This window comes from Lentzea xinjiangensis, from assembly GCF_900110955.1.
GTDB classification, from domain to species: domain Bacteria; phylum Actinomycetota; class Actinomycetes; order Mycobacteriales; family Pseudonocardiaceae; genus Lentzea; species Lentzea xinjiangensis.
In genome coordinates, this window is the sequence record NZ_FOFR01000001.1 from 1 (window position 1) to 56,497 (window position 56,497).

Sequence of the window (56,497 nt, forward strand, 5' to 3'; positions counted from 1 at the left end):
CCGCGAACGCCGCGGAACGCCGTCAACAGAAGATCGACAAGCTGAGGATCGCCGGCTCCGCGAACGCCGCGGAACGCCGCCAGCAGAAGGTCGACAAGCTGAGGACCGCTGGCTCCGCCAACACCGCGGAACGCCGTCAGCGGAAGATCGGCGAGCCGAACAAGACCATCGTGGAACGCGTCGCGGAGAGCTCGTGGAACGACAGCCGCGATCCAGCGAAGATGGGGCTGGCCGTGGTGGACGGCATGATCGGCGTGGCGGCTGACAGCTACCGGACCGCGAGCGCGAACTCGCTCTCGCGCGGAAAGGACGCCGCCTGGCAGGCGAGGCTCGCGTGGGCTGAAGAACAACGGCGCGTCGCCCGCCTGGGCAACGCCGCTACCGCGCAGGACCGAGCGCGGGTCGCGCAGCGGTACGACGCTGTGAGGAGCCTCGACAGCTCCGTGGACAGGTCGCTCGATGCGAACGCTTCTGCGGGAAAGATCATGCGGCGGGTGGTCGCGGGTTCGACCGGCGTCGGGACCGCGGTCGGAGTCGCTTACGACGTCAACGAAGGCAAGCCGTTGGACGAGGCGATCGCAGGTGGTATCGGCGGCGTCGGCGGCGGCATCATCGGCGGCGCGGCGCTGGGAGCGGCCGGGGCACTGGCCGGCGGCGTGGGGGCCCCGGTGGGCGCCTTCGTCGGCGGGGTCGCCGGCGGTACCGCCGGCAGCGCCCTCGCCGAGGAAATGTACAAGGACGTGAAGGAGTCCTTCACCGGCTGACCCACCCGCACGGGTCGGCTCCGGCCGGGTCATCACGCTGGAGGACGGCTCCGCGCTGCGCCCCGGCTCGATCAGCGCCAGGTTCATACGGCTGTACGAGGCAGCAGGCCTGCCGCCGGTCCGGTTGCACGACCTCCGGCACACGGCCGCGACGCGCTCGGACACCCATCGGACACCCACAAGATCCACAGGGCGGGTGCGGGGGTTTGGCAGAAATACTCAGGGCACAACAAAGCCCCAGCCAGACCGAGGTCTGGATGGGGCTTGTGTGGCGCGCTCGACAGGATTCGAACCTGTAACCTTCTGATCCGTAGTCAGATGCTCTATCCGTTGAGCTACGAGCGCAAGCTATTCAATTGTAACCGATCCCCTAGAGGCTCGGCCTTGCGGAGGCTCCGGGATTTGAACCCGGGATGGGGGGTTACCCCAAACCGCATTAGCAGTGCGGCGCCATAGACCAGACTAGGCGAAGCCTCCCGGGACCATCCTTGGCCACGACGCATAGGTTACACAGGTCCTCAACCGACTTGCAAAACGCCCCCCTCGAAGCCTGAACACCGCAGGTCAGAGCCCCTGCGGAGGGCTCGAAAGGGGCGTTAAACGCCTGTTCACCGCCGCGGAAGTGATCTAGATCATCCCGAGGCGAGTTCCAGGAACGGTTGGAGCGACTCGGGATTGCGCAGGGCTCCGCGCGACACGGCCCGGTCCACGTCCATGCCGGCGAGGATCTTCTTGACCGGGACCTCGCACTTCTTGCCGTTGAGCGTCCGGGGGATTTCGGCCACGGCCACGAAGCGGTTCGGGACGTGGCGCGGGGACAGGGAGGAGCGCAGTTCCTTGCGCAGCACCGGTTCCACGTCGGCCAGGGAAACGCCGTCCAGCACGACGAAGCAGAGCAGCTCGCCCTCGGTGGCGCCGGACGTGTCGATCACCAGGGAGTCCACGACGCCGTCGACGGACTCGACGACCCGGTAGAACTCCGCGGTGCCCATGCGGACGCCGCCGCGGTTCAGGGTCGAGTCGGACCGGCCGTAGATCACGGCCGAGCCGCGCGGGGTGATGCGGATCCAGTCGCCGTGGCGCCAGATGCCGGGGTAGGTGTCGAAGTACGCGTCGCGCAGGCGGGAACCGTCCTCGTCGCCCCAGAAGAAGACCGGCATGGACGGCATCGGCTTGGTGATCACCAGCTCGCCCACGGCGTCCTCGACCGGGTTGCCCGCCTCGTCGTAGGCCTGCACGGCGGCGCCCAGGGCCCGGCAGGACAGCTCGCCGAGCCACACCGGGCGGTCGGGGGAGGCGGCCACGAAGGCGGTGCAGAGGTCGGTGCCGCCGGAGACCGAGGCGATCTGCACGTCCTCGCCGACGGCCGTGGCGATCCAGCGGAAGCCTTCCGGGGACAGGGGGGCGCCGGTCGAGCCGACCACCCGCAGGCCCGTCAGGTCGTAGCGGGCGGACGGGTCGAGGCCCTCCTTCAGGCACGACTGGACGTACGGGGCCGAGGTGCCGAAGTAGGTGACCCGGTGCTGTTCCGCCAAGTGCCACAACGTGTTCAGCGACGGGAACGCGGGGCTGCCGTCGTACAGGACGATCGTCGTCCCGACCAGCAGACCGCCGACCAGGTAGTTCCACATCATCCAGCCGGTGGTGGTGAACCAGAAGAAGCGGTCGCCGGGGCCCAGGTCGCTGTGCAGGCCCAGCATCTTCAGGTGTTCCAGCACGATGCCGCCGTGGCCCTGCACGATGCCCTTGGGCAGGCCGGTGGTCCCGGACGAGTAGAGCACCCACAGCGGGTGGTCGAACGGCACCGGCGTGAACTCCGGCGCGGCGCCCTCGTGCGCGGCCATCAGCTCCGCGAACGACAGCGCGTCCGGCAGCGTCGCCTCGACACCGAGGTAGTCGATCAGGACGGTGGCGCGCAGACCGGGTAGCTGCGCGCGGATCTCCTCGACGACCGGGCGGCAGTCGAACGACCGTCCGTTGTAGACGTAGCCGGAGACGGCGACGAACACCGCGGGCTCGATCTGGGTGAAGCGGTCGGCCACGGCCCGCGCGCCGAAGTCCGGGGAGCAGGACGACCACACCGCACCCAGCGAGGCGGCCGCCAGGAAGGCGATCAGGGCCTCGGGGGCGTTCGGGACGAGTGCCACCACCCGGTCGCCGGCGGAGACGCCCAGAGACGCCAACGCGGCCCGGAAAGCGGCCACCCGCGAGCGCAGCTCGCCGAACGTCAGGGACGACGCGGCGCCGTCCTCGCGGTGGAAGAGCACGGCGAGGTCGTCGTCGGCACCGCGGCGCAGTGCGTGCTCGGCGTAGTTCAGGGTCGCGCCGGGGAACCACCGCGCGCCCGGCATGTCCGAGGAGCCCAGCACGCGGTCGTACCCGGAGTGGAACCGGACGTCGAAGTACTCGGCCGTGGCGGCCCAGAACCCCTCGAGGTCCGAGACCGACCACTCCCACAGCGACTCGTAGTCGGAGAAGTCGTGGCCGCGGTCACGGAGCCACGACCGGAAGGCGGTCATCCCGTTGTCCCTCGTGGGGTCCGGGCGCCACAGCAGTTCGACGTCGGTGTCGGTCATGCCCCAATGTCTAGTTGAGGCGCATCCGCACGTCCATGTGTGATTGGCGGACAGGGCGTCCCCCGGTGGTGTGGCACCACCCCGTGTGGAACTACCCCGCCACCAGCAGCTCGTCGACGGCGTTCGTCAGCCGTGCCGCGTCCGTGGGGGCGAGCACGAGCCAGCCGTTCTGCTTGCGGAGGAGGTACCGGCCCTCGCGCGTGTCGAGCCACGACACCGAACGGCCCGTCGGGCGGGGGACCCCGTCGCGGTTGCGGGCGGTCAGGCCGAGCTCGCCGCCGCCGATGCGGGACGTGACGATGCGCATCAGCGTGTGGGCCTCTGGTTCGCGGACGCCGGCGTCGCGCAGGACCTCCAGGAAACCCTGCTTGCCCTCCTGCTCCCCCGCCTTGCCCGCCCGGACGTAGTCGTCCCAGCGCACGTTCACGGCGCGGCCGGCGCCCGGCGCGAGGGCCGGCAGCGACGACACCGTGGCCGAGGCGAGCGACGTCGGCCGGAACGGGTACAGGTGCACCTGGTCCTTCACGCGGGCGGCGAACGCGCCGCTCCAGCCAGCGCACGCGATGCCGCGGGCCAGTTCGGTGCCCTTGAAGTACGCGATCTCGAGCGCGCGGTCGAACTCGCCGAGGCCCGCGACCAGCGCCCGCAGCTCCGGGTCGGGACGGTGCACGGTGCCCAGGCGGCGGGCCTGCAGGGTGCGCGAGCTCTCCTCGACGAGGCGCTCCCGCGCCGCTCGGGTGGCCCCGAAGTGGGGCGTGCCGAGCGGCACGACGCGGTCCTCACCGTGCACGGCTTGCCACAGCAGGAAGAACTCCTGCGAGCTCACCGTGAACTGTCTGTCGTTCACTGGCCGATCACCGGCGGGGCGGCCTTGCGGTCCAGGCCGAAGACGTTGTCGTCCTCCTCCAGGTAGCTCGCGCTCTTGTGCTCGCGCTCGTCGTCGCGGCCGCCCGCGCCGGGAGCACCGGCGATCGGCGCGGCGCCCATCGCGAGCGGGTTCTGGAACGCCCTGGTCTGGTTGCCGGTCGCCGCCGACGAGGCCGCCGCGGCCGCACCGGCGCCACCGCGCGAGCCCTCGCTCACGCCGGCCGCGCCCCCGGCGACGCCGGGACCACCGGCGCCACCGCCACCCCCGGCGCCGCCCTGGCCGCCGGAGCCGGGCGCGAACGGACGGGCCATGCCGCCGCCGAACCCACCGCCGCCGCCACCACGGCCACCACGGCCACCGCCGGAACCGCCGCCACCGCCGCGCGAGGACGTGGTCGTGCCGCCGCGGTTCTGACCGGGCGCACCGGGCGGCACCGGGGCCGCCGCGCCACCACCGGTCGTGGTGTCCGGGACCGGCGCCGGCGTGCGACCGCCGAGCTCGGGCCCGGCCGGCGGCGTCGGGTTGATGGGGTTGACCGGAGGCGTGAACTGCGAGGGCACGGTCTGGTCGACCGCGGCCGAGTTGCGCTGGAACGCCGCCATCACGTCCGCCGCGCGGCGGTGCGAGGCGTCGTTGGCCGCGAGGGTCTCGACGGGGCTGGAGCCGACGGCCTCGAAGCCCGCGAACTCGCCCGTGGTGGTGTGCTGGCGCTGGTCCCGCACCGCGCCGAGCCCGTCGGCCTGCTCGGCCAGCGCGATCCGGTCGGCCGGGCGCAGGACCGTCCTCGGCACCGCGCCGTCCGCCACCGGCGGCTCGGGCGCCTGCGGGGGCGGCGGCATCGCGGCGCGGGCGGCCTCGACGTTGTCGGTCTCGGTGGCGATGGCCGCGGAGATCTTGTGCGCGTAGGTCGCGGTGTCGTCGACCCAGTTGGTGACCTCGGTCAGGCCGTCGCGGGCGAGCCTGGCCGACTCGCTGTCCCAGCCGACGGTCGAGTCCTCGACGGCCTTGAGCAGGCTGGCCCGCACCCCGGCGATGTCGTCGCCGATCTTCTGCCAGTTCGTGGCCGCGGTCTGGGCACCGGCGAGGTTCACGCCGGTGTGGACCATCTTGTAGAGCTGCTCGTGGGTGTACGTCATCCAGTCGACCGGCTCATGCAGGTCGTTGCGGTCGTACTTGCCGTCGTGGTGGTGATGGTGCGACGAGCTGTTGCCCCTGTTGCCGTTGCCCCTGTTGTTGTCGTACGACCCCTGGCTCACCAGGACCCCCCGGCGTTCTTCATGGCCTTCTCGGACTCGTCGTCGGCTTCACGGGTGGTGTCGCGGTTGCGCTTGAGCGCGTCGCTGATGTCGTCGAGGACCTTGAAGAGGTCCAGCAACGCCTTGGCGGCACCGGAGTCCTCCCCGACGGCGAGCTCGGAGAACCGCGCGCTGATCGCCTTCGCGACGGGGTTCTCACCGAACTGCAACGGCGTGGCGAGCTGGTCGGTCGCGCGCTTCCACAGGCCCATCACCTGGTCGCGCGCGTCGTCGACCGCCTTGATCAGCGCGTCCGCTGCGTCGACGTCGAGCGTCAGCTTCCCGTCGTCCGCGGCCTGGTCGAGCTTGGCCGCGGCGTGGCTCGCCTCCGCCTTGTCCACCAGCATCTGTTGCTGGAGCACGGGTTTCGCCGCGGCGAGCTGCTCCGCGGTGATCGGCGTCGTCGTCGCCGTGGAGACCTCGGGGGTCACCGGTGGTGTCCCCGCCGTCGCCGTTCCAGTCGTCTCAGAGCCTGTCCCAGTGCCTTCAGCCATTCCTCATAACCCCCTGCACTGCCTAACTCGTCACCGCAGCACTGGGTGTTACCTGCAGCTACACCCAGACAGCCGTCCGAAGCACCCCTTAGATGTACCTGGGCGACGGTTCGGTTCCAATCCGCCGTAAAGACCCTTACCTCAAGTGCGCGTCGACCCAGTTCAACGCGCGAGCCCACGCTTCGTCACTCGAGACGTCGAAGCGGATCACATCTGACGCGGTTTCCGAGGAAATCACCGCATCACGAAGCTTGCTCACTTCTTCCGAGTCGTCGTCGCGGTAGATGCCGAGCCACGGGCACGAGAGGTCGGCCGCCACGTCGACCAGCGCGGGCAGCCCGTCGGAGAGCGGCTCGAGGATGCCCGGCCCCTGCACGGTGACCGCCGCGCCGATCGTGCGGCTCGCGGCGACCACCATCGCGACCGTGCCGCCGATGTCGAAGCCGACGACACCCATGCGGTCCGCGCCCACGCCCCGCTGGCCCAGCCACACGAACGCGACGTCGGTGTCGGCGAGCAGCCGGTCGCCGGAGAGCTTGCTGACCCGGTCCCTGATGTCGTCGCCGTGCACGCGGTCCTCGTCGTAGAGGTGCGGCGCGATGGCGAGCCAGCCCTCGTCGGCCAGGCTGCTGACGAGCGTCCGCACCCCCGTGGTGATGCCGCGGGCCTCGTGCAGCACCACGAGTCCGCCCCGCACGGCGGAGTCGGGTTCGGCGATCGTCACCCGGAGCTCGCGGCCGTCGGTGAGGGAGAGCGTCTCGACGCGGGTAGTGGTCATGTTTCCACCCTCGCACGCCGGGGTGAACTCCAGTCAACGTGACCAATCGGACGGAGCAATGCGAGGATCGGGGACATGACCGTGCGAACCCGTGCTGACCTGGCGTCCCTGCCGTCCTACGTGCCCGGCAGGACCATCCCCGGCGCCATCAAGCTCGCGAGCAACGAGGTGTCCGCCGGACCGCTCCCGAGCGTCGTGAAGGCGATCGCCGACGCGGCCACCGCGATCAACCGGTACCCGGACTCGGGCTGCACCGAGCTCACCGCGAGGCTCGCCGACAAGCTCGGCGTCCCCGTGGACCACCTGGCGCTCGGCTGCGGCTCGGTGACCCTGTGCCAGCAGCTCGTCCAGGCGACGTGCACCGAGAACGACGAGGTGCTGTTCGCGTGGCGGTCGTTCGAGGCGTACCCGATCGTCACGCACGTGGCCGGTGCCCGGCAGATCCGCGTGCCGCTGACCCCGGAGCACGGGCACGACCTCGACGCGATGGCCGCGGCGATCACGCCGGACACGCGCATGGTCTTCGTCTGCAACCCGAACAACCCGACGGGCACCGCGCTGCGCACCGAGGAGATCGAGGCGTTCATCGCCAAGGTCCCGCGCGACGTGCTCGTGGTGCTCGACGAGGCCTACAAGGAGTTCGTCGACGACGCCCACATCCCCGACGGGGTCGAGCTGGCCAAGCAGTACTGGACCACCGGCCACAACAACGTGGCGGTGCTGAGGACGTTCTCCAAGGCGTACGGCCTCGCGGGCCTGCGGATCGGCTACGCGGTCGCGCCGCCCGTGGTCGCCGACGCGCTGCGGAAGGTCTACGTGCCGTTCTCCGTGAACGCGCTCGCGCAGGTGGCCGCGATGGCCTCGCTGGACGCCGAGGACGAGCTGATGGTCCGCTGCCGCGCGATCGTGGCGGAACGCACCCGCGTGCGCGGCGAGCTGCTGGCGATGGGCTACGAGGTGCCGGAAACCCAGGCGAACTTCGTGTGGCTGCCGCTGGGCGAGCGCACGGCCGCGTTCAACGAGCACTGCCTGACGCACAAGGTCGTCGTGCGCGCGTTCGCGGGCGAAGGCACCCGCGTGACGATCGGCGAACCGGACGAGAACGACGCCTTCCTGGCCGCCGCCCGCGCGTTCACCTCCTGAACGGCTACCTGGTGAGCAGCTGAACGATCGCCGCGACTCCCACCACCACGATGACGCCGCGCAGCACGGCGGGTGGGAGCTTGCGGCCGATCTTGGCCCCGATCTGCCCGCCGACGACGGACCCGGCGGCCAGCAGCAGCACGGCGAGCCACGCGACGTCGGCGATGAAGATGAACAGGACGCCGGCGACCAGGTTCACGAACGCGGTCAGCACGTTCTTCAGCGCGTTCATCCGCTGCAGGTGCTCGCTGACGAGCACCCCCATGATCCCCATGACCAGCACGCCCTGCGCGGCGCCGAAGTAGCCGCCGTAGACGCCCGCGGCGAACACACCGAGCCACAGCAGGACGCCGCCATCGTTGTCACTGCGCCGATCGGCGAGCTTGCGGTTGAGCCACGGCTGGATGAGCACGAGGACGAGTGCGATGACGATCAGCACCGGCACGATCGCCGCGAACGCCTTCTCCGGCAGCGTCACCAGCAGGACCGCGCCGACGACAGCGCCGAGCACCGACGCGGGCAGCAACCGCTTGATCCGGTCCGCCTGCCCCTTCAGCTCCTCGCGGTAGCCCCAGGCGCCGGACAGCGAGCCGGGCACGAGGCCGAGGCTGTTGGACACGTTCGCGACCACGGGCGGGTACCCGACGGCGAGCAGCACCGGGAAGGTCACGAGCGTGCCGCTGCCGACGACGGTGTTGATGCCGCCTGCGAACACACCCGCGATGACCACCGCGATGGCTTCCCAGACCGTCATGTCACCCCCTGGTACCCGATGGCTAGCGACGCTAACACCCCGTTCGGACCAGCGAAGTGTGGCGCTGATGACAGCAGGGCCGGCACTCAGCGCGAGTGCCGGCCCTGCTGGTCGATCTCCGGTTACGCGGTCCTGCGCTGCCTGCCGAGCAGGCTGGCCCCGAAGCCGAAGGCCACGAGCAGCGCACCCACGAGGCCGAGGCCCAGCACGCTGGCGCCGGTCTTGGCCAGCGCGTCACCGGGACCCGCGTCCCCGGCACCACCGCCGGCGGCGGGCGCGGCGGGCGGCGGGGTGGTGCTGTCGTCGCGGACAGGAGCCGGACCCGGCACGACCGTGAAGCTGACGTTCCACTCCCTACCTGCGAAGACCAAGACGTGGCCGTCCCACTCGCCCTCGAACTTCCACGGACCGTCGATCCAGGCCCAGTACTCACCGGCGGGAACGCGGTCGAAGCGCACGTTGCCCTTGTCGTCCGAGAACGTCTCGGCGACGTCCACGTTCCGCTCGCGGTCGCGCAGCACGATGCGGGTGTTGCCGATGGCCTCGCCGGCGTCGACCGTCCAGTTGCCGTTGCGGTCGTAGTAGAGCTCGCCGGTCAGTGAACCGAACCCGCCCGGGACGCGAGCGGTGTCGGAGGCCTCCGCGGCGTCGGTGTTCCACCCGGCGTACGGCGCGAAGCCGCAGGACGCGATGACCTTGCCGTACGCGTGGGCACCCGGCGGCACCTCCTCGGTGGCGACGAACGTCCTGGTCTCACCGGCGCCGACGGTCACACCCTTGCCGGGCGGGATCAACTCGCCCCAGCCCGTGAGGTCGGCGCCGCCCGGACGGCCGCCGAGCTGGTTCTCGTCGCCGATCCGGTTGCACCAGGCGAAGATGTTGTCGAGCGCCCGGTCACCCGAGTTCGTCAGCGTGATCGTGATCTTGGCCTGCTCGCCGACCTGGTAGACGTCCTTGTCGAGCGCCAGGGTCGCGCTGAGCGACTCGTGGTACGGGCGCTCCGCGCGTGCGACCAGCTCGACCACCGCGCCGGGCTGCACGCGGGGCCTCGAGCCGGAGTTGTCCGTGTGCACGATCCAGCCGTCGGCGAGGGTGTAGCCGATGTAGTAGTCACCCGAAGGGATGTCCTTGAACGAGTAGCGGCCATCGGCGTCCGTGGTGGTCTTGAAGTAGCCGTACGGCGCGCCGCCGTTGGCCTCGACCACGGCACCCGCGGCGGCCTCGCCCGCGTCCTGCTGCCCGTTGCGGTTCTTGTCGGTGTAGACGACACCGTTGACGGCGCCCTTGGTCTGCACGACCGCGACCTCGCCGCGGTAACCGCTCTGGTGCGGGTTCGGCCGGCCCTCGAAGTCGAAGGAGCCCCACAGCACCAGCTTGCCGTCGCGGAACTCGCGGATCGTGCCCGAGCCCTCGAAGGTGCGGGACTCGCCGGGAGCGAGCCGGATGCCCGCACCGTGGTACGAGAAGTCACCCCACTCGTCCTCGGGCATGTCCACGTCGAGGATCGGGAAGCTCAGCTTGACGCGCTCGGCCGTCGCGCCGCCGACGTTCGTGACGGTCAGCCAGAAGCGCACGGTCTCGTGCGACTCGTAGCTCGGCTTCTCGAACCACAGCGTGCCGCGCGGACTCGGCAGGGCGGCCCCCGGCCTGAGCCAGAGCGTCGTGTCCGCGCCGGACTCGGTGACGAACGCCTCGAAGCCGGCGCTGCCGTCGGTCAGCGTCCACGCGGGGTCGACCGTGACCCAGTACCTGCCGACGGGAAGCCCGGTGAACTCGGCCCGGCCGTCCGCGCCCGTCGCGCGCTCGGCGACGACGGCACCGGTCTGCTTGTCCGTGAAGGCGATCCTGAGGCCGTTGACCTGATCGCCCGGCTCGACGAGCCAGTTGCCGTTCTTGTCGTGGACGGCCGTGAACCTGTAGCTGCCCACCGCGGCGGGGTCGCCGGCCTCGTTCTTCGGCTGCTCGGAGGCGGGAGGCGGCGGCGTGCTCGGCGACGTCGAGACGGGCGCCGACGACTCGGTGCTGCTCGGCGGCACCGAATCGGTGGTCGACGGAGGCGCCGAGTCCACCGTGGACGGCGGCGCGCTCGACTCGCTCGTCGGCGTCGACGGCGGCGTCTGCTCGACGCTCGTCGAAGCCGGCGTTTCCGGCTCGTCCTGCGCCAGCGCACCGGTGGTGGCTCCGCCGAACGCCAGGACGGCAGCGGTGGTCAAGGCCCCGATTCTGAGCAGGGCACGACTGACCGATCTTCCGGACAAAATTCCCCCATAGACCCGTGGATGGTGGTCCCGCCGACGTCAAGCCCCCGCACGCGTCCAGCAGACTTCGCGCAAGCTACCCGACCTGGAGCGCTGCTGGAAAGACCCTTTTCAACATCGAAATCCACTGTGGACGTGATTCCGCCGACGACGCGTCGCCCCGGTGGCATGCTGGTCACCGTGACCCCGGAGGACCTGGCGCACCTGCGCCGGGCACGCGACCTGATGGACCGCGAGTACGCCAGACCGCTGGACGTGCCCGCGATGGCCCGCGCCGCCCTGATGTCGCCGTCCCACTTCTCCCGCCAGTTCCGCGCGGCCTACGGCGAAACCCCGTACAGCTACCTGATGACCCGGCGCATCGAACGCGCCAAAGCCTTGCTGCGCCTGGGAAAGCTCCCGGTGACCGAGGTCTGCGTCGAGGTCGGCTGCACCTCGCTCGGCTCGTTCTCCGCCCGCTTCACCGAACTGGTCGGCGAGTCACCGTCGGCCTACCGCGCCCGCTCGCACACCGCCCTGGCCGCCGTGCCGGGATGCCGGCTGAAGGGCCTGACGCGGCCGAGCAGGTTTCGAGAAGCGCCGGGTCCGCGGGCTACCTAGGGTTCGGCCCATGAAGCTCTCGCACACGTTCCTCTTCGTCCACGACCAGGACGCCGCGCTCGCGTTCTACCGCGACGTGATCGGCCTGGAGGTCCGCACCGACGAGTCCGTCGAGGGTTACCGGTGGCTCACCGTGGGCCCGGCCGCCCAGCCGGACCTCGAGATCGGCCTGTCCCTCATCGGCCCGCCCGTGCCACCGACCGACCACGAGGCGCTGAACGCACTGCTGGCCAAGGGATCCCTGCAGGGCCTGATCTTCGAGCTCGACGACGTCGACACCAAGTTCGAGCAGGTCCGCGCGGCCGGCGCGGAAGTCATGCAAGAGCCGATCGACCAGTTCTACGGCGTCCGCGACTGCGCGTTCCGCGACCCGTCCGGCAACATGATCCGCTTCTCGACCCCGCGCTCCGTCGCGCCGTAAAAGCATTTCCGGCCTCGGTCCCGGCGTGGTTCAGTAGCACTTCCAGGCGTACTCACAGACAAGGTCGATGCCATGGCAGCCCCGGACACACCGGGTGCCCTTGCCGTGCCCGGTGACACCCGCACTCGTTTTCGCGCGATCACCAGGAGCATTCGTCTTGACTTGGTACACCTCGTTCTTCACCGACCTCGCCAACTCCTTCTGGCGCGGTGCGGTCCACCCCTCGCAGACCTCCGCTGAGGTCGACTTCGTGACCGGCCTCGGCGCCGGACCGCGCGTGCTGGACGCGCCGTGCGGCAGCGGCAGGCACAGCATCGAACTGGTCCGCCGTGGCTACGCGGTCACCGGCCTCGACATCTCCGCCGAGGCCATCGCCCACGCCCGCGAACTGGCCCCGTCACTCGGCTGGCGGCAGGGCGACTTCTCCTCGCTGGGTTCGTTCGGCTTCGCCGCGGACCTGGCGCTGTGCATGGGCAACAGCTTCGGCTACCTCGACCACACCGGTTCACTGCGCTTCCTCGCCGACCTGGCGGCGGTCGCGCCGGTCCTCGTGATCGACTACGGGTGCGCGGCCGAGTCGTTGCTGCCCTCGCTGCCGGGCGAGATCCGGATGTCGGCGGGCGGCGTCGACATGGTCGCCGTCAATTCGTACGACGTCGCCTCGGGGCGGCTGCTGATCGATTTCACCTTCACCGACGGTGAGCGGACTCAGCGGTCCGTTTGCGTGCAGCACGTCTACACGGCCGGTGAGCTGAGCCGGATGTTGCTGGGCGCCGGGTTCGCGTCGGTCGAACTGTTCGGCGACACCGATGGGAGTGCGTTCCGCGTGGGCAGCCACCGGCTGCTGGCGGTGGCTCGACGCTGAGGGTGGGCGGTTGGTGCGTCGAAGTGGCGTGCCGCCCGTCGACAGTTCGAGAACCGGAAGCATTGATCGCTGAAAGATCGACGCCTTCTTCATCGGCAAAGCGACTCTCCGGACAGTCCTTTGCACGTGCTGAACGACCTCGTTCACGCAGACACCCTGATGCAGCAGAGACACGCCGCGAGCACGCCCGCGGGTTCTGAGCGGCTCATCGTAACCTTCACGGATGCATCTGGACGGGACGCGCAGGGAGTCTCCATGGCCGAGGACATGACCGTACTCGCGATATTTGTCGATGTACGAGGGTTCACCAAGTGGTCAGAGGCGAACGAGGTTTTCATCAACCTGGACAGCTTCGTCGAGGGATTCTTCAACGTACTGCGCAGACGCTTCAGATTTCCCGAGTTCCAGCTGAAGCCCTTGGGCGACGGCGCACTCCTCGTTCGCCAGATTCCCGATGACCTCAGCAGCAAGGACGTAACACGGCTGCTCGGAAGGGCTTTGAACGTCATAGGCCAAGTAGAAAAGGACTTCGCGCGGCACTGCACCGAGTTCTCCGGCCGAGTGGGACACGCAGCCGACCTCAGCCTGGGCTGGGGGATCGTGCGCGGAAAGGTCATCAAGGTCGGCGAGGACTGGGCAGGCCACAACCTGAACAAGTGTTCGCGACTGTGCAACGAGGCTCGTCCATTCGGAATAGTCGTCGATCGCGACGACTTTCCCGAACTCCCTCCGGAAGGAAAGAGCCTGATCAAGCAGGTGAGACGCCTTCGGGGTGTTGGCGACGTGCCGGTGTGGGTGTCCGCCGAAATAGCGTCACAATTCATACCGCGCGAGCGCCTTCGCGAAGAGCCGGAAGTGCACGTCGCGGGAACTTGCGTGAACGAAGGCAGCAACGGCGAGCTGAACCTCATCTTCGCACGCCGCTCCAGCGAGCGTCGCCTCTTCCCCGGAAAACTGGAGGGCTGCGGAGGGCAGTTGCGACACTCGGAGAGCTTCACGGACGGAGTTCGCCGCCACTTCAGACTGGAACTCGGAATCGACGTGGAAGTACTACAAGATTTTCACACCCTGTACGAGATCCGGGAACCGAACGAGCCACTCATCCCCGGGCTGCGGTTTCTCTGCAAGCAAATCGACAGCAGAGAACCAGCCAGTGCGAATCATTCCGAGATAATTCGCGTCTCGGAGAAGCAGTTCCGCGACATGTCCGCGAGCGACTTCGTAGGCGACTTGAAGCATGAGGTCATATCACTTCTGGACAGGTACAAGGCGACAGACCACAACCTGCGTCGCTGAAGATGCAAGACAGGAAACGAGGTCCTCGCGGACTCGTCCATCGCAGGGAAGCTGGAACGGGCTCCTCCGGGCACTTGAATGAGACCGGACGCGACAGGGGTGGCTCACCGACTGGTGAGCCACCCCTGTTTGTGCTGGTCACACTGCGGAAGCGGAGGGATTTGAACCCCCGGACGGTTGCCCGTCTCCCGCTTTCAAGGCGGGTGCATTCGGCCGCTCTGCCACGCTTCCCAGACGCCGCGGCGTCCGCCGAGAAGCCTAGCCGTTCGTCTCCCGCAGGTGTGTCATGACCCGGTCGAAGACCTTGGCCAGCACTTCGCTCTCCTCCGGGGTCAGCAGGTCGACGATGTGCTCGCGGACGCCGCGCAGGTGGGTGGGGGCCGCTTCGACGAGCTGGGCGAGGCCCTTCTGGGTCAGCTCGGCCAGGACGCCGCGGCCGTCCTCGGTGCACTCGCGGCGCAGGACCAGGCCGGCCTTCTCCATCCTGGCCACCTGGTGGGAGACGCGGGACTTCGAGGAGGCGACGTCTTCTGCCAGCTGGGTCATGCGCATGCGGCGGTTCGGTTGTTCGGAGAGGCGGACCAGGATCTCGTAGTCCGCCAGTGACACTCCGTGGGTGTCCTGCAGCTCTCGGTGCAGGCGGTCCATGAGCATGGAGGAGCCGTTCACGTAGGCGCGCCACGCGCGCATCTCGCCCTCGTCGAGCCAGTGCGGCTCCTGCTCACTTCGTGTCACGGGAACAAGGCTAGACCGGCGGATGACGATCCAGTCATTCCTCTGGAAAACGCGGGCTTCGGGAGGCAGACTCCTCCGCCGTACACGCGCGTTAACCACGCCTCGAGAGGCTTCTAACCCATGAGTTCGTTCAGACGGCTTTCCGTTCTGGCGATCACCGCCGCCGCGGCCGCTGCCATCAGCGCCACCGGGCCCGCCCAGGCCGATGTCCAGTCACTGCGCGGTCGGGGCACGGTTGACGTGCGCCTGATCGGCATCAACGACCTGCACGGCAACATCGAGCCGCCGACCGGGTCGTCTGGACGTGTGATCCTGCCGGACGGCACGACGGTGGACGCCGGTGGCGCCGCTTACAACGCGACGCACATCAAGAACCTCCAGCAGGAGGTCAAGAACTCCGTCATCGTCGGGCAGGGTGACCTGATCGGCGCGAGTCCGATCGTGTCCGCGCTGTTCCACGACGAGCCGACGATCGAGGTGCTCAACAAGGTCGGCATGGACACGACCGCGGCGGGCAACCACGAGTTCGACGAGGGCTACCAGGAGCTGCTGCGGATCCAGCGCGGTGGCTGCCACCCGGTGGACGGCTGCCAGTTCCGCGACAAGTACAAGGGTGCGGACTTCCCGATCCTCGGGGCCAACGTCACGCACGCCAAGTCCGGGCTGCCCGCGCTGCCCCCGTTCTGGGTGGAGATCCGCGACGGGATCCCGATCGGCTTCATCGGCATGCCGCTCAAGGACGTGCCGATCCTGGTCGACCCGAACGGCATCAAGGACCTCCAGTTCGGCGACGAGGTCAAGGCGGCCGACAAGTACGCCAACCTGCTCGACGCGATCGGCGTGAAGTCCATCGTGCTGCTCGTGCACCAGGGCGACCAGGTGACGTCGTCCGGTGGCGGGCCCAACGCGTGCAACGTGGCGCCGCAGAACCCCGGCAGCTACATCGCGACGAACGTCAGCCCGAAGATCGACGCGGTATTCTCCGGTCACAGCCACCAGCACTACAACTGCGTGGTCAAGGACCCGGCCGGCAACCCGCGGCCGTTCATCGAGGGGCTCGCCTTCGGCCGTGAGCTCAGCGTCGTCGACCTGAAGATCGACCGCCGGACGCGCGACGTCGTCCGCGGTGAGACCAAGGCCGACAACAAGGTCGTCACGCGCACGGTCGCGCCGGACCCGACCGTCCAGGCGATCGTCGACCTGGCCAAGCAGAAGTCCGGCCCGATCGCCAACAAGCCGGTCGGCACGATCAGCTCGGACATCCTGCGGGCGCAGAACGCCGCGGGCGAGTCGCCGCTGGGCAACCTGATCGCCGACTCGCAGCTCGAGGCCACCAAGGGCAACGGCGCGGTGCTCGCGCTGATGAACCCCGGTGGCGTGCGTGCGGACCTCACGTTCGCCAGCTCGCCCGCGGGCGAGGGCAATGGTGTGGTCACCTACGGCGAGATGTTCACCGTGCAGCCGTTCGGCAACATCCTGCAGACGATCACGCTGACCGGCCAGCAGCTCAAGAACGCACTGGAGCAGCAGTTCACCGCTGCCAGGACGTTCGTGCTCCAGCCGTCGGCCGGCCTGAAGTACACCTGGTCGGCGGAGGCGCCGTTCGGGTCGAAGGTCTCCGGCATCACGCTCAACGGTGCCGCCCTCGATCCGGCCGCGAGCTACCGCGTCACGATCAACAGCTTCCTCCAGGGCGGCGGTGACGGCTTCAGCGAGTTCACCAAGGGCACCGACATCACCGGTGGTGGCATCGACCTGGACGCGTTCTCCGCGTACCTGGCGGCCCACCCGAACCAGGGCGCCCCGGCGCTCGACCGGATCACCAGGCAGTAGGACCGCGGAGGGCCATTCCGGTGACGGTGCGTCGCCGGGATGGCCTTTTCCGTGTCCGGCTGCTCCGTTTGTTCTAGGGTGAGGGCCGATGTCGTGGTTGCGTCGGCTCCTGCTGCTCGCCGGTCTGGTGACCGGCGCCTGGCTGCTGGGCGGCTCAGGCGAGGCGCGCGCCGACATCAGGATCGAGGTCGACCGGCTCGCGATCGACCTCCCGCTCCCCCTCGCGGACGTCGGCCTCGAAGTCGAGACCGGGCTCGCCGCGCGGCAGCCGGAAGTTCCCCCGCCACCGCCGCCGGAGCCGCGCGCCGAAACCCCCGCGCCTGCCGCACCGGCCGTGGCGGCCCCGACTCCCCCGGCGCCGCAGTTGCTCCAGCCGGTCCCGCCACCACCACCGGCGCGCGTTCAAGCCCAGGCGGAGGCGCCGCAGCAGCACACGCCGTCGTCGGCCACGCCGCCGGCAGAGCCCGCTCCCGTCTCCCCGCAACCGCGAGCGGAGCCGCCGATCACCGGCACGCTCCCGCAGAGCGGCGCGGGAACGTCCTCGGGCACCCAGCTCCCGGCGGGCACGCTGCCGCACGCGTCGCGGCCGCCCACCACCACGGCGTCTCTCGTCAGCCCCGAGCAGCACGAAGCACCGCGCGCCGTGCGCGCGGAGGAACCGACGTTCTCCCCCGATTGATCCCGTGCCGCGCCTCCAGGGCAACGCACAGGGGATCCGTCATTCCACTCCAGGGAGAACAGCCATGCGCAAGAACCTCAACCGCACCATGTCCGCGGCACTGCTCACCGGTGGCCTGCTGGTCGCGAGCGCCGGGTGGGCCCAGGCCATCCCGCTGCCGATCAACGTCGACGAGGAGGTGCGCATCGGCAACGTGGTGAGCGTCCCGGTCAGGGTCTGCGGCAACGCGATCAACGTCCTCGGCACCGCCGACGCCACGTGCGAGGAGAAGCCCGCCGCGCGCGCCCAGGCCGACAAGGCGATCGTCTCCGCTCCCGTCACGGTGTGCGGCAACTCGATCGGTGTCGCCGGTGGCGGCGCCGGGAGCTGCGGCACCGCCAAGCCCCAGCAGGCCAACGGCACCGTCGAGGCGCCGGTCACCGTCTGCGGCACCAGCGCGGCCGTGCTCGGCACCGCGAGCGGTGACTGCGGCAAGTCCGAGGTGCCGGAAGAGCCCCAGCCGGAAGAGCCCCAGCCCGAAGAGCCGGAGCAGCCGCAGCCCGAGCAGCCGGGCGAGAACCCCGGCGGCGACAACGGCGACAACTCCGGCGGCGGCAACGCCGGTGACGACACGGGCGCGGGCACCCCGCAGACCGGCAACCAGGCCTCGCAGCAGGCGTCGCCGATCCCGAACCTGTCCAGGACCGGCGCCGACCCGCTCGAGTTCCTGCTGGTGGGTCTCGGCCTCATGGGAGCGGGCGTGATGGCCCGGCGCGGTGCGCGCCGCACGACCGCATAATCGATTTCCGATCATTTTTCACAAATCGCCCGGCGAGCCCGTTCTCGCCGGGCGATTGCTGTCCGCGCAGTCGATCTCCGCAGGTCACCCGTCCGACTTCACCAATTCAGGTTTCGCGTGAGGTGTTGTGCTAAATGGCGATCAAGCGCATGCTCGATGACGAGCTGGCAACCGGATTGTGAAGGAACGAGGCCACCGGGAGCCACGCCCGGAAGGGGTAGGTGGTGCCGTGCAGGTAACTCCTCGCTGTGGCGAAACGCGGTCTGTCGCATCCCCGTGAACGGACTGGACGTGACCGGTCCGGTCGCGACTGCGTAGCGGCGGACACGAGGTTTCGGGTGCCCAGGCGCCGTCGGGCGTCGCTCGGTGCACTTCGACGCTGTTGAGCTCGGCATCGGTGTCGTCTCGTGGCGCCACCGGCTGAGCACCACGCCAACCTCCGTGGGCCGTGGTCGTCACAACCACATGGGAAAAACCCTCGGTGCGGTGCCCTGACGTCGGGCTCCGCGCCGAGGTGTGTTTGGTGCTTTATCGTTTGCGGCACCCATGGGGTCCTTAACAGGAGGATTGCGGTGCAGTTCAACGAAGGCGCGGATCTCGATCTCTCTCAGGTTTCGGACCAGCGGGGCGTGGGCGGGCGCGTCGCCGGCGTCGGCGGCGGTCTCGGCGTGGTCGGTCTGATCATCTACTTCCTGGTGCAGCAGTTCACGGGCATCCAGCTTCCCGCGGGCGGCCTGGAGGGCCTGGGCACGAACACCCAGGTCGAGTCGGGTCAGCTGGCCGAGAAGTGCAAGACCGGTGCCGACGCGAACCGCGACAGCGACTGCCGGGTCGTCGCCACGATCAACTCGATCCAGGCGTTCTGGCAGGACCAGTTCGCCCGTTCCGGCAACACCTACCAGGTCACCAAGACCAACTTCTTCCGCAACAGCGTGAACACCCGCTGCGGCAACGCCACGTCCGCGGTCGGCCCGTTCTACTGCCCCGCGGACTCCCAGGTGTACATCGACCTGGACTTCTTCAACGAGCTGCGCACCAAGTTCGGCGCGACCGGCGGCCCGTTCGTCGAGGCCTACGTGCTGGCCCACGAGTACGGCCACCACGTGCAGAACCTGCTCGGCACGTCCGACCGGGTCGGCCGGGAGACCGGTCCCACCTCGGGTTCGGTGCGCCTGGAGCTGCAGGCCGACTGCTACGCGGGCGCCTGGGGCAAGGCCGCGACGACCGTGCCGAGCTCGAACGGGCAGCCGCTGATCTCGAACATCACCCAGGAGGACATCGCCGCGGCCCTGGACGCGGCGGCGCGCATCGGTGACGACTTCATCCAGAGCGAGCTCGGCGGCGGGCGGGTCGACACGACCCAGTTCAGCCACGGCAGCTCCGCGCAGCGGCAGAAGTGGTTCACCACGGGCCTGGAGACCGGCGACCCGGCCCGCTGCAACACGTTCGACACGAACAACCTGGGCTGAGCGGCCGACCGGCCGAAATTGTCAGACCTGTCTGAAAAATGGAAGCAGGGGTCCCCTTGGCGGGGGACCCCTGCGTCAGCTCGAGCTGCTTACGCGACGGCCGCGGGTGAGTGCGCGTGGTCGTCGTGCGCCGACAGCGACATCTTGGCCGCCGAACGTGCGTCAGCCCGCTTGGTGCGCGGCGGCACGCCGTTGACGTCCTCGGTCGAGACGCCGTAGGCCGCGGTCACGAACGCGATGGCGCCCGCGTTGCGGCCCAGGGCAGTGCGGTCGACGTTGCCGAGGTTGTCGCACGCCGAGTGGTAGCACGGGTCGTAGGCGATGCCCGCCGTGCCGCCCCATTTCGCCGCCTGGGCAGCGGTCTTGACGCCCTCGGCGCCGGTGAACAGGCCACCGGCCGGGATGCCCTGCGCGATGAACTCGCCGTAGTCCGAACGGCCGGAGAAGTCCGTGCCCTCGGTCGGGATGCCCTTGGCCGCGAAGTAGTCGGCGAAGGCCTTCTCGATCTGCGCCGAGCCGAACGGGCCTGCGCCCGCGCCCACGCCGTCGGAGTTGTCGCCGTCGTAGATGAAGTACGCGGCGTTCGGCGAGCCGACCATGTCGAAGTTCAGGTACAGCGCGATGTCGAGCTGCTGCTCGAACGACAGCGAGCGGACGTACTCCGTGGAGCCGATCAGGCCGCGCTCCTCCGCGCCCCACCAGGCGAAGCGGACCGCGTTGTCGACCTTCGGGCGGGAGCCGAGCTGCAGCGCGGTCTCCAGCAGGGCGGCGGAGCCGGTGCCGTTGTCGTTGATGCCGGCGCCGACCTCGACGCTGTCCAGGTGCGCGCCCGCCATCACGACGTTGTCCGCGCGGCCGGTGCGGGTCTGGGCGACGACGTTGCGCTCGGTGCGGGTCTCGGTGTGGAAGCGCATGTCGACCGTGACGGCCGAGCCCGCCTTCGACGCCAGCGCGGTGCCGTCGGCCTGGGAGACGCCACCGGTCGGGATCTTGCCGGGGTTGGTCAGCGTCACGTTGGTGAGCGGGCCGGCGGTGTTGTTCGAGACCAGCACCGCGATGGCGCCGGCGGCGAAGGCGTTGAGGTGCTTCTGCTCGAACGTGCAGCCGCCGCGGCGGATCAGCGCGACCGAGCCGGCGAAGCTCTGCCCGGCGAAGTCGCTCGCCTCGCAGCCGGTGGTGGCGTCCTCGGGGACGACGCGCAACGGGCCGGTGACACCACCGGCCGGGGTCTGCGGCGACTCGCTCAGGATCAGCGCCTGGTAGTTCACGCCGTCGACGCGGGCGGACTCCGCGTCGGTGACCTCGATGTCGTAGCTGAACGTCGGCGTCGAGACGATGAAGCCCTCGTCGCGGAGCTTGCCCGCGACGTAGTCGACGCTCGCGTCGTAGCCGGGGGTCAGGGCGGCGCGGTTGCCGCCGTTGCGGTCGGCGATGCGCTGGAACGCGATCAGGTGCCGGTTGGCACCCTCGGCGGTCACCTTCCTGGCGAGCTTCTTCGCGAGTGCGGGACCTGCGGGTTCGGTTGCGGCGGACGCGGTGGCGGTGGGGGCTGCGACCAGTGCCGAAATGGCGAGCACGGTCGCCAGCTTGGATCTGCCGGACATGTGAACGTCCCCTTCGTTCGAGGTTGCTGAACCCTCACAAGAAGGCGGCCCGAGGCACAATCCGGCAGACGACGGGTGTTCAGGTGGTGACGAGCTGAACACACTCAGCGAGCCCTTCGACGGCCACGTTCCACGCCGGGCGCACGAAGTTCGCTTCGTCCAAACGCAATCGCACGTGCTCAAGACGTTCACCGCGCGGTGCGGCGCCGATCGTGCCGTCGTGCACGTAACCGAGCTTCTCGCTGACGCGGTTGGAAGCGCGATTTCCCAGCCATGCCGCCGAACGAGCGATGCGCGCACCCAGGTGGTCGAACGCGAACTGCAGCACGGCGATCCGCATCTCCGTGCCGAAGCCGTGGCCCTGGAACTCCCGGCCGAGCCACGAGCCCGAGTTCACCTCGCGCAGCACGCCGAAGTCGCGCGCGCCGATCTCCTGGATGCCGATGGCCCTGCCCTCGTGCCGGACGATGAAGCAGATCGCCCAGTCGTTGGCGGCGAACTTGGCGCGCTGGCCCCAGAAGTGCTGGACCATGCCGACACCGCCGTCGTCGGGCAGGGTGTCGGTCCACGGCACGTAGAACGGCATCTCCGCCGGGTCGTGCACACCGCGTTTCGCCACCTCGACGAGCTCGTAGAGCCCTTCGTCGTCGTCGGGGCGCAGCTCCAGGCGCGGAGTGCGGAGAACCAGGTGTCGCAGCGGCCAGGCGTCCATGATCCGATGGTGCCGGAGCTGTCGAACGGTATTACGGTCGACTGTATGCGTGCCATCACTGTTCGCGAACCCGGCGGCCCGGACGTGCTCGAGTGGACGGAGGTCCCCGACCCCGCCCCCGGACCGGGTGAGGTGCTGATCGACGTCGCCGCGAGCGCGGTCAACCGCGCGGATCTCCTGCAACGGCAAGGGCTCTACCCGCCGCCGAAGGGCGCGTCGGACGTCATCGGGCTGGAGTGCTCCGGCACGATCGCGGCACTCGGCGAAGGGGTGGCGGGCTGGAACGTCGGCGACGAGGTGTGCGCGTTGCTCGCCGGCGGTGGCTACGCGGAGCAGGTCGTCGTGCCCGCGCCGCAGGTCCTCCCGCTGCCTGCGGGCGTCGACGTGGTGACGGCGGCCGCGCTGCCGGAGGTAGCGTGCACGGTGTGGTCGAACGTCGTAATGGACGGCCGGCTCAAGCTAGGCGAGACGTTCCTCGTGCACGGCGGCGCGGGCGGCATCGGCACGCACGCGATCCAGGTCGCCAAGGCGCTCGGCGCGACCGTCGCGGTCACCGCCGGGTCCGCTGAGCGGCTCGCGAGGTGCGCGGAGCTGGGGGCGGACATCACCGTCAACTACAGGTCCCAGGACTTCGTCGCCGAGGTGGGGCAGGCCGACGTGGTGCTCGACAACATGGGTGCCGCCTACCTGGGCCGCAACATCGACGTGCTCGCGCCGGACGGCCGGTTGATGATCATCGGCATGCAGGGCGGCGCGAAGGGCGAGCTGCCGATCGGCAAGCTGCTCACCAAGCGCGCGATGGTGATGGCGACCGGGCTGCGCGGGCGGTCGGTCGAGAGCAAGGGCGCGATCGTGGCCCAGGTCCGCGAGCACCTGTGGCCGTTGGTCGGCAGCGGCGCGGTGCGGCCGGTCGTCGGCGAGGTCGTGCCGATGGCGGACGCGGCACGGGCCCACCGGCTGCTCGACGAGGGCGACGTCTTCGGCAAGGTCCTGCTCAGGCGAGAGCGGTAGCGGCAGCCAGCGAGGTCCGGGGAGCCGTCCGGAACTCCAGCCCGAACTCCTCGGACCACCGCGTCAGCACGGCCTGCTCGTCGGGCCGGTCCACGTCGTCGGCCAGCACGGTCGCGCCCGGCGCCAGCACCCCGCGCAGGACGGGCAGCGCGGGGTAGCGCGAGTCGCCGAGCCCCGGCCCGTCCACGAGCAGCAGGTCCACCAGACCGAACCGGTCGACGTACGCGAGCACCTCGTCGTACACCTGCTGCGGCGCGTACCACTGGCCGTGGCGCGACAACGCCGCCGGATGCCGCGACAACGGCGCGTGCACGACGCGGGCGACCGACCCCAGGCCTTCCCGGCGGAGCTGCGAGGCGACGAATGCCGCCGTGCGTTCGTCGTGCTCGATAGACAGCAGGTGGCCGAACCCGCGCTGGTGCAGCAACCGGGCCAGCAGGACGGAGGAGGAACCGCAGCCGAGCTCGACCAGGACGGTCCGGGCACCGAGCACGACCTCGTCCATCACCGCGGCCAGCGCCGCCGGCCGCAGGTCGCCGGGTGTCGACGGCAGGTACTCCGTGTCGAGCGAGCCGAGGCGCCGCAGGGCCGAGAGATCAGCGAGCTCGCGAGCGAGCGAGTCGTCCAACGGGTGATCTCCCAGAGTTCTCGTGGCGGGTGGCCCGGGCGTGCCGTGCGAAGTCGCGGTCATGAGGACGTGCCGTGAGGCCGTCCCCGCGTCTTCTTACCGGGCGACGCCGCCGCGAGCGTCCTGCCGGGCGTGAATTCACCGCCAACCTTCCGGGTCGCACCACTAGCCCAGCTCGGCCACCGCTCGCACGAGGTCGTCCACCTCGACGGCGTTCGTGTAGTGCGCGAGCCCGACGCGGATCGCGCCGCCGACCTCGCCGACGCCCAGCACGGAGAACACCCCGTACCTGCCGGGATCGGCGAACGCGCAGACACCTCGCGAGGCCAGGTGCTCGACGCCGTCCTCCGCCTTGACCCCGGCGATCGTGAACGCCAGCGCGGGCACCCGGCGCATGGCGTCGCCGATCACCATCACGTGCCGCAGCGAGCGCAGCTCGTTGATGAGGTTGGCGAGCAGCCCGGCCTGGTAGGCCTTCACCGACCCCAGCGACGTGAGCAGGCGCTCCCGGCGCGTGCCCGTCGCGGCGTCGTCCAGGTCCGCGAGGTACTCCACGGACGCGACGAGACCGGCGAGCATCGGGTACGCGTGCGGGCCGAGCTCCAGCCGCTCGGGGCCGCGGGCGGTCGGGTCGACCGAGCACGACGGCAGCCGCTCCAGCATCGCCGGGTCGCGGAACACCAGCGCCCCCACCGGCGGGCCACCCCACTGGCCGGCGGACAGGGCGACCACGTCCGCGCCCATGCCAACGATGTCCAACGGCACGAAGGGAGCCGCCGAGGACGCGTCCACCACCATCAACGCACCGTGCGCGCGGGCCACCGCGGAGATCTTGCCCAGGTCCGGCCGGGTGCCCACGACGCCGGACGCCGCGGTGATGGCGATCAGCTTGGTGCGGTCGGTGACGAGCTCGTCGTACTGCCAGCTCGGCAGCTCGCACGTCTCGATGTCCACCTCCGCCCACTTGACCGCGCTGCCGGTGCGCTGGGTCGCGCGCAGCCACGGCGCGATGTTGGCCGGGTGGTCGAGCCGGGACACGAGGACCTCGTCGCCCATGAACCAGTCGTCGGTCATCGCGTCGGCGAGCCGTTGCAGCATCACGGCGGACGACGGACCCAGCACGACACCGGCCGGGTCGGCGCCGACGAGGTCCGCGACGGCTCTGCGGGCCGCGTCCACGATGCCCTGGGCTCGCTGGGAAGCCGGGAAGATGCCACCGGGGCCGGAGACCGGGGCGCGCAGCGCGGTGGAGACGGCGGTGGCGACCTGTTCGGGCACCTGCATGCCGGCGGGTGCGTCCAGGTGGACCCAGCCGTCGCCGAGCGCGGGGAAGAGCCCTCGTACCCGTGCGACGTCGAACGCCATGCCCCACACCGTACGTATGAATGCAAACACGGTGTCAGCCAGCCCCCACCCGGCTAACCCACGAAGGCACGAACACGCGAGGATGGAGACCATGAACCAGGAGCAGCCCGTCGTGATCGTCGGTGGCCAGGACGGCGACATCACCGACATGGTCGAGCAGCCGGCGAAGGTCATGCGGATCGGCACGATGATCAAGCAGTTGCTGGAGGAGGTGCGGACGGCGCCCCTGGACGAGGCGAGCCGCAACCGCCTCAAGGAGATCCACAAGAGGTCGATCGAGGAGCTCGAGGACGGTCTCGCGCCGGAGCTGCGCGACGAGCTGGAGCGCCTCTCGCTGCCGTTCACCGAGGAGGGCACCCCCTCCGACGCCGAGCTGCGGATCGCGCAGGCCCAGCTCGTCGGCTGGCTGGAGGGTCTCTTCCACGGCATCCAGACGGCGTTGTTCGCCCAGCAGATGGCGGCGCGGGCGCAACTGGAGCAGATGCGCGGCCGCGCGCTGCCCGCCGGTGGTGCCGGCGAGGCGCACGAGGGCGGCGTCGGCGGCAAGGGAACGGGGCAATACCTCTAGACGTCTCGGCACGATCGGGTGAAGGTGGCTCTACGATGCGCTGAACTTTCGGAGAGGAGCCGCCGTGCTCGAGCGTGTCCGCCGTGGCCTGCGAGCCAAACAGCTTCGCCACAAGCTGCGCGTCAAGGCGATCGAACTGGTCCAGGACGCCATCGCGCCGCAACGCGAGCAGATCGAACGCCTGCAGGTGCAGCTCGACGGCCTGCGCGACGAGCTGGCGCACCAGGCGAACCGGATCGTCGACCACGCCGTGGCGCAGGAGGTGCGGACCCGCCGCGACATCGTGTTCGCCGCCGACCAGGAGGCCGCGCTGCAGAGCGCCCGGTTCGTGCGGGAGCACATGCCGCGGGTCCCGCACTTCGGCACGCCGCAGCAGACGCTGGAGCACGCGCTCGCCCACGCCCCGCGGGAAGGCATGGCGCTCGAGTTCGGCGTCTACACGGGCGGCACGCTCAAGATCATCGCCAACGCCCGCGACGGCGAGGTCTACGGCTTCGACTCGTTCGAGGGCCTGCCGGAGGACTGGCGCAACGGTTTCCCGGCGGGCACGTTCACCATGGACGGCCTGCCGGACGTGCCCGGCGCCGAGCTCGTCCCCGGCTGGTTCGACGAGACGCTGCCGGAGTTCCTCGAGTCCCACCAGGGGCCGGTGACGTTCCTGCACGTCGACTGCGACCTGTACTCCTCCACCAAGACCGTGCTCGACCTGGTCGGACCCCGGCTGGTGGCGGGCAGCGTCATCGTCTTCGACGAGTACTTCAACTACCCGCAGTGGCAGGAGCACGAGCACAAGGCGTGGATGGAGCACGTCGAGGCGCACGGCATCGAGTTCGACTACCTCGGGTACACCTACGACCACGAGCAGGTCATCGTCAAGGTGACCGCGGTCTGAGCCAGGTGACCGCACCGTGACCCACCGGTGAGCAAGACCCGAAACTGACGCCGGTACGCTCAGTCCTCGTGCAAGCCACCAGTACGCCCGAGCACCCCGAGGCGCCTCCTGCCACGAAGTCGCGCAGCTTCAAGCGCGCGTTCGCCGATGTGCGGGAGGCGTGGGACCACCGCGAACTGTGGGGTCACCTCGGCTGGCAGGACATCAAGCAGCGCTACCGGCGCTCGGTCATCGGACCGTTGTGGATCACGATCTCGATGGGCACCACCGCCCTCGCGCTCGGCCTCCTGTACTCGGTGCTGTTCAAAACCGAGGTCTCGACGTTCCTGCCGTACGTGACGGTCGGCTTCATCGTCTGGAACTTCATCGTCGGCTGCGTCACCGAGGGCACCGACGTGTTCATCGCGAACGAGGGGCTCATCAAGCACCTGCCCGCGCCGATCACGGTCCACGTCATGCGGATGGTGTGGCGCCAGGTGCTCTTCCTGCTGCACAACCTCGTGGTCTACGCGGTCGTGCTCGCGATCTTCTTCACCTCGCTCAACCACGAGTACCGGATCAGCGAGAACGGCCCGGTGCACCCCGGCCTGAGCTGGACCGTCGTCCTCGCGATCCCCGGCTTCGTGCTGCTCGCGGTCAACGCGGTGTGGATCTCGCTGCTGTTCGGCGTCATCAGCACCCGCTTCCGCGACATCCCGCCGGTCGTGAACAGCTTCATCAACCTCGTGTTCTTCATGACCCCGATCGTGTGGGACGCGGGTGTGCTGCAGCGCGTCACCGGTGGCAGTGGCGGCGACGGCGACTGGCGCATCCTCATCGCCGAGCTCAACCCCGTGTACCACTTCGTCGAGGTCGTCCGGGCCCCGCTGCTCGGCCACGCGGTCGACTGGCACCACTGGGCGATCGTCGGCGGCTTCACCGTCCTCGGCTGGCTGCTCGCGATGGTCATCCTGCGCAACTACCGCGCCCGCGTTTCCTACTGGGTCTGAGAAGGAGGTCGACGAGGATCATGGTCAGCATCGACGTCTGGAACGCATCGGTCGACTTCCCGATCTTCGACGCGAAGTCGAGGTCGCTGAAGAAGCTGGCGCTCGGCAAGGTCGGCGGCAAGATCGGCTCGGAGGGCCGGGTGCCGATCATCGAGGCGCTGCACGACATCTCGCTGTCGCTCAAGGACGGCGACCGCGTCGGCCTGGTCGGCCACAACGGCGCCGGCAAGTCCACGCTGCTGCGCCTGCTCGCCGGCATCTACGAGCCGACGCGCGGCCGCTCGCGCATCGTCGGCAAGGTGGCGCCGGTCTTCGACCTCGGCGTGGGCATGGACCCGGAGATCTCCGGGTACGAGAACATCATGATCCGCGGCCTTTTCCTCGGCATGAGCCGCAAGCAGATGGAGACCCGCGTCGACGACATCGCGGAGTTCACCGAGCTCGGTGACTACCTGCAGATGCCGTTGCGCACCTACTCCACCGGCATGCGCGTCCGCCTGGCGCTGGGCGTGGTCACGTCGATCAACCCCGAGATCCTCCTGCTCGACGAGGGCATCGGCGCGGTCGACGCGGCGTTCATGGCCAAGGCCCGCGACCGGCTCAAGGACCTGGTGGCCCGTTCCGGCCTGCTGGTGTTCGCGAACCACTCCGACGAGTTCCTCGCGGAGTTCTGCGACACGGCGATCTGGATGGATGAAGGCCACGTGAAGATGCACGGCGGCCTGCGCGAGGTGCTCACCGCGTACAAGGGCTTCGACCCGTTCGAGCGGATGCACGTGCACAACGAAACCCCCGTCCTCAGTGGAAATGGCGGCGAGTAGACCGTGAACCTCGAGGCACTGCCCAAGGGCTCCGTCGTCGCGGTGGTGGTCACCCGCCACCGCAGGGAGCTGCTGGCCGAGTCGTTGAAGGCACTCGCCACGCAGACGCGCGTCCCCGATCACCTGGTCGTCGTCGACAACGGGCCCGACCAGCCGGTGGACGACCTCGTCGAGCAGTGCCCGCTTCCCACGACCTACCTGCCGTCGCACCGCAACCTCGGCGGCGCCGGCGGTTTCGCGCTCGGCATCCTGCACGCGCTCTCGCTGGGCGCGGACTGGGTGTGGCTCGCGGACGACGACGGCCGCCCGGCGGACGAGAACGTGCTGGCCGTGCTGCTGGAGGAGGCCGAGCGCCGCAAGCTCGCCGAGATCTCCCCGGTCGTCACGAACATCGACAGCCCGGACAAGCTCGCGTTCCCGCTGCGCCGCGGCCTCACGTGGAAGCGCTCGGCCGCCGACCTCGGGGCCGACTTCCTGCCGGGCATCGCCTCGCTGTTCAACGGCGCGTTGTTCCGCGCCTCGACGCTCGACGTGGTCGGCGTGCCGGACTACCGGCTGTTCTTCCGCGGCGACGAGGTGGAGATCCACCGCAGGATGGTCCGCTCCGGCCTGCCGTTCGGCACGTCGCTGCGGGTCGCCTACGTCCACCCGGACGGCTCCGACGAGTTCAAGCCGATGCTGGGCGGCAAGTTCCACGCGCAGGACCCGGAGAACCCGGTCAAGCGCTACTACACCTACCGCAACCGCGGCTACCTGCTGTCGCAGCCGGGGATGCGCAAGCTGGGCGCCCTCGAGGTGTTCCGGTTCGGCCTGTACTTCCTCGCGGTGAAGCGGGACCCGAAGGCGTTCGTCGAGTGGCTGAAGCTCGTGCGCCTCGGTCAGCGGGAGCGCTTCTTCCGCAAGTGATCCGACGAGAAAAGGGCGGTCCCGCTTCGGCAGGGCCGCCCTTTTTTCGTGCTCGTCAAGCTTCCGCGACACGGTCCCGCACTTCGGGTAACCACTCGCGCACCGCCGGTGATCGGAGTAAGACGGGACGCGTGATCTCCCGACGCAGACTTCTTTCGCTGGCGGGCGCGAGCGCGTTGCTCGCCGCGTGCGGCTCGAACACCGGCAGGGGCGGCGACGGCCAGGCCCTCAAGCAGTGGTACCACGCGTACGGCGAGCCGGGCGTGCAGCAGGCGGTGGAGCGCTACGCCAAGGCGTACCAACGAACCCCGGTCGACGTGCAGTGGAATCCCGGCGACTACGACTCCAAGCTCGCGACGAGCCTGCTGTCCGACGGCGGGCCCGACGTCTTCGAGTCCACCCCGCAGATCAGCGCGGTCCGGGCGGGTCAGCTCGTGCCGCTCGACGACGTGGTCGGCGACGCCAAGAACGACTTCTCCTCCTCGATCCTCGCGACGCACACCGTCGACGGGAAGATCTACGGGATCCCGCAGGCGGTGGACATGCAGATGCTGTTCTACCGCAAGAGCCTGTTCGACCGGGCCGGCGTGCGGCCACCGACGACGGTGGACGAGCTGATCGACGCGTCCCGGCGCCTCACCCGGGACGGCGTCAAGGGGCTCTTCGCCGGCAACGACGGCGGTGGCGCGGTGCTGGGCGGGCCCGCGCTGTGGTCGGTGGGCCTCGACTACGTGCGCGACCACCAGGTCGGGTTCGACGACCCCCTGGCGGCGACCGCGATCGGCAAGCTCCGCGAGCTCCACACCAGCGGCAGCCTGCTGCTGGGCGCCGTGAAGGACTGGGCGGAACCGGACGCGTTCACGCAGGGGCTCGTCGCCATGCAGTGGACCGGGCTGTGGGCGGTGCCGGCGGTGCAGAAAGCGCTCGGCGACGACTTCGGGGTGCTGCCGTTCCCGAAGCTCACCGACAGCGGCAGGCCGAGCGTGCCGGTCGGCGCGTTCGGGGCGATGGTGAACGCCAAGTCGAAGCGGATCGACGAGGCCAAGGAGTTCGTGAGGTGGCTCTGGATCGAGCGGACCGACTACCAGGAGGACTTCAACCTGAGCTACGGCTTCCACATCCCGCCGCGCGAGAGCATCGCGGCGAAGGCGTCGAAGCTGACCTCCGGCGCGGCGGCCGACGCGGTGAAGTTCGTGCGGGACAACGCGAAGGCGTCCAACCCGCCCGACTGGACGCAGGTGATGCGGACCGCGTTCAACGACGCCGTGTCACGGGTGGTGCGTGACGGCGCACCCGCCGGGCAGGAACTCCGCGGTGCGGCGCAGAAAGCGCGCGACGAGCTGAAGCGCCTGTACGGATGAGGAACGGACGCGCGTTCTGGCTGTTCGTCGGGCCGTTCGCGGTGGGGCTGCTCGTGTTCGTGTACGTGCCGATCGGGTGGAGCTTGTTGCTGTCGTTCTTCGACGCGCGCAACACGGTGACGCCCACCGAGTTCGTCGGGCTGCGCAACTACGTCGACATGCTGACCGACGGGCCGTTCCTGAGCAGCCTCGGCACGTTCAGCGTGTTCGCGGCGTTCATCGTGCCGCTGACGTTCGTGCTCGCGCTCGCACTCGCGTTGCTGGTGAACCAGATCGGCTTCATGCAGTCGTTCTTCCGGTCGGTGTTCTTCCTGCCGACGGCGTGCTCGTACGTCGTGGCGTCACTGGTGTGGAAGCTGTCGATCTTCAACGGCGTGCGGTTCGGGCTCGCGAACACGGTGCTGGGGTGGTTCGGCGCCGAGCCGGTCGCGTGGACGGTGTCGACTTCGCCGCCCTGGTACTGGCTCGTGCTCGTGACGCTGCGGCTGTGGCTCCAGCTCGGGTTCTACATGATCCTGTTCATCGCCGGGTTGCAGCGGATACCGCAGCACCTGTACGAGGCGGCGTGGATCGACGGAGCCCGGCCGGGCTGGCAGACGCTCCGGTACATCACCATGCCGCAGCTACGCACGACATCGGTGGCCGTGCTGCTGTTGCTGCTCATTGCCGCGTACCAGGCGTTCGACGAGTTCTACAACGTGCTGGGCACGGACCGCGGATACCCGCCGTTCGCGCGCCCGCCGTTGATCTACCTCTACTACACGGCGCTGGGCTCCGGCGGGCAGGACTTCGGGCACGGCAGCGCGGGCGCCGTCATCCTCACCTTGCTCATCGCGGGAGTGACGTTGGTGCAGGGCAAGGTGATCACGCGATGAGGGCGGCCCGGTACCTGGCGCTGTCGATCGCCGCGGCGCTGTTCCTGGTCCCGTTCTACCTGGTGCTGCGCAACGGGTTGGCGAGCGAGCAGGAGATCACCTCGCCGTCGTGGACCTTCTGGCCGGGCGAGGTCCGGTGGGAGAACTTCGCGGACCTGTTCGCCAACCCCGCGGTGCCGCTGGTGCGCAGCCTGGTCAACTCGGTGGTGGTCGCCGTGCTGCAGACCGCCGGGCAACTGCTGTTGTGCGGGCTGGCGGGCTACGGCCTCGCGCGCATCCCGTACCGGTACGCGAACGCGGTGCTGTACCTGGTGATCGCCACCCTCATGATCCCGGCGGCGGTGACGTTCGTCCCCACGTTCGTGGTCGTCTCGACGCTCGGCTGGATCTCCGACCTGCGCGGCCTGGTGGTCCCCGGCCTGTTCAGCGGGTTCACGACGTTCCTGTTCCGGCAGTACTTCCTCACCTTCCCGAAGGAGGTCGAGGAGGCCGCGCGGGTGGACGGTCTCGGCCACTGGGGCACGTACTGGCGGGTGGTGGTGCCGAACTCGAAGGGGTTCTTCGCCGCCCTCGGCGTCATCGCCTTCATGACGAGCTGGAACCAGTTCCTCTGGCCGTTGGTGATCGCGCAGGACCGGGACTCGTGGACGGTGCAGGTGGCACTGTCCACATTCCTCACGGCGCAGTCGACCGAGGTGGGGCAGCTCTTCCTGGCCGCCGCCGTGTCCGTCGCACCGCTGGTGATCGTGTTCGTCGCGCTGCAACGGTTCCTGGTGCGCGGCGTGGTGGAGACCGGCATGAAGGGGTGAGGAAGGAGAAGGCCTCCCGCGCGCCGGAGACGCGCGGGAGGCCTTCCGCCGGGCGACCTCGGCTACGAGCGGCCACGCAGGAGCTGTTCTTCGGCGTGGGTCACGCGCTCGTCGAGCTTCGCGCGCACGTCCTCCAGCTCACAGCGCAGCAGTGCGATCTCCTCCACCGTCGTGCGCACCTCTTCTTCGAGGTGGCCCACCTCGCTGGAGAGTTGCAGCACGACGAAGAGCAGCACGAACGCGGCACTGGCGAGCACGAAGTTCGCGGCGAGCTGGAAGCCGACCAGGTCGGAGAGCATCGTCGGCAGCCCGGGGATCACGCCCAGCGAGACCACGCCCAAGCTGACGAACAGCCACATCGCCGCGTACTTCTCACGAAGCTTTCGACGCCGGAGCATCTCGATCACGACGATGAACACGAACGCCGCGATCAGCACCGCGAACAACCGGAACTCGGACACTGCAACCCCTCAGGCGGCTTCGATGACGTTGATCCTGGGCTTGCGCCGCACGATGGCGAGCACCAGTGCCAGAGTGGCCCGCATCAGGTAGACCGCGGACTTCACCGGAGACGTGGAGGGCGTGCCGCCCGCCCGCATCCGCATCGCCACCGGCACCTGCGTGATCTTCAGGTCGGCTCGCACGGCCATGACCAGTGACTCGAGCGTGTCGCCGAGGTACTCCGCCGGGTAGTGCTGGGCGAAGAGCCGCACCGCGCGGGGACCGGCTGCCTTGAAGCCCGAGGTCACGTCGGTGAGCTTCTCCCCCGACAGCGCCGACAGCACGAGCGCGAACACCGTCATCGCCCACTTGCGCGGGCCGCGGGCCTTGTAGTCGCCCTTGCCGGCGAAGCGCGCGCCGATCACGAGGTCGGCGTCGTCCAGCCTGCGCAGCAGGTCCGGCACGTCGGCCGGGTTGTGCTGGCCGTCCGCGTCGACCTGCACGACGATGTCGTAGTCGTTGCGCACCGCGTAGCGGAAGCCCGTGCGCATCGCACCGCCCACACCGAGGTTCACGGCGAGCCGCGCCACCTGGGCACCGCTTTCCCGCGCCCGCAGGGAGGTGCGGTCGGACGAGCCGTCGTCGACGACGAGCACGCCGACGCCGGGCAGGGTTGCCTTCACCTCGGCGATGATCTTTTCGATGTTCTGCTCTTCATTGAGAGCCGGCAGAACGATCAGCACTCGCCGGTAGTCGACCGAGTCAGACACGAGCACCAGCCTAACCAGTCACGTACGAGCCACGGGAACCAGCCTGACGAACCAGCCCAAGCGCCGGGAAAACGCCCATTGTGGACGTCCTGAGCAGGAAAAACACGTTCTGCGACACCAGGTGACCGGCTGTGAGCGCGGGCACCGGCGGCCACGTCTCCATGACGCGACCGAGCGGTGCCCGCGGGCCGTCGAGCAGCCGCTGCCCGGCGCACGGGCAGCAGGACCACCGGGCGGCTGTCAGCTCTGCTCTTCGAACACCTTGCGCCACGACTCGGTGGCCGTGAGCTCCGGCAGCGCGGCCCGGTAGACCCGCTTGAGCTGGTCCCACTCCTGGCCGAGGCGGCGGTAGTTGCGCGCCGCCCTGGCCGCCAGCGCGCGGAACTCCTTCGGGTCGCGCTTGTAGAACGCCACCGCGGTGCCGTCGGCGGTGGAGACGGTCGCGCTGTCGAGGTTGCCGAGCAGGGACCAGCGGGCGCTGAGCGCCGGCACGTTCATCTGCGGCCTGCCCGCCGCGTCGGGCGCGGGCTCGCGGAGGTTGTGCAGCAACGACTTCGCGGCCCGCTTGACCGTGGTGATCTTCGACGTCGACGGCCGCAGCATCGCCTCGGCGTGCACCTGGTCGAAGGTGGGCGGCGGGAACTCGCGGGCCGACGGCAGGGTCTGCGCGTCGGAGTACTCGGCACGCAGCCTGCGCACCTCGGGCAGGGCCGTGCGCAGCGAGTCGAACAGCAGGGAGGGACCCGCCATGAAGTCCTCGATCGCCTTCTGCTGCAACGCGACCGTCGAGTACTCCATCGACAGCAGGTGCCGCAGCGTCTGCTTCAGGCCGTGCTTCACGATGCCGGCCTTGACGTCGTACGGGCTGTGCAGCGCCGCGAGGATCAGGCGGTTGCGCGTGTGGAAGTACGCCTGCCAGTCCGTCGAGTCGTTCTTGTCGGTCCACGGCATGTGCCACACCGCGGAGCCGGGCAGCGACACGGTCGGGAAGCCGTGCTCGAGCGCCCGCAACGAGTACTCGGCGTCGTCCCACTTGATGAACAGCGGCAGCGGGTAACCGCTGCGGCGCACGACCTCACGCGGGAACAGGCACATCCACCAGCCGTTGTAGGTGGCGTTGAGCCGCGGGTGCAGCGCCGCGGTGTCGCGCAACGAGTCGGTGGAGAAGTCGTGGTCGGTCACCGCACCCGGCGCCGCGCGCCAGAAGCACGTGTTGAGGTCGACGATCTCCGCGAAGCTGTGCAGGCGCGCCCGCGAGTGCAGGTTCAGCATGTGGCTGCCGACGATCACCGGCTGGGCGGCGGCGCGGGCGAAGGCGTTCGACCTCAGCACCGCGTCCGGCTCCAGCCGGATGTCGTCGTCCATCAGCATGATCTGGTCGGCGTCGGTGTGCTCGATCGCCTCGAACATGCCGCGGGTGAAGCCGCCGGAGCCACCGAGGTTGTCCTGCTCGATGACTTCCAGCTTGTCGCCGAGCAGGGCCGCCGCCTCCGCGAAGCCCTCGGTGTCGCGGACCTTCACGGCACCCTGGTCGGCCACGAAGACCTTGCCGAGCACGTCGAGCACGGCCGGGTCCTCGCCGAGGGCGCGCAACGCGATCACCGCGTCGACCGGGCGCATGGTCGTCATGCCGATGGCGACCTTCTGCGGCGGCAGCGGTTCACGCACCGTCCACGCCGCCTCGCGGATCTCCAGCGGCGCGTCGTCGGTGAAGACGTCGAACCAGATCCAGCCGCCGTCCTCGAACGGCTTGAGCGGCACCTCGAACTCGACGTCGGTCCACTCGTCCGCCTCGCGGACGTACCGGCCCGCGACGTGGATGATGTCGCCGGACGGGCGGGAGCGGTAGACGTCGATGCGGCCGGTGCCGCGCACGACCATCTTCAGCACGACCTCGTCGACGGTCGTCCAGCGCTTCCAGTACGAGGCGGGGAAAGCGTTGAAGTACGTCGCGAAGGAGACCTTCGCCGACGGCGGGACCGTGGTGCTGCGACGGGACGCGACGTGGCAGTGCACCGCGTCCGCTTCGTCCAGGTAGAGCGGCCTGACGTCGAGCGGGTCCTCGTCCCTGGGCAGGATCACCCTCTGCAGCACGCAGTTCTGGTCCACTGACCGTCCCCTATCAAGTGGCCGGGCGGCCCGGAAACCCGGACCGCCCGTGAGAAACGTCGAAAGAACTCAGAGGTCGTACAACCGCGACCAGGTCTCGCGGCTCGTGAGCTGTCCCATCGCGTCCTTGTAGGCCCGCTGGAGCTCGGGGGCCCTGCGGTACAGCTCGCGGAAGACCTTCGCACCCTGCTTGGACAGGCGCACCGCGAGCTCCTTGTCCCGCTTGCGCACCCGCACGCCTTCCTGCGACGCGTCGGTCACGACCGCCGTGTTGAACAGCGAGACGTGCCACCAGGCGGCGTCACCGGCGGGAACGGTGCCCGCGTCGTGCACGGACTTGCCGAGGAGCTGGTTGACGAGGCGCTTGACGAACACCGGCGCGATCAGCTTGGGCGACGGCGCGGCGCTGATCATCGGCAGGCTGCCCGGCTTGAAGCCGGGGATCTCCGACGCGGGGTGCCGCACGGTCTCCGGGAACTCGGCGCGCAGCTTGCGGATGTCCGCCGCCGCCTGCACGCCGCCGTCGGCCAGGAAGTCCGGGCCCTCGAGGAAGTCCTGGATCGCCTTGAGCTGGGTGGCGGCGAGGCCGTACTGCATGCCCAGGATGTACGTGGCGAACTGCTTGGCCATGCCGCGCACGATCATCTTCGGGTCGAAGCGGCTGTGCAGCGCGGAGGTGATCAGGGCGTTGCGCAGGTTGAAGTACCTGTGCCAGTCGTCCCAGTCCTTCCAGTGGAAGTCCGCGTGCCACACGCCGGCGCCCGGCAGCGAGACGGTGGCGAAACCGTGCTCACGGGCGCGGTAGCCGTACTCGATGTCGTCCCACTGGAAGAACAGCGGCAGCGGGTAGCCGATCGCCTTGACGATCTCCGACGGGATGAGGCACGACCACCAGCCGTTGTAGCCGGCGTCGACGCGCTTGTCCTGGACGTTGCGCTTGCCCGTCTCCTCGTCGTAGCCGGTGAGGTCGGCGTTGAACAGCGCGCCCTCCACGACCTGGCCCGGCGCGAGCGTGTCGAGGTTCGCGTACTCGGCGCCGACGTGCAGGAAGTTCGGGTGCAGCAGGTAGAGCATCTGCCCGCCGACGATCGTCGGGTGGGCCGTGCGGTTCGCGAACGCGGTGAGCCTGATGATGATCTCCGGCTCGCACAGCACGTCGTCGTCCATGAACAGGACGTTCGCGTGCTCCGCGTGGTCGATCTCGGTGACCTCGTAGAGACCGCGGGTGAAGCCACCGGCGCCGCCGAGGTTCGGCTGGCGGATGTAGCGCAGCTTGGCCCCGAGCTCGGCCGCGACCTCGGCGAACCGCGGGCGCGACTCGACCGGGTCGGAGCCCTGGTCGACGACGTACACGGTGTCGACCAGCTCGAGCGGCTGCGAGTCGGACGCGATGGCGGCCAGCGTGTTCAGGCAGTCGTCGACGCGGTTGAACGTGCAGATGACGACCGCGGTCGGCCGCACGGTCTTGGGCGGCGCGACCGTCCAGCGGACGTTCTCCACCGTGAGCGAGTCGTCCCCGGTGACCACGTCGAACCACAGCCCACCGCCGTCGGTGAACTTGTCGATCTTGGTGCTCAGGCGCACGACCTGCGCCTGGGCCTCCACGACCTTCTCCGCGGACACCGTGCGGGTCTCGCCCTCCGAGTCGGAGGCGACGAGCGAGAGCTGGCCGGACCCCGTCACCTCGAGCTCGAGCTCGACCTCGGGGCTCACGCACCACCGCTGCCAATACGATGCGGGGAAACGACCGAAGTAGGTGTTCATCGAGACGGTCGCGTTCGGGTGCACCACCAGGCGGTGCCGCTCCCGGTCCGCGATACCGCGCCTCACCTCGGCGTACAGGTCCTCCGAGATGATCGGCGACGGCCCTGCGAACAGACCGCGCTGGGTCAGGAGTTTCTCCGGTGCCTCGTGTTCCACGAGGTTGGATTTCCCCGGCATCGCCATCTCAGTCCTCCAACGACCCGTCCAGCGCCTGGCCGGACGCCAGGTGCGGAGCGATCTTGTTGTCGAACACGCTCAGCGCCGAACCGATGGCCATGTGCATGTCCAGGTACTTGTAGGTGCCGAGGCGGCCGCCGAAGATGACGTTGCGCTCGGCGGCTTCCTTGCGGGCGAGCTCGCGGTAGCGCTCCAGCTTCGCCCGGTCCTCGGCCGTGTTGATCGGGTAGTACGGCTCGTCGTCCTTCTCCGCGGCCCGCGAGAACTCCCGGACGATGACCGTCTTGTCCGACGGGTACTCGCGCTCCGGGTGGAAGTGGCGGAACTCGTGGATGCGCGTGAACGGCACGTCCGCGTCGTTGTAGTTCATGACCGGCGTCCCCTGGAAGTCGCCGATCGGCAGCACTTCCTGCTCGAAGTCGAGCGTGCGCCAGCCGAGCCAGCCCTCGGAGTAGTCGAAGTAGCGGTCCAGCGGGCCGGTGTAGACGACCGGCGTGCCCGCCGGGATGTCGTCGCGCACGTCGAAGAAGTCCGTGGACAGCCTGACGTCGATGTTCTCGTGAGCCGCCATCTTCTCGAGCCACGCGGTGTAGCCGTCGACCGGCAGGCCCTCGTAGGTGTCGTTGAAGTAGCGGTTGTCGAAGTTGTAGCGCACCGGCAGGCGGGTGATGACCGCCGCGGGCAGCTCCTTCGGGTCGGTCTGCCACTGCTTCGCGGTGTAAGCCTTGATGAACGCCTCGTACAGGGGACGGCCGACCAGCGAGATCGCCTTCTCCTCGAGGTTCTTCGCGTCCTTGGTGTCGATCTCGGCGGCCTGCTCGGCGACCCACGCCTTCGCGTCCTCCGGCGACATGTAGCGCCCGACGAACTGCGAGATCAGGCCGAGGCCCATCGGGAACTGGTACGCCTGGCCGTCGTGCATGGCGAACACGCGGTGCTGGTAGCCGGTGAACTCGGTGAACTGGTTCACGTACTCCCACACGCGCTTGTTCGACGTGTGGAACAAGTGGGCACCGTAGCGGTGCACCTCGATCCCTGTCTGGGGCTCGGCCTCCGAGTAGGCGTTGCCACCGATGTGGTCACGCCTCTCCAGCACCAGCACCCGCTTGTTCAGCTGGGACGCGGCGCGCTCGGCGACCGTGAGGCCGAAGAATCCGGAACCGACGACAATCAGGTCATAACCTGCGAAGCTCACGACCACGAGGGTAACGCCGCCGGGTACCTGTGCCGCCAACCACCCCCGGCGGCGCCGGACGTCTCGGGCGAAGCGCAAGCCCACGATCGGCTGACCGTAGACTTCCGGCGGTTCCGCACCTTATGCGCGGGCAACGCGGCCGTGCGCGCCTGTCAGGACCCGGCGTGCCCACTTCACGCAGGCGATATCACTGTGAGGAAGCAGGACGATGAGTTGGTTCGAGGCTTTGCCGGCCGCGCTCGTGGCCGCGGCCTGGTTGATCGGGCCCGGCGTGGCGCTGGCGTACGCGCTGGGCCTGCGCGGCCTCGGCGCGTGGGGCATGGGGCCGACGCTGAGCGTCCTGCTGGTGTCCTTCGCCGCCGTGGTCATGCAGAAGGCCGGCGTGACGTGGTCGGTGCTGCCGGTCCTCGGCGTCACCGCGGTCACGTGCCTGGTCGCGGTGGTGCTGTCGGTGTTGTTCCGCCGGATCGCACCGCCACGCCGCAACGACCCGATCCGCACCCAGTGGGTCGCCGCCGCGGCCCTGGTGCCCGCCGTGCTGCTCGGCGCGTACGTCGTGGTCAGGGGCATCGGGGAGCCTGACCGGCTCAACCAGACGTTCGACGCGATCTACCACTACAGCGCGGTCAGCTACGTCCTCGAGTCCGGCTCCGCCTCGTCGCTGACCCTGGCGCCGCTCGGGAACCCGCAGATCCCCGCCGGCTTCTACCCCGGCGCGTGGCACGGCGTGACGTCCCTGGTCGTGCTGAGCACCGGCACGACCATCTCGGTGGCCGCGAACGCGGTGGCCTGGGCCATCGCCTCGGTGGTCTGGCCGCTGAGCATGCTGCTGCTGGTCCGCCAGCTCGTCGGCAGGAACACGGCGGCCATCGCCGTCACCCCGGTCCTGGCCGTCACGTTCACCGCGTTCCCGTGGGGCCTGCTCGGCTTCGGCGTGCTGTGGCCGAACCTGCTCGGCCTCGCCCTGGTCCCCGCGGGCCTCGGCGCCGTGCTGGCCGCGACGTCGCTCGCCAAGGAGGACATCCTCGGCCGCCGCAGGTCGCTCACGATGGCGGCCCTCGTGCTCGTCGGCACCGGCTTCGCCCACCCGAACGCGCTGTTCAGCCTCGCGGTGCTGGCGCTGTTCCCGTTCCTGATCGCCGTCTTCCGCTCGGGCCGCAAGCTCTACGCGGGGGGCAGGAGGTGGCAGGGCGTCGCCGTCGTCGGCGGGACGCTCGCGGTGCTGTTCGGCCTCTGGGTCTTCGTGTCCCGCCTGAGCATGTTCAAGCCGGTGCGCGAGATGTACTGGCCGCCGTTCGAGACCCCGCCCAGGGCCGTCGGCGAGGCGCTGCTGAACGCGCCGAACGGCAAGCCGGGCCTGTGGGCGCTGTCGGTGCTCACCCTCGTCGGGCTGGTGCTCGCGTGGCGGATGAAGGAACACCGCTGGTTGATCGGGGCGTTCGCCGCCGTGACGTTCCTCTACACGCTCGCCGCGTCGATCAACCGGCCGGACACCAGGAAGTTCACCGGCGTTTGGTACAACGACTCGTTCCGCATCGCGGCCATCGCCCCGATCGTGGCGGTCCCCCTCGCGGTCATCGGGGTGCTGTTCATCGCGGCGAAACTCGCGGCGCGCGTACCCGCGCTGACCAGGGCTCCGGCGCTGCTGCGCACGCCGACCGCGCTGGCGGTCATCGTGATGCTGGCGTTGCTGCCGTTGAGCCGCGGCTACTACGCGGGCACGAACATCGGCACGATTCGGGGCGTCTACATCGACAGCAACCCCGCGGAAGGGGTCCTGGTCGACCGGTCCGAGCTCGCGTTCCAGGAGAAGCTCGACCAGGTGCTGCCCGAGGACGCGGTCGTGGTGAACAACCCGTGGGACGGCTCGGCGATCATGCTCGCCGACATCCGCCGCAAGGCCGTGTTCCCGCACGCCGACCTCCCGTGGGGCGACGAGCAGCGGTACCTCGCGCAGCACCTCGCCGACGCGGCGACGGACCCGAAGGTGTGCACGGCGGCCGAGAAGCTGGGCGCGCGCTACATGCTGCTCGCGAACAAGACGTTCTGGTCGTGGGACAACCGCACCAAGAGGTACCCCGGCATCAAGGAGCCGAGCACGCCGGGTGCGTTCGAGCTGGTCGCGTCCAGCGGCGCGATCAAGCTCTACAAGCTCGACAGGTGCGGCTCGGCCTCACCGAACCGGTAGCGGCCCAACGCGAAAGCCCGGTCCCGCGAGTCGCGGGACCGGGCTTTTTCGCACGATCGATCAGGCCAGTGCGGCGCGCGCCTTGAGCGGCTCCCACCAGTCGCGGTTGTCCCGGTACCAGGCGACGGTGCGGGCCAGGCCCTCGTCGAACGGCACCCGCGGGGCGTAGCCGAGCTCGGTGGAGATCTTGGTGATGTCGACCGAGTAGCGGCGGTCGTGGCCCTTGCGGTCGGTGACCTGCTCCACCGACGACCAGTCGGCGCCCATCGCCTCCAGCAGCCGCTCGGTCAGCTCGCGGTTCGTCAGCTCGGTGCCGCCGCCGATGTTGTAGACCTCACCCGCGCGGCCGCCCTCGACGACGAGCTGGATGCCCCGGCAGTGGTCGTCCACGTGCAGCCAGTCCCGGACGTTCAGGCCGTCGCCGTAGAGCGGCACCTTCTTGCCGTCCATCAGGTTCGACACGAACAGCGGGATGACCTTCTCGGGGAACTGGTACTCGCCGTAGTTGTTCGAGCAGCGCGTGATGCACACCGGCATGCCGTACGTGCGGTGGTAGGACCGGGCGATCAGGTCCGAGCTGGCCTTGGCCGACGAGTACGGCGAGTTCGGCTCCAGCGGCTGCTCCTCGGTCCAGGAGCCCGACTCGATCGAGCCGTACACCTCGTCCGTGGAGATGTGGACGAACTTGCCGACGTTCGCCTCCAGCGCGCCCTGCAGCAGCGTCTGCGTGCCGAGCACGTTGGTCACCACGAACTCGGCGGCACCGGAGATGGACCGGTCCACGTGCGACTCGGCGGCGAAGTGCACCACGACGTCGGTGCCGGCCATCAGCTTGCCGACCAGCTCCGCGTCGCAGATGTCACCGCGGACGAACTCCAGCCGGGGGCTGTCCGCCACCGGCGCGAGGTTGGCCTCGTTGCCCGCGTAGGTCAGCTTGTCCAGCACGACGACCTCGGCGTCGGCGAACGCCGGGTAGGCGCCTCCGACGAGCTGCCGCACGTAGTGGGATCCGATGAATCCCGCACCACCGGTGACCAGAACCCGCATGTTGCCCCTCGCCGCACCTGTCTGTCGGGCGTTCGTCGTTTCGTTCACTTGGTGGCGCCCGCCGAGCGGGCGACCTCCATCACGTACTGGCCGTAGCCGGACTTGGCGAGCTTCTCGCCGAGGGCGTAGCACGCGTCGGCGTCGATGAAGCCCATCCGCAGCGCGATCTCCTCGAGGCAGGCGATCCGGATGCCCTGCCGGTGCTCGAGCACCTGCACGTACTGACCCGCTTCGAGCATCGAGTCGTGCGTGCCGGTGTCCAGCCAGGCGAACCCGCGGCCGAGGTCGACCAGCTTCGCGTTGCCCTGCTTGAGGTAGACCATGTTGACGTCGGTGATCTCCAGCTCGCCGCGAGCCGAGGGCTCGAGCCCGCGGGCGATCTCCACGACCTGGTTGTCGTAGAAGTAGAGACCGGTGATGGCCTTGTTGGACTTCGGCAGCGCCGGCTTCTCCTCGATGGAAATCAGGTTGCCGTCCGCGTCCACCTCGCCGACGCCGTAGCGCTCCGGGTCCTTGACCGGGTAGCCGAACAGCACGCAGCCGTCGATCGAGCTGGCGTGCTTCTGCAGCACCTTGGCGAAGCCCTGGCCGTGGAAGATGTTGTCGCCGAGCACCAGCGCCACGTCCTGGTCGCCGATGAAGTCGGCACCGATGACGAACGCCTCGGCCAGGCCGTTGGGCTCCGGCTGCTCGGCGTACTCCAGGCGGATGCCGAACTGCGAGCCGTCACCGAACAGGCGCCGGAAGTTCGGGAGGTCCGTCGGCGTCGAGATGATCAAGATTTCCCTGATGCCCGCGAGCATCAGCACCGACAGCGGGTAGTACACCATCGGCTTGTCGTAGACCGGCAGCAGCTGCTTGGACACGGCCTGCGTGATCGGGTGCAGCCGGGTACCGCTGCCGCCGGCGAGAATGATCCCTCTCATCGTCGCGCGTTCTTCCCATCCGGTTGGAGATAAGGACACTCGTCGAGCGCGTACACGGAAGTGGTCCGGCTGCGCGCCGTCACACGCCGTTGGCGCGGAGCTTCTCGTAGTAGGCGAGACAGTCCTCGTACCGGGGGAGGATATCGGCCGCTTCGGCCTCGGCGAGGGTCGGGGCGGCGAGGTCCTTCTCGGAAAGCACCTGCTCAAGATCAGCGGGCCACGGCAGGCCGAGCGCCGGGTCCAGCGGGTTGACGCCGTGTTCCGCGCTCGGGTTGTAGGCCTCACCGCACAGGTAGCTCATGACGGTGTCGTCCTCGAGGGCCACGAACGAGTGACCGAGGCCCTCGGACACGAACAGCGCGCGGCACTCGGTCGAGTCGAGCCGGACGGCGTCCCACTGGCCGTAGGTCGGCGAGCCCACCCGGATGTCGACGACGACGTCCAGCAGGGACCCCCGCGGGCAGTAGATGTACTTCGCCTGGCTGGGGGGCACGTCGGCGAAGTGCACGCCGCGGATGGTGCCCTTGGCCGAGATCGAGTGGTTGCTCTGGGCGACGCGCATCGTGCGGCCGGTCGCCTCGAGCAGCGCCTGCTCCTGGTAGGGGCTTGCGAACATGCCGCGGTTGTCACCGAAGGTCCGCGGCACGAACTCGTACGCTCCGGCGATGGTCAGCTCACGAATTTGCACGATCGCAGAGGATAGCGGCGTGAGCACCGGCCCATCCTCACGGACCGGGCCCGGCCAGGTAGGGCATCATGCTCCCCAGCCGACGAGGAGAGCCCCAGCACCATGACGATGATCGATATCATGCTGCCGTACTACGGCGACGTCTCGCTGATGCAGGCCGCCGTGCAGAGCGTGCGCTCGCAGGCCGATCCCGGCTGGCGGCTGACGGTCGTCGACGACACGACGGAGCCCACCGTCCCCGGCTGGTTCGAGTCGCTGGCCGACGAGCGGATCCGCTACTTCCGCAACGAGCGCAACCTGGGTGTCACGGGCAACTTCAACCGGTGCCTCGACCTCGCCGAGCACGAGCTGATGACGATGCTCGGCGCGGACGACCTGCTGCTGCCCAACTACGTCGGCACCGTGCTCGCCGCCTACCGGGCGCACCCCGGCGTCGGCATGATCCAGCCGGGGGTGGCGGTGATCGACGAGCACGGCCAGCCGGTCAGGGCGCTGGTCGACGAGGCCAAGAAGCGGCTGTACGCGCCGCGGGTGACCGACCGGCGGCTGATGGGCGGTGAGGACCTGGCGGCGAGCCTGCTGCGCGGCAACTGGCTGTACTTCCCGTCGATCGCCTGGCGCACCGAGGCGATCAAGGCGGTCGGCTTCCGCACCGACCTGCGCACCACCCAGGACCTCGCGCTGGAGCTGGAGCTGATCGAGCGCGGCGAGCAGATGCTGGTGGACAGCACCGTCTGCTTCCAGTACCGGCGGCACCGCGGGAGCGTCTCGTCGAAGATGGCGCTGGACGGGGGCCGCTTCACCGAGGAGCGCCAGTTGTTCCTCATGATGGCCGACCGGATGAAGGCGAGGGGCTGGCGCCGTGCCGAGCGGGCCGCGCGCTACCACTCCGCGTCCCGGCTGCACGCGCTGACCCTGCTCCCGACGGCCGTGCGGGACGGGCAGCGCGACGTCGCCCAGGCGCTGGCCAAGCACGCCTTCGGCACGCAACGCCCCAGGTGAGCCCGGCCGCCACCGGGATCAGCGGCCGCGGTGGTCCGGCCTGACCCGGCCACGGCCGGTGCGGGTGCTCAGGACCCCGCGAGCGCGCTGCCGGCGGGCAGGTAGTCCTTGCTGGTCCTGCCCCTCACGCCGTCCCGCAGGCCGTGCCACATCGCGCGCAGCCGGGCACCGCGCGGCTTCTCGTACAGCGCCGTCAGCAGCACCCAGCGCCCCATGATGAGGACGGACGCCAGGCACCACGCCGGCGAGCGGAGCAGGTTCTCCTTCACCAGCAGCACGCCGTTGCGGATCACCCAGTACAGCCGCCACCTCGGGTGGTGGGTGACGCGGACGTGCCCGATCAGGAACCGGTGCTCGCGGACCTCACCGAGCGAGTGCGGCAGCTTGACCCGCTTGTCCTGCACGATCCGCATCCCGGTGCGCCGCAGCCGCAGGCAGAAGTCCTGGTCGACGCAGTCCACGAAGAAGTCCTCGCGGAACCCGCCCAGCTCCTCGAGCAGCGAACGCCGCACCACCATGCCGGAGGTGATCACGGCGTCCCGGTCCGCGACCTCGGGCCGCAGCACCGTGCGCGGGTCGATGTAGGACTCGCGCACGGCGTCCCAGGGCGCGGGAGCCGCGGCACCGATGGTCGGGTCGGCCAGGTACGCGGCCAGCCGGCCGACCACCTCGCCGGAGAGCACCGAGTCCTGGTCGAGCAGCAGCACGGCGTCGGTTCCCGGCGCCATCTCCCGCACCCCCAGGTTGAGCGCGCCCGCGAGACCGAGGTTGCCCGCCGGGCGGAGCACGCGGACCCCCTCCGGCAGCTCGCCGTCGAGCAGCTCGGCGCCGCCGGGGGTGTTGTCCACCACCAGCACCTCGACGCAGGACGCCCGTGCGGCCTCGATGACGGCCAGCAGCCGCTGGTCGGGGTGGTAGGCCGTCGCGATCGCGGTGATCTTGTCGGTCATCGGGTGGTTCGCTCCCTGAGTTCGGCGGGCGCCGTCGCCGGCGCGTCGTCCGGGGGTGTCTGGTGGTGGCCGCCGCCGGTCGCCCGCAGCAGGACGACGGCCATGACAGCCATGACGGCCACCGGGCCGGCGGACGTCGCGAGCACCGCGGTGGTGGTCGGGTCGACCGGCAGGACGAACGTCAGCGTCATGGCCGCCACGCCGGTCAGGGACGCCACCAGCACCGTCCGGTGCTTGCCGAGCGCCACCAGCGCGGGCTGCGTGACGTTCGCCGCCATGAGGAAGACGGTCCCGATGCCGAGCGCGGCCAGGGTCGCGTTGGACAGGCTCGCGGGCCTGCCGAGCAGCAGGGCGAGCAGCTGGGGCCCCGCGGTGGCCAGCAGCACGATCCCGAGCAGCCCCAGCGCCGCGCACACCGCGACGGTGCGGAGGGTCTGCGTGCGCACCGACCTCCGGTCACCGCGGGCCGCGCTCGCGGTCAGCCGCGGCAGCAGGGTGGTCTGGAGCGGGACGAACGCGAACATCGGCAGCCGGGTCAGCGTGATGGCCCCGGCGATGGCCGTCGCGACCTCGGGCTGCGCGATGGCGTTGATCACCACCGGCGGCAGGTTGACCACGGCCTGGTTGGTGAGGCTCGCGACGGCCAGCAGCGCCAGGCCCGCCGAGATGCCGAGCCACATCCGGCCGGAGCCCTCGACGCCGGAGGCTGGTGCGGTGGACGACACCTGGCGCGGGCCACCGGCGCCGGTGAGCCAGAGGCCGCCGACGCCGAGCAGCGCCGCGAAGACCTGGCCGAGGACGAAGATCACGGCGAACAGCCACGCGGAGCCGACCTGGAGCAGCGCCAGCACCGCCCACGGCACCAGCCGGGTCAGCCCCTCCGTGGCGAGAGTCGCCGCGTACAGGCCGAACCGCTCGGCGCCCGCGAGGGCTCCGCGCACGGCGGAGGCGCAGGCCGTGGCGAACACGCCCACGACGAGCGCGGCGAGCAGCTCCCAGTGCCCGTTCATCGTCCGATCGACCAGCAGCGGGGACAGCACCGCGATCAGAGCGCCGATCAGCAGGAAGAGCACCACGGCCTGCCGTGCCACCAGGCGGGCGACCGGCAGGACGGGACGGCCGAGCGCGCGTTCGCGGCTCACCGCGCGCGACATCTCCTGCTCGACCCCGGAGAACGCGCCGAGCGCGATGGTGTTGACCAGGAAGTAGAGGCTGATCAGCGCCGTGATGCCGGACTCGTCGACGCCCGAGCGCGTGATCAGGGGGATGAACGTGAAGCCGGAGAGGACGACCATCCCCAGTCCGATGCCCATCAACGCCATCGGACTGCGCAAGAAGCGCAAGCGGTCCATGCACCAGCCTCATGCTCTCCAGGGGAACGAAATCGAGCCTAACGGACGCCCTCGGAGCCCCCGGCGCACCTCTGTAGAATCGGCCACTCACGTGCGACGACCCCTCGCGCCGCCTCGATCGCACCGTGTCGTCGACCTCTAGGAGTCCCGGAACCGATGACCGATCCCGTCATCACGGCTGTCGTCACCGCCTACCACCCGGACGAGCGGCTCTCGGCGGTCATCGACGCCGCGCTGGTGACCTGCGCCGACGTCGTCGTCGTCGACAACACGCCGACAGCGGAGAGCTCCTCGACCGAGGGCCTCTCCGACCCGAGGGTCCGCGTGCTCCGGTCGGGGCGCAACGGCGGTCTCGCGGGCGCGCTCAACGACGCGGTCCGCGCACTGCGGCCGGAGACCGAGGCGGTCCTCGTGCTCGACCAGGACTCCGCGCTCCCGGAGGGGGTGGTGGCCGCGCTCGCGGCGCACCTCGCCGACCCCTCCATCGGCGTCGTCGCCCCAACCCCGGTCGACGCGGCGGACGGCAGCACGTACGAGCGGTTCTCCCCCCGCGGCACCGGGCTGGTGGACCAGGACACCGTCATCACGTCCGGCATGCTGGTCAGGCGCACCGTCCTGGAGGCGGCCGGCCCGTTCCGCGACGAGTTCTTCGTGGACTGGGTCGACAACGACTTCTGCCTGAGGCTGCGCCGCGACGGCGTGCGGATCGTGCAGGACCTGGCGACCCGCCTGCCGCACTCGATCGGCGACCGGCGTGAGCACCGGATCGCCGGTCTCACGGTCAAGGTGCTGCGCTACTCGCCGTGGCGGCACTACTGGATCACCCGCAACGGGCTGGTGATGATCCGCGAGAACCTCGTCCGCCACCCCCGCTGGTCGCTGATGGCCGTCCTCTACATCGGACGGCAGGCGGTGACCACCGCCCTGTTCGAACCGTCGCGCGGGGACAACGTCAAGGCGATCCTCAGCGGTGTCCGCGACGCCCTGCGCAACCGCGTGACGCCGAGGTACCTGCCCGCCGGCGCCGACTACCGGTCCGGTGCCCAGCGCTCGGAGGCCGGGCTGTGAAGGTGACCGCACTCGTCACGGCGTACCACCCGGACGACCGGCTCGCGGCCGTGGTCGAGTCCGCGCTGGTCACCTGCTCCGAGGTGATCGTGTCGGACAACACCCCCTCGACGTCGGCGTCGGCCGCCGAGAAGCTCGACGACCCGAGGGTCACCGTGCTGCGCAACGGCAGCAACCTGGGCCTGGCCGCGGCGCTGAACTCGGCGGTCGGCGAACTGCCGGCCGACACGGACGTGGTGCTGTTCCTGGACCAGGACTCGGTGCTGCCCCCGGACCTCGTGCCCTCGCTCGCCGCGCACTTCGCCGACGCCTCGGTGGGCGTCGTCGCGCCGACCCCGTGGGACGCCACCCACGGCGAGTCCTACGAGAAGGCCGCCCGGTCCGGTCCGGCGCTCGCCGACCGGGACGGCGTGATGACCTCGGGCATGCTGGTCCGGCGCTCCTGCCTGACCGCGGTCGGCCGGTTCCGCGAGGACTTCTTCGTCGACTGGGTCGACTTCGACTTCTGCCTGCGGACGCGCGAGCACGGGTTCCGCGTCGTGCAGGACACCACGGTCCTGCTGCCGCACTCGCTGGGCGACCGGCGCGAGCACAAGGTCGGCCCGCTGCGGGTGCACGTGCTGCACTACCCGGCCTGGCGGCACTACTGGGTCGCGCGCAACAGCACGGTCCTGGCGCGCGAGCACCGTGCGAAGAACTGGCGCTGGTCGCTGTCCGCCGCGCTCTTCCTGGCGCGGTGGACGGTCAACACCGCGGTGTTCGAGCGGCAGCGCCGGACCCACGTGCCGGCGCTGCTCGCCGGTTTCCGCGACGGCTGGACCGGGCGCGCCCGGCAGGAGTACGTGCCGGCCGGCGCCCAGTACTCGGCCGCGCGCTGATCGGGCGGTGCGGGAAGCACCCCGCACCGGTCTCGGCGTCGGCCGTGCGGCCTGCGAGGCGTCCGGGCCTCAGAACCACCGTTCCAGCACCATGGCGACGCCGTCCTCCGAGTTCGGGCCCGTGACCTCGTCCGCGGCGGCCTTCGCGTCCTCGTGGCCGTTGGCCATCGCCACGCCGTGCCCGGCCCACCGGAGCATCTCCACGTCGTTCGGCATGTCCCCGAACGCGATGACGTGCTCGGGCTCGACGCCGAACCGCTCCGCGACGTCGGCCAGGCCGGACGCCTTCGTGACGCCGTGGACCGCGGCCTCGACGAGGCCGTTGTTCGTCGAGAAGGTCAGGTCGACCTCGCCGTGCAGCACCTCGCCGATCGCGGCCGTCATCTCGGCGCTGGTCATGGCGGGGTTGCGGATCAGCAGCTTGGCCGCGGGACGGCCGAGCGCCTCCGCGCGGCTGAGACCGCTGTGCGGTCCCTCCGGCCAGGGGTGGGTGTAGCTGAGCTCGGCGACGAAGGTCAGGTCGTCCTTGGGCGTGCCGACCAGTTCCACCGCGTACGTGCAGTCGTCGAGCACGCTGTCGACCGCGGCCGCGATGTCGTGCAGCTGCACCGGGCTGAGCGTGCGCGCCCAGACGATCTCCTCGCGGCCGATGTCGTAGAGCACCGCGCCGTTCGCGCAGACCGCCAGCCCGTCGAGGCCCGCCTCGGCGGCGATGCGCGGAACCCAGCGCGGCGGCCGTCCGGTGGCGAGCACGAACGGCACCCCTGCCGCGAGCACGCGGCCGACGACCTCGGCCGTGCGCGGGCTCACGGACTCCAAGGGGCTGAGCAGGGTTCCATCGACGTCGGAGGCGACCAGGCGCGGCTGTTCCACACCGACATCTTGCCTCCTCCGTTGCGCGAGCCAAGTTCGTAAGGAGCTGAACAGCTGGTTACCGTACGTACCGTGCGCGCAGGAATCGTCATTCTTCCGGAACACCGATGGTGGATCGCCGAACCCAAGTGGCGCGCCGCCGAGGAGTACGGGTTCCACCACGCGTGGACCTACGACCACCTCGGCTGGCGGACGCTGGTCGACGGCCCCTGGTTCGGCGCGGTGCCGACCCTGACCGCGGCCGCGCTGGTCACCTCGCGCATCAGGCTCGGCACGTTCGTCGCGAGCCCGAACTTCCGCCACCCCGTGCCGTTCGCGCGCGAGCTGCTGACGGTCGACGACGTCTCCGACGGGCGGTTCACGCTCGGTGTCGGCGCAGGTGGGGCCGGGTACGACACGGTCGTGACCGGCTCGAAGCCGTTGCTGCCGGGTGACCGGACGGCCCGGTTCGGCGAGTTCGTCGAGCTGCTCGACCGGCTGCTGGTCCAGGACCGCACGACGTGGCACGGCGAGTTCTACTCGGCCGAGGAGGCCCGCAGCGCGCCCGGCTGCGTGCAGCGGCCGCGGGTGCCGTTCGTGGTGGCCGCCAACGGCCCGAAGGCGATGGCCGTCGCGGCGCGGTTCGGCCAGGGCTGGGTCACCACGGGGCCGTCGACCGAGGACCACGAGGCGTGGTGGCGCGGCGTGGCGGAGCTGTCCGAGCGGTTCACTGAGACGTTGGCCACGCAGGGCCGCACGACGCGGGTGAGCCGCTACCTCAACCTCGACTCGGCGCCGGTGTACTCGCTGTCGAGCGTGGAGTGCTTCGTCGACGCCGTGGGCAGAGCGGCTGAGCTGGGCTTCACCGACGTGGTGGCGCACTGGCCGCGGCACGACGGCGTCTACATGGGCAGCGAGCAGGTCGTGGAGAACGTCGCGGCGGACGTTCTGCCCACGCTCGACCGCCACCTGTAACGGCGTGGTGCTGAACTAGATTCCGTCACTGTGCGCTCTGTCGTGGTGATCGGTGGCGGAATCGTCGGGCTCGCGGTGGCCGCCGAGCTGGCCTCGCGCGGTGACCGCGTGACGGTGCTGGAGAAGGAGGGGCGCTGGGGCGCCCACCAGACCGGCCACAACTCGAACGTCGTGCACGCGGGCCTGTACTACCGGCCCGGTTCGCTCAAGGCCCGGATGTCCGTGGCCGGCAACGCCTCGATGATCGCCTTCGCGCGTGCGCACGGCGTGCCGGTCGAGGTGTGCGGCAAGCTGGTCGTGGCCACGTCCGCCGACGAGGTGCCGAGGCTGAAGGCGCTGGCCGAACGCGCGGAGGCGAACGGCGTGCCGGCGAAGCTGATCTCCGCTGCCGAGGCGCGCGAGTACGAGCCCGAGGTGGCGTGCGTCGCGGCGTTGCGCGTGGAGAGCACGGGGATCATCGACTTCCCCGCCGTGTGCGACGCCCTGGCCGGGCGGCTGTCGGAGCACGACCTGCGCCTGCACTCCCCCGCGCTGGCGATCCGGCCGGCGCCCGGTGGCGTGGAGGTCGCGACACCGGGCGGTGTGGTGAGGGCGGACGCGCTGGTGAACTGCGCGGGCCTGCACAGCGACCGCGTGGCGCGGCTGGCCGGCCTGACCCCGGCGGCGCGCATCGTGCCGTTCCGCGGGGAGTACTTCGAGCTGCGGCGCCCGTCCCTGGTCCGGGGCCTGATCTACCCGGTGCCGGACCCGACGCTGCCGTTCCTCGGCGTGCACCTGACCCGCATGCTCGACGGCAGCGTGCACTGCGGCCCGAACGCCGTGCTGGCGCTGCGCCGCGAGGGCTACCGGTGGCGCGACTTCTCCCTGACCGACGTCGCCGACGTGGCGCGCTTCCCGGGCACGTGGCGGCTCGCGCGCAGGTACGCCCGCACCGGCGCGGAGGAGGTGCTGCGCTCGCTGTCCCGCAAGCGCTTCGCCGCCTCGCTGGCCCGCCTGGTGCCCGCCGTGCGCGAGGACGACCTCGTCCGGGCCGAAGCAGGCGTGCGGGCGCAGGCGATGCTTCCGGACGGTTCGCTGGTGGACGACTTCCTCATCGAGACCGCGGACCGCCAGGTGCACGTGCTGAACGCGCCCTCACCGGCGGCGACGGGCTCGCTGGAGATCGCGAAGCACGTCGCCGACCGGCTGGGATGACTACCGGGGCGTGAGGACGTCCGTGCCCATGAACGGCCGCAGGGCCTGCGGGACGGTGACCGAGCCGTCGGCGTTCTGGTGGTTCTCCAGGATCGCGACGATCCACCGGGTGGTGGCCAGCGTGCCGTTGAGCGTGGCGGCGATCTGCGTCTTGCCGTTGTCGTCCCGGTAGCGCACGTTCAGGCGGCGCGCCTGGAACGTGGTGCAGTTCGACGTCGAGGTCAGCTCGCGGTACTTCTGCTGGGTCGGCACCCACGCCTCGCAGTCGAACTTGCGGTGCGCCGACGTGCCGAGGTCGCCGGTGGCCGTGTCGATGACGCGGTACGGCACCTCGATCTTGGCGAGCATCTCCTCCTCCCACCCGAGCAGCCGGGCGTGCTCCGCCTCGGCGTCCTCGGGCTTGACGTAGGAGAACATCTCGACCTTGTTGAACTGGTGCACGCGGATGATGCCGCGGGTGTCCTTGCCGTACGACCCGGCCTCGCGGCGGTAGCACGACGACCAGCCCGCGTACCGGCGCTCGGAGTCGAGGATCTCGTCGGCGTGGTACCCGGCGAGCGGCACCTCCGACGTGCCGACGAGGTACAGGTCGTCGTTGGGCAGGTGGTAGATCTCGCTCGAGTGCGCGCCCAGGAAGCCGGTGCCCGCCATGATCTCCGGCCGGACCAGCGTCGGTGTGATCATCAGCTCGAAGCCGTTGGCCGTGGCCTGCGCCGCCGCCATGTTCAGCAGCGCGAGCTCGAGCTGCGCGCCGACGCCCTTGAGGAAGTAGAACCGGCTGCCGCCGACCTTGGCGCCGCGCTCCATGTCGATCGCGCCGAGCTTGGTGCCGAGGTCGAGGTGGTCCTGCGGCTCGAAGTCGAACCGGCGCGGCTCGCCCACGGTCTTGATGACGCGGAAGTCGTCCTCGCCACCGACCGGCGCGTCCGGGTGCACCAGGTTCGGGATCCTGCCCAGCAGCTCGTTCACCTCGTCGGCGGTGGCGTGCTGCTCGGCCTCCGCGGCCTTGACCTCGGCGGCCAGCTCCTTCGCCTTGACGAGCAGCGCGGCCTTCTCGTCGCCCTTGGCCCTGCCGACCTCCTTGCCGAGCACCTTCTGCTCGGCGCGCAGGGTGTCCGCGCGGGAGATGGCACTGCGCCGGCGCTCGTCAGCGGACAGCAGGGAGTCGACGACGCCCTCGTCCTCGCCACGGGCACGCTGCGAAGCGCGCACGATCTCCGGGTTCTCGCGCAACACCTTGAGGTCGATCACCCTGGAAAGGGTAGTCCCCGCCTGCTCAACGCCTCATCCGGCCATCCGTTCGCCAGCCCGGAACGCGGGGGCCCCGCGTTCCCCTCAGGGAAACGCGGGGCCCCCGCGTGGCTTCCGCGAAGCGGAAAAGTGGGCTAGTAGATCGCGAACGCCACCACGAGGCCGAGCGCGACGTGCGCGGCGGCCACGACGACGGACGCGGGCGCGAAGCGGTCCGACTCGATGATCGAGCCGATGTCGAGCTTGGTCACCCACTCCAGCAGCCGCACGGCCGCGACCTGCACGATGATGCCGACGATGCCGTAGATCAGCGAGGTGAGCAGGCCCTCGTCGAGCTTGCCGACGGCGCTGAGGATGGCGACGACCACGATGAACGCCATCGAGACGAGGCCGGAGGCGGTGACGATCACGGCGTTAGGCGCGCCGTTGCGGACCAGGATCGACAGCTTGCCCGGCGTCGTCCAGTCGATCGCGTAGAAGCCGAACACCATGAGGACCAGACCGACGACGGCGTACAGCGCGATCGCGCCGATGCCCCGGCCGATCGCCGAGCCGAAGCCGGGGTCCAACGCGAGCTCGTACATGTGCTGTTCCCTTTCGAAGTCTTACTCAACAATTCGATGCGGCACGAACGCCGCGCCATCGTCGGTCACCAGACCGACCGTTTCCCGGATGCCGAGGCCGGCCGACGTGTCGCCGACGACCCAGGCGCCCAACGCGGGGCGGTAGCCGTCGAAGTCCGGAAGCGGATCGAACAGCTGGTAGACGAAGCCTTCTTTGCCGTACACACCGCCGGTCTGCGTCTCGTAGCCGGGGGCGACGATCTGGATGTTCGCCCCTTCCCGGCCGAGCAGCGGCTTGCGCACGTACTCGGTGAGCATGCCGGGGTCGTTGAGGTAGGCGGGGAGCAGGTTGGGGTGGCCGGGGTGCATCTCCCACAGGACCGCGAGCAGCGCCTTGTTGGAGAGCAGCATCTTCCACAGCGGCTCGACCCACAGCGTGCCCGGCAGCGACTCGACGGCGTGGCGGCCGAACTCCTCCTCGACCACCCACTCCCACGGGTAGAGCTTGAACACCGTGCCCATCGGGGCCTCTTCGAGGTCCACGAACCGGTTGAGCAGCGTGTCCCAGCCGATGTCCTCCATCGCGATGCCCACCGTGTTCAGGCCGGCCTCGGCGGCCGTCTCCTGCAGGCAGGCGATCGTGAGGTGGTCCTCGCCGGACGGGTCGGCGCTCGACCAGCTGAAGTGCAGCTCGCCGGACGGCAGCTTGGCGCCGATCTCGGCCCAGCGCTCGACCAGGCGCTCGTGCAGGGAGTTCCACTGGTCGTCGTCCGGGAAGACGTCGGTCTTCCAGTACCACTGGACGTAGGCGGCCTCCAGCAGCGACGTGGGCGTGTCCGCGTTGTACTCGAGCAGCTTGGCCGGACCGGAGCCGTCGTAGCGCAGGTCGAAGCGGCCGTAGACGTGCGGGTCGCGGCGGCGCCACGACTCGGCGATGTGGGGCCACACCCACTCGGGGATGCCGAAGTCGCGGTACCGCTCGGTGAGCACGACGTTGTCCACCGCGTCGAGGCACATGGAGTGGAGCAGCTCGACGTCGGCTTCGAGCGAGAGGATCTCGCTCATCTCGAACACGTAGTGCACCGACTCGTCCCAGTACGGGCGGTCGGCGCCGTTCGCGTACTTCGCGGGCAGGCCGAAGACCAACCCCTGCTCCGAGACCGTGCGCTGCCAGTTCGGCCGCGGTTGCGAGGTGTCACGACGCAACTGCTCAGCCCCCGCTGCTCTTCGAGCCGCTGCTGACGCCGAAGCCGCCGCGCTGGATCGACGTGCCCGACTTGGTCGTGACGTTCGCGCCCTTGGGAACCGTGTAGCTGCCGCCGCTCACCCTCTGGCCGACCGCGCCCGAGCCGCCGTAGTTGTAGCGGTACGAGCTGCCACCGATGTAGATGAACCCGCCGCTCGAGTAGCCGCCGTGGCTGCGGTAGTACGACTCGTCGCAGTAGTCGTCGTCGACGATCACGTTGTTCGAGTCGGTGCACTGCGCCGTGACGTTCTTCGGGCTGGCGGCCGCGTACCAGATCGCGACCAGCGCGACCACACCCACGGTGACTCCACCGCCGATGAGCAAGCGTTTGCGGGTCTTGCGGCGTTTCTCGAACGCGGCGGACTCGGCGGCGAACCGCTCCTGCTGGGCCTTCAACGCGGCCGCACGAGCGCGCTGCTCGGCCACCGACGGCTGACGCGCCTTCGTCACGCCGGCCTGCTGCTGGCGCACTTGGCCCTTGACGGGTTTCTGCTGCGCCGGCTGGTTCTGGCCGGGCTGCGGCTGCGCCGGCTGGTACGGCGGCGGCTGTTGCGGCTGACCCGGCTGTGCCGACGGTGACCCGGGCTCGGGCGTCGGCCGGCCAGGTCCTGGCAGGTTGTTGTCAGTCATCACCACTCCCGCGGGCAAGGTACCTAGCGACACGGCGGAAACACGGCCGATTCAGTGACGAGTGTCCTAATAGCAACACTCGACCCAACCCGGCGCACAGCCGCCTCACACGGCACGGGCATCATGGATGAGATGTCTCCGAGCGCCGGTTGGTTGAGTCGATCAGGTCACATCCGCGACACGCGGCTTGTGATGGTCGGTGCTTTCGTGGGCGCGTTCATGCTCCTGATGGTGTCCGCGTTCACCTCCGTCTTCAGCAGCGGACCGATCGGGACCAAGCGCGAGCTGGTCAACGCGGCCTACCAGGCCGTCCAGGGCGAGTGCCTGAACTGGGAGAAGGCCGACCTCTCCGACGCGCAGAAGGTCGACTGCTCGGCGGCCCACAAGTTCGAGGTCACCGGCACGGCGGACATCACCGCCGCGTACCCGAGCCAGGCGCCGTTCCCGAACGCGGAGGCGTGGGCGAAGATCGCGCAGGAGCACTGCGCCCAGGCCGCCACCAGCTACATGTCCGGCAAGCTCGACCCGAAGGGCAAGTACGGCGTCAGCACGCTGAACCCGGACGAGAAGCGCTGGTCGGACGGCTACCGCCAGCTCAGGTGCGGCCTGCAGGTCACCGCGCCCTCCGGCGCCGCCCTGCCGTCGTACGGCAGCGCGAAGACCCAGGACCAGTCGAACGTCTACGACCCCGGTGTGTGCGTCGCGCTCGGCGCGAACAACACGGTCGGCGACCCCATCGACTGCGCCGAGCCGCACGCGTTCGAGATCGTCGGGGTCGTTCAGCACCCCGAAGGCCCGTTCCTGCCGCTCGAACAGCAGGACAAGGTCATGTCCGAGAAGTGCGCGGCGATCGCCGCCGAGTACACCGGCGGCGCCGACCTCAAGGCCAAGGGCCTGCTGGTCACCTGGGACACGCGCGCGGAGGAGAGCTGGGCCGTCGGCTCCCGCAAGGCCAACTGCAAGGTCGGCGCCGTTCCCCAGGGCAACAACCTGGTGGCGTGGAAGGGCAGCGTCCGCAACCCCAACGGCGCCCCGCTGACCACCTCGAACCCGCCGCAGACCACCTCGGTCAAGCCGCAGGCGG

At 69.8% G+C, this 56,497-nt stretch carries 53 protein-coding genes and 3 tRNA genes (1 of these 56 cut by a window edge); 26 read left to right on the plus strand and 30 right to left on the minus strand.

What is annotated here, in order from left to right; all coding sequences use genetic code 11:
- Positions 1-764, plus strand: a 764-nt coding sequence (locus tag BMW88_RS41555) for a hypothetical protein (protein WP_177220843.1), incomplete at its 5' end; no start/stop codon positions are given.
- Between the two features lie 269 nt (positions 765-1,033).
- Here BMW88_RS41555 and BMW88_RS00015 read toward each other — a convergent pair.
- The 7 genes from BMW88_RS00015 to BMW88_RS00045 form a co-directional block, all read right to left on the minus strand.
- Positions 1,034-1,109: transfer RNA gene (locus tag BMW88_RS00015), tRNA-Arg, on the minus strand.
- 42 nt (positions 1,110-1,151) lie between these two features.
- Positions 1,152-1,241: transfer RNA gene (locus BMW88_RS00020), tRNA-Ser, on the minus strand.
- A 155-nt stretch (positions 1,242-1,396) separates the two neighbouring features.
- On the minus strand, positions 1,397-3,340 hold the full coding sequence (locus BMW88_RS00025; protein ID WP_089948073.1) for an acetoacetate--CoA ligase: 1,944 nt from the start codon (positions 3,338-3,340) through the stop codon (positions 1,397-1,399).
- A 91-nt stretch (positions 3,341-3,431) separates the two neighbouring features.
- Entirely contained in the window at positions 3,432-4,187 is a 756-nt protein-coding gene (locus BMW88_RS00030; RefSeq protein ID WP_089948075.1) for an ESX secretion-associated protein EspG, read from the minus strand.
- A complete protein-coding gene (locus BMW88_RS00035) occupies positions 4,184-5,464 on the minus strand; it encodes a PPE domain-containing protein (RefSeq protein WP_089948077.1) in 1,281 nt (426 codons plus the stop codon). Before BMW88_RS00035 ends, BMW88_RS00030 begins: the two co-directional genes overlap by 4 nt.
- A complete protein-coding gene (locus BMW88_RS00040) occupies positions 5,461-5,934 on the minus strand; it encodes a hypothetical protein (protein ID WP_089948079.1) in 474 nt (157 codons plus the stop codon). The genes BMW88_RS00035 and BMW88_RS00040 overlap by 4 nt, the downstream gene beginning before the upstream one ends.
- Before the next feature lie 199 nt (positions 5,935-6,133).
- Positions 6,134-6,775, minus strand: a complete 642-nt coding sequence (locus tag BMW88_RS00045; RefSeq protein WP_089948080.1) for a dienelactone hydrolase family protein — start codon at positions 6,773-6,775, stop codon at positions 6,134-6,136.
- Positions 6,776-6,850: 75 nt separating this feature from the next.
- Between BMW88_RS00045 and hisC the strand changes: the two genes are divergently transcribed.
- On the plus strand, positions 6,851-7,918 hold the full coding sequence (hisC, locus tag BMW88_RS00050; RefSeq protein ID WP_089948082.1) for a histidinol-phosphate transaminase: 1,068 nt from the start codon (positions 6,851-6,853) through the stop codon (positions 7,916-7,918).
- 4 nt (positions 7,919-7,922) lie between these two features.
- Here the strand turns inward: hisC and BMW88_RS00055 are convergent, their stop codons facing one another.
- A complete protein-coding gene (locus BMW88_RS00055; RefSeq protein WP_089948083.1) occupies positions 7,923-8,672 on the minus strand; it encodes a sulfite exporter TauE/SafE family protein in 750 nt (249 codons plus the stop codon).
- A gap of 122 nt (positions 8,673-8,794) precedes the next feature.
- Positions 8,795-10,885: an SdrD B-like domain-containing protein gene (locus BMW88_RS00060; RefSeq protein WP_143115928.1), complete on the minus strand. Its 2,091-nt coding sequence runs from the start codon at positions 10,883-10,885 to the stop codon at positions 8,795-8,797.
- Between the two features lie 213 nt (positions 10,886-11,098).
- Here BMW88_RS00060 and BMW88_RS00070 point away from each other — a divergent pair, with 213 nt between their 5' ends.
- The 4 genes from BMW88_RS00070 (at position 11,099) to BMW88_RS00085 (ending at position 14,112) form a co-directional block, all read left to right on the plus strand.
- A complete protein-coding gene (locus BMW88_RS00070; RefSeq protein WP_218147966.1) occupies positions 11,099-11,530 on the plus strand; it encodes a helix-turn-helix transcriptional regulator in 432 nt (143 codons plus the stop codon).
- A gap of 10 nt (positions 11,531-11,540) precedes the next feature.
- The gene (locus BMW88_RS00075) at positions 11,541-11,951 is read left to right on the plus strand and encodes a VOC family protein (protein WP_089948089.1); all 411 of its coding nucleotides are present in this window, start codon (positions 11,541-11,543) and stop codon (positions 11,949-11,951) included.
- Between the two features lie 157 nt (positions 11,952-12,108).
- Positions 12,109-12,816, plus strand: coding sequence for a class I SAM-dependent methyltransferase (locus BMW88_RS00080; protein ID WP_245777477.1), 708 nt, complete (start codon positions 12,109-12,111; stop codon positions 12,814-12,816).
- Between the two features lie 126 nt (positions 12,817-12,942).
- Positions 12,943-14,112, plus strand: a complete 1,170-nt coding sequence (locus BMW88_RS00085; protein WP_143115929.1) for an NUDIX domain-containing protein — start codon at positions 12,943-12,945, stop codon at positions 14,110-14,112.
- A gap of 146 nt (positions 14,113-14,258) precedes the next feature.
- Here BMW88_RS00085 and BMW88_RS00090 read toward each other — a convergent pair.
- Together BMW88_RS00090 and BMW88_RS00095 are read right to left on the minus strand one after the other, a co-directional pair.
- Positions 14,259-14,343, minus strand: a tRNA-Ser gene (locus BMW88_RS00090).
- 27 nt (positions 14,344-14,370) lie between these two features.
- The gene (locus tag BMW88_RS00095; RefSeq protein ID WP_089949365.1) at positions 14,371-14,802 is read right to left on the minus strand and encodes a MarR family winged helix-turn-helix transcriptional regulator; all 432 of its coding nucleotides are present in this window, start codon (positions 14,800-14,802) and stop codon (positions 14,371-14,373) included.
- Positions 14,803-14,967: 165 nt separating this feature from the next.
- Here BMW88_RS00095 and BMW88_RS00100 point away from each other — a divergent pair, with 165 nt between their 5' ends.
- The 4 genes from BMW88_RS00100 (at position 14,968) to ypfJ (ending at position 19,606) form a co-directional block, all read left to right on the plus strand.
- The gene (locus BMW88_RS00100; RefSeq protein WP_089948093.1) at positions 14,968-16,680 is read left to right on the plus strand and encodes a bifunctional metallophosphatase/5'-nucleotidase; all 1,713 of its coding nucleotides are present in this window, start codon (positions 14,968-14,970) and stop codon (positions 16,678-16,680) included.
- Between the two features lie 88 nt (positions 16,681-16,768).
- Positions 16,769-17,359 carry a hypothetical protein gene (locus tag BMW88_RS00105; RefSeq protein ID WP_089948095.1) on the plus strand — a complete coding sequence of 197 codons (591 nt, stop codon included), beginning with the start codon at positions 16,769-16,771 and terminating at the stop codon, positions 17,357-17,359.
- A gap of 64 nt (positions 17,360-17,423) precedes the next feature.
- Positions 17,424-18,137 carry a hypothetical protein gene (locus tag BMW88_RS00110; protein WP_089948096.1) on the plus strand — a complete coding sequence of 238 codons (714 nt, stop codon included), beginning with the start codon at positions 17,424-17,426 and terminating at the stop codon, positions 18,135-18,137.
- Positions 18,138-18,709: 572 nt separating this feature from the next.
- On the plus strand, positions 18,710-19,606 hold the full coding sequence (gene ypfJ / locus BMW88_RS00115) for a KPN_02809 family neutral zinc metallopeptidase (RefSeq protein WP_089948098.1): 897 nt from the start codon (positions 18,710-18,712) through the stop codon (positions 19,604-19,606).
- Between the two features lie 89 nt (positions 19,607-19,695).
- On the opposite strand, the gene BMW88_RS00120 is transcribed toward ypfJ, so the two are convergent.
- On the minus strand, positions 19,696-21,210 hold the full coding sequence (locus tag BMW88_RS00120; RefSeq protein WP_089948100.1) for a M28 family metallopeptidase: 1,515 nt from the start codon (positions 21,208-21,210) through the stop codon (positions 19,696-19,698).
- A gap of 79 nt (positions 21,211-21,289) precedes the next feature.
- Positions 21,290-21,922, minus strand: coding sequence for a GNAT family N-acetyltransferase (locus BMW88_RS00125; protein ID WP_089948102.1), 633 nt, complete (start codon positions 21,920-21,922; stop codon positions 21,290-21,292).
- Positions 21,923-21,967: 45 nt separating this feature from the next.
- On the opposite strand from BMW88_RS00125, the gene BMW88_RS00130 reads away from it, so the two are divergent.
- The gene (locus BMW88_RS00130; protein ID WP_089948103.1) at positions 21,968-22,933 is read left to right on the plus strand and encodes an NAD(P)H-quinone oxidoreductase; all 966 of its coding nucleotides are present in this window, start codon (positions 21,968-21,970) and stop codon (positions 22,931-22,933) included.
- Here the strand turns inward: BMW88_RS00130 and BMW88_RS00135 are convergent.
- A complete protein-coding gene (locus tag BMW88_RS00135) occupies positions 22,917-23,561 on the minus strand; it encodes a class I SAM-dependent methyltransferase (RefSeq protein WP_245777478.1) in 645 nt (214 codons plus the stop codon). The genes BMW88_RS00130 and BMW88_RS00135 overlap by 17 nt on opposite strands.
- Positions 23,562-23,726: 165 nt before the next feature.
- Positions 23,727-24,926, minus strand: a complete 1,200-nt coding sequence (locus BMW88_RS00140) for a cysteine desulfurase-like protein (RefSeq protein WP_089948107.1) — start codon at positions 24,924-24,926, stop codon at positions 23,727-23,729.
- 91 nt (positions 24,927-25,017) lie between these two features.
- On the opposite strand from BMW88_RS00140, the gene BMW88_RS00145 reads away from it, so the two are divergent.
- From BMW88_RS00145 to BMW88_RS00180, 8 genes are all read left to right on the plus strand, one after another.
- Complete coding sequence (locus tag BMW88_RS00145) at positions 25,018-25,494, plus strand: bacterial proteasome activator family protein (protein WP_245777479.1); 477 nt, start codon at positions 25,018-25,020, stop codon at positions 25,492-25,494.
- Between the two features lie 64 nt (positions 25,495-25,558).
- Positions 25,559-26,386 carry a class I SAM-dependent methyltransferase gene (locus BMW88_RS00150; protein WP_089948111.1) on the plus strand — a complete coding sequence of 276 codons (828 nt, stop codon included), beginning with the start codon at positions 25,559-25,561 and terminating at the stop codon, positions 26,384-26,386.
- Between the two features lie 68 nt (positions 26,387-26,454).
- The gene (gene wzm, locus BMW88_RS00155) at positions 26,455-27,375 is read left to right on the plus strand and encodes a galactan export ABC transporter permease subunit Wzm/RfbD (protein WP_089948113.1); all 921 of its coding nucleotides are present in this window, start codon (positions 26,455-26,457) and stop codon (positions 27,373-27,375) included.
- Positions 27,376-27,395: 20 nt separating this feature from the next.
- The gene (gene wzt / locus BMW88_RS00160; protein ID WP_089948114.1) at positions 27,396-28,196 is read left to right on the plus strand and encodes a galactan export ABC transporter ATP-binding subunit Wzt/RfbE; all 801 of its coding nucleotides are present in this window, start codon (positions 27,396-27,398) and stop codon (positions 28,194-28,196) included.
- A gap of 3 nt (positions 28,197-28,199) precedes the next feature.
- Complete coding sequence (glfT1, locus tag BMW88_RS00165; RefSeq protein ID WP_089948116.1) at positions 28,200-29,102, plus strand: galactofuranosyltransferase GlfT1; 903 nt, start codon at positions 28,200-28,202, stop codon at positions 29,100-29,102.
- A gap of 131 nt (positions 29,103-29,233) precedes the next feature.
- On the plus strand, positions 29,234-30,463 hold the full coding sequence (locus BMW88_RS00170; RefSeq protein ID WP_089948117.1) for an ABC transporter substrate-binding protein: 1,230 nt from the start codon (positions 29,234-29,236) through the stop codon (positions 30,461-30,463).
- On the plus strand, positions 30,460-31,338 hold the full coding sequence (locus BMW88_RS00175; protein ID WP_089948119.1) for a carbohydrate ABC transporter permease: 879 nt from the start codon (positions 30,460-30,462) through the stop codon (positions 31,336-31,338). The genes BMW88_RS00170 and BMW88_RS00175 overlap by 4 nt, the downstream gene beginning before the upstream one ends.
- On the plus strand, positions 31,335-32,147 hold the full coding sequence (locus BMW88_RS00180) for a carbohydrate ABC transporter permease (RefSeq protein ID WP_089948121.1): 813 nt from the start codon (positions 31,335-31,337) through the stop codon (positions 32,145-32,147). Before BMW88_RS00175 ends, BMW88_RS00180 begins: the two co-directional genes overlap by 4 nt.
- Before the next feature lie 62 nt (positions 32,148-32,209).
- Here the strand turns inward: BMW88_RS00180 and BMW88_RS00185 are convergent, their stop codons facing one another.
- From BMW88_RS00185 to glf, 5 genes are all read right to left on the minus strand, one after another.
- On the minus strand, positions 32,210-32,608 hold the full coding sequence (locus tag BMW88_RS00185; protein ID WP_089948123.1) for a DUF2304 domain-containing protein: 399 nt from the start codon (positions 32,606-32,608) through the stop codon (positions 32,210-32,212).
- Between the two features lie 9 nt (positions 32,609-32,617).
- Positions 32,618-33,358 (minus strand): glycosyltransferase family 2 protein, encoded by a 741-nt coding sequence (locus BMW88_RS00190; RefSeq protein WP_245777480.1) that lies wholly within the window; start codon positions 33,356-33,358, stop codon positions 32,618-32,620.
- Positions 33,359-33,598: 240 nt separating this feature from the next.
- The gene (locus BMW88_RS00195; RefSeq protein ID WP_089948124.1) at positions 33,599-35,467 is read right to left on the minus strand and encodes a glycosyltransferase; all 1,869 of its coding nucleotides are present in this window, start codon (positions 35,465-35,467) and stop codon (positions 33,599-33,601) included.
- 69 nt (positions 35,468-35,536) lie between these two features.
- A complete protein-coding gene (locus tag BMW88_RS00200; protein ID WP_089949367.1) occupies positions 35,537-37,408 on the minus strand; it encodes a glycosyltransferase in 1,872 nt (623 codons plus the stop codon).
- Positions 37,409-37,415: 7 nt separating this feature from the next.
- A complete protein-coding gene (gene glf, locus BMW88_RS00205) occupies positions 37,416-38,603 on the minus strand; it encodes a UDP-galactopyranose mutase (protein WP_089949368.1) in 1,188 nt (395 codons plus the stop codon).
- Between the two features lie 208 nt (positions 38,604-38,811).
- On the opposite strand from glf, the gene BMW88_RS00210 reads away from it, so the two are divergent.
- On the plus strand, positions 38,812-40,791 hold the full coding sequence (locus tag BMW88_RS00210) for a DUF6541 family protein (RefSeq protein WP_089948126.1): 1,980 nt from the start codon (positions 38,812-38,814) through the stop codon (positions 40,789-40,791).
- A gap of 60 nt (positions 40,792-40,851) precedes the next feature.
- Here the strand turns inward: BMW88_RS00210 and rfbB are convergent, their stop codons facing one another.
- From rfbB to BMW88_RS00225, 3 genes are all read right to left on the minus strand, one after another.
- Positions 40,852-41,838: a dTDP-glucose 4,6-dehydratase gene (gene rfbB, locus BMW88_RS00215; RefSeq protein WP_089948128.1), complete on the minus strand. Its 987-nt coding sequence runs from the start codon at positions 41,836-41,838 to the stop codon at positions 40,852-40,854.
- A 44-nt stretch (positions 41,839-41,882) separates the two neighbouring features.
- Complete coding sequence (gene rfbA, locus BMW88_RS00220) at positions 41,883-42,764, minus strand: glucose-1-phosphate thymidylyltransferase RfbA (protein WP_089948130.1); 882 nt, start codon at positions 42,762-42,764, stop codon at positions 41,883-41,885.
- A 79-nt stretch (positions 42,765-42,843) separates the two neighbouring features.
- A complete protein-coding gene (locus BMW88_RS00225) occupies positions 42,844-43,452 on the minus strand; it encodes a dTDP-4-dehydrorhamnose 3,5-epimerase family protein (protein WP_089948131.1) in 609 nt (202 codons plus the stop codon).
- Positions 43,453-43,554: 102 nt separating this feature from the next.
- On the opposite strand from BMW88_RS00225, the gene BMW88_RS00230 reads away from it, so the two are divergent.
- Positions 43,555-44,454 (plus strand): glycosyltransferase family 2 protein, encoded by a 900-nt coding sequence (locus tag BMW88_RS00230; protein WP_089948133.1) that lies wholly within the window; start codon positions 43,555-43,557, stop codon positions 44,452-44,454.
- A gap of 68 nt (positions 44,455-44,522) precedes the next feature.
- Here the strand turns inward: BMW88_RS00230 and BMW88_RS00235 are convergent, their stop codons facing one another.
- Together BMW88_RS00235 and BMW88_RS00240 are read right to left on the minus strand one after the other, a co-directional pair.
- Positions 44,523-45,404 carry a glycosyltransferase gene (locus BMW88_RS00235; RefSeq protein WP_089948134.1) on the minus strand — a complete coding sequence of 294 codons (882 nt, stop codon included), beginning with the start codon at positions 45,402-45,404 and terminating at the stop codon, positions 44,523-44,525.
- Entirely contained in the window at positions 45,401-46,756 is a 1,356-nt protein-coding gene (locus BMW88_RS00240; RefSeq protein ID WP_089948137.1) for an MATE family efflux transporter, read from the minus strand. The genes BMW88_RS00235 and BMW88_RS00240 overlap by 4 nt, the downstream gene beginning before the upstream one ends.
- 156 nt (positions 46,757-46,912) lie before the next feature.
- On the opposite strand from BMW88_RS00240, the gene BMW88_RS00245 reads away from it, so the two are divergent.
- Positions 46,913-47,824 carry a glycosyltransferase gene (locus tag BMW88_RS00245; protein WP_089948138.1) on the plus strand — a complete coding sequence of 304 codons (912 nt, stop codon included), beginning with the start codon at positions 46,913-46,915 and terminating at the stop codon, positions 47,822-47,824.
- A 2-nt stretch (positions 47,825-47,826) separates the two neighbouring features.
- On the plus strand, positions 47,827-48,702 hold the full coding sequence (locus BMW88_RS00250; protein ID WP_177220845.1) for a glycosyltransferase: 876 nt from the start codon (positions 47,827-47,829) through the stop codon (positions 48,700-48,702).
- Positions 48,703-48,771: 69 nt separating this feature from the next.
- On the opposite strand, the gene BMW88_RS00255 is transcribed toward BMW88_RS00250, so the two are convergent.
- Positions 48,772-49,575, minus strand: coding sequence for an HAD family hydrolase (locus BMW88_RS00255; protein ID WP_177220847.1), 804 nt, complete (start codon positions 49,573-49,575; stop codon positions 48,772-48,774).
- Positions 49,576-49,647: 72 nt separating this feature from the next.
- On the opposite strand from BMW88_RS00255, the gene BMW88_RS00260 reads away from it, so the two are divergent.
- Positions 49,648-50,529, plus strand: a complete 882-nt coding sequence (locus BMW88_RS00260) for an LLM class flavin-dependent oxidoreductase (RefSeq protein WP_089948140.1) — start codon at positions 49,648-49,650, stop codon at positions 50,527-50,529.
- Positions 50,530-50,559: 30 nt separating this feature from the next.
- Complete coding sequence (gene lhgO / locus BMW88_RS00265) at positions 50,560-51,723, plus strand: L-2-hydroxyglutarate oxidase (RefSeq protein ID WP_089948141.1); 1,164 nt, start codon at positions 50,560-50,562, stop codon at positions 51,721-51,723.
- On the opposite strand, the gene serS is transcribed toward lhgO, so the two are convergent.
- From serS to BMW88_RS00285, 4 genes are all read right to left on the minus strand, one after another.
- Positions 51,724-52,974: a serine--tRNA ligase gene (gene serS / locus BMW88_RS00270; RefSeq protein WP_089948142.1), complete on the minus strand. Its 1,251-nt coding sequence runs from the start codon at positions 52,972-52,974 to the stop codon at positions 51,724-51,726.
- Between the two features lie 134 nt (positions 52,975-53,108).
- The gene (locus tag BMW88_RS00275; RefSeq protein WP_089948143.1) at positions 53,109-53,558 is read right to left on the minus strand and encodes a DUF350 domain-containing protein; all 450 of its coding nucleotides are present in this window, start codon (positions 53,556-53,558) and stop codon (positions 53,109-53,111) included.
- A gap of 21 nt (positions 53,559-53,579) precedes the next feature.
- Positions 53,580-54,743 carry a glutathionylspermidine synthase family protein gene (locus BMW88_RS00280; RefSeq protein WP_089948145.1) on the minus strand — a complete coding sequence of 388 codons (1,164 nt, stop codon included), beginning with the start codon at positions 54,741-54,743 and terminating at the stop codon, positions 53,580-53,582.
- A 4-nt stretch (positions 54,744-54,747) separates the two neighbouring features.
- Positions 54,748-55,413, minus strand: a complete 666-nt coding sequence (locus BMW88_RS00285; protein WP_342714876.1) for a hypothetical protein — start codon at positions 55,411-55,413, stop codon at positions 54,748-54,750.
- Between the two features lie 207 nt (positions 55,414-55,620).
- Here BMW88_RS00285 and BMW88_RS00290 point away from each other — a divergent pair, with 207 nt between their 5' ends.
- Positions 55,621-56,497, plus strand: partial view of a septum formation family protein gene (locus BMW88_RS00290; RefSeq protein WP_245777481.1) — the 5' portion only. It continues 125 nt past the right edge of the window; the window shows 877 of its 1,002 coding nt (coding positions 1-877); its start codon is at positions 55,621-55,623; its stop codon lies beyond the right edge, outside the window.

What these genes read in the sequence shown, in the direction of transcription:
- BMW88_RS00045 (WP_089948080.1), bottom strand. Translation starts at nt 6,775, where the DNA reads ATGACCACTACCCGCGTCGAGACGCTCTCCCTCACCGACGGCCGCGAG.
- BMW88_RS00105 (WP_089948095.1), top strand. Translation starts at nt 16,769, where the DNA reads ATGTCGTGGTTGCGTCGGCTCCTGCTGCTCGCCGGTCTGGTGACCGGC.
- BMW88_RS00245 (WP_089948138.1), top strand. Translation starts at nt 46,913, where the DNA reads ATGACCGATCCCGTCATCACGGCTGTCGTCACCGCCTACCACCCGGAC.
- BMW88_RS00130 (WP_089948103.1), top strand. Translation starts at nt 21,968, where the DNA reads ATGCGTGCCATCACTGTTCGCGAACCCGGCGGCCCGGACGTGCTCGAG.
- BMW88_RS00210 (WP_089948126.1), top strand. Translation starts at nt 38,812, where the DNA reads ATGAGTTGGTTCGAGGCTTTGCCGGCCGCGCTCGTGGCCGCGGCCTGG.
- BMW88_RS00140 (WP_089948107.1), bottom strand. Translation starts at nt 24,926, where the DNA reads ATGGCGTTCGACGTCGCACGGGTACGAGGGCTCTTCCCCGCGCTCGGC.
- BMW88_RS00125 (WP_089948102.1), bottom strand. Translation starts at nt 21,922, where the DNA reads ATGGACGCCTGGCCGCTGCGACACCTGGTTCTCCGCACTCCGCGCCTG.
- BMW88_RS00120 (WP_089948100.1), bottom strand. Translation starts at nt 21,210, where the DNA reads ATGTCCGGCAGATCCAAGCTGGCGACCGTGCTCGCCATTTCGGCACTG.
- BMW88_RS00070 (WP_218147966.1), top strand. Translation starts at nt 11,099, where the DNA reads ATGCTGGTCACCGTGACCCCGGAGGACCTGGCGCACCTGCGCCGGGCA.
- BMW88_RS00095 (WP_089949365.1), bottom strand. Translation starts at nt 14,802, where the DNA reads ATGCGCGCGTGGCGCGCCTACGTGAACGGCTCCTCCATGCTCATGGAC.
- BMW88_RS00100 (WP_089948093.1), top strand. Translation starts at nt 14,968, where the DNA reads ATGAGTTCGTTCAGACGGCTTTCCGTTCTGGCGATCACCGCCGCCGCG.
- BMW88_RS00275 (WP_089948143.1), bottom strand. Translation starts at nt 53,558, where the DNA reads ATGTACGAGCTCGCGTTGGACCCCGGCTTCGGCTCGGCGATCGGCCGG.
- BMW88_RS00235 (WP_089948134.1), bottom strand. Translation starts at nt 45,404, where the DNA reads ATGACCGACAAGATCACCGCGATCGCGACGGCCTACCACCCCGACCAG.
- rfbA (WP_089948130.1), bottom strand. Translation starts at nt 42,764, where the DNA reads ATGAGAGGGATCATTCTCGCCGGCGGCAGCGGTACCCGGCTGCACCCG.
- rfbB (WP_089948128.1), bottom strand. Translation starts at nt 41,838, where the DNA reads ATGCGGGTTCTGGTCACCGGTGGTGCGGGATTCATCGGATCCCACTAC.
- BMW88_RS00110 (WP_089948096.1), top strand. Translation starts at nt 17,424, where the DNA reads ATGCGCAAGAACCTCAACCGCACCATGTCCGCGGCACTGCTCACCGGT.
- BMW88_RS00175 (WP_089948119.1), top strand. Translation starts at nt 30,460, where the DNA reads ATGAGGAACGGACGCGCGTTCTGGCTGTTCGTCGGGCCGTTCGCGGTG.
- BMW88_RS00285 (WP_342714876.1), bottom strand. Translation starts at nt 55,413, where the DNA reads ATGACTGACAACAACCTGCCAGGACCTGGCCGGCCGACGCCCGAGCCC.
- BMW88_RS00055 (WP_089948083.1), bottom strand. Translation starts at nt 8,672, where the DNA reads ATGACGGTCTGGGAAGCCATCGCGGTGGTCATCGCGGGTGTGTTCGCA.
- BMW88_RS00025 (WP_089948073.1), bottom strand. Translation starts at nt 3,340, where the DNA reads ATGACCGACACCGACGTCGAACTGCTGTGGCGCCCGGACCCCACGAGG.
- BMW88_RS00240 (WP_089948137.1), bottom strand. Translation starts at nt 46,756, where the DNA reads ATGGACCGCTTGCGCTTCTTGCGCAGTCCGATGGCGTTGATGGGCATC.
- hisC (WP_089948082.1), top strand. Translation starts at nt 6,851, where the DNA reads ATGACCGTGCGAACCCGTGCTGACCTGGCGTCCCTGCCGTCCTACGTG.
- BMW88_RS00145 (WP_245777479.1), top strand. Translation starts at nt 25,018, where the DNA reads ATGAACCAGGAGCAGCCCGTCGTGATCGTCGGTGGCCAGGACGGCGAC.
- wzt (WP_089948114.1), top strand. Translation starts at nt 27,396, where the DNA reads ATGGTCAGCATCGACGTCTGGAACGCATCGGTCGACTTCCCGATCTTC.
- BMW88_RS00200 (WP_089949367.1), bottom strand. Translation starts at nt 37,408, where the DNA reads ATGCCGGGGAAATCCAACCTCGTGGAACACGAGGCACCGGAGAAACTC.
- BMW88_RS00180 (WP_089948121.1), top strand. Translation starts at nt 31,335, where the DNA reads ATGAGGGCGGCCCGGTACCTGGCGCTGTCGATCGCCGCGGCGCTGTTC.
- BMW88_RS00075 (WP_089948089.1), top strand. Translation starts at nt 11,541, where the DNA reads ATGAAGCTCTCGCACACGTTCCTCTTCGTCCACGACCAGGACGCCGCG.
- BMW88_RS00230 (WP_089948133.1), top strand. Translation starts at nt 43,555, where the DNA reads ATGACGATGATCGATATCATGCTGCCGTACTACGGCGACGTCTCGCTG.